This is a genomic window from Pseudoalteromonas sp. 78C3 (assembly GCF_002836695.1).
Lineage (GTDB): Bacteria > Pseudomonadota > Gammaproteobacteria > Enterobacterales > Alteromonadaceae > Pseudoalteromonas > Pseudoalteromonas arctica.
In genome coordinates, this window is record NZ_PJAV01000132.1 from 1 (window position 1) to 41,263 (window position 41,263).

Annotated in this window: 35 protein-coding genes; 22 read left to right on the forward strand and 13 right to left on the reverse strand. The window is 37.7% G+C overall.

Going from position 1 to position 41,263, the window contains the following annotated elements:
• Nucleotides 1-262 precede the first annotated feature (262 nt).
• The gene (locus CXF76_RS07450) at nucleotides 263-1,222 is read right to left on the reverse strand and encodes a hypothetical protein (protein WP_024591099.1); all 960 of its coding nucleotides are present in this window, start codon (nucleotides 1,220-1,222) and stop codon (nucleotides 263-265) included.
• A gap of 108 nt (nucleotides 1,223-1,330) precedes the next feature.
• Nucleotides 1,331-1,960: a PAQR family membrane homeostasis protein TrhA gene (gene trhA / locus CXF76_RS07455; protein ID WP_101163362.1), complete on the reverse strand. Its 630-nt coding sequence runs from the start codon at nucleotides 1,958-1,960 to the stop codon at nucleotides 1,331-1,333.
• A 219-nt stretch (nucleotides 1,961-2,179) separates the two neighbouring features.
• Here trhA and CXF76_RS07460 point away from each other — a divergent pair, with 219 nt between their 5' ends.
• From CXF76_RS07460 to CXF76_RS07470, 3 genes are all read left to right on the forward strand, one after another.
• Nucleotides 2,180-4,531 carry a TonB-dependent receptor gene (locus CXF76_RS07460; RefSeq protein WP_101163363.1) on the forward strand — a complete coding sequence of 784 codons (2,352 nt, stop codon included), beginning with the start codon at nucleotides 2,180-2,182 and terminating at the stop codon, nucleotides 4,529-4,531.
• Between the two features lie 88 nt (nucleotides 4,532-4,619).
• Nucleotides 4,620-4,970 carry a hypothetical protein gene (locus CXF76_RS07465; protein WP_024591096.1) on the forward strand — a complete coding sequence of 117 codons (351 nt, stop codon included), beginning with the start codon at nucleotides 4,620-4,622 and terminating at the stop codon, nucleotides 4,968-4,970.
• Between the two features lie 387 nt (nucleotides 4,971-5,357).
• Complete coding sequence (locus tag CXF76_RS07470) at nucleotides 5,358-6,842, forward strand: cellulase family glycosylhydrolase (RefSeq protein WP_024591095.1); 1,485 nt, start codon at nucleotides 5,358-5,360, stop codon at nucleotides 6,840-6,842.
• A 64-nt stretch (nucleotides 6,843-6,906) separates the two neighbouring features.
• Here CXF76_RS07470 and CXF76_RS07475 read toward each other — a convergent pair whose 3' ends face one another.
• Entirely contained in the window at nucleotides 6,907-8,598 is a 1,692-nt protein-coding gene (locus tag CXF76_RS07475) for an alkaline phosphatase D family protein (RefSeq protein WP_024591094.1), read from the reverse strand.
• A gap of 298 nt (nucleotides 8,599-8,896) precedes the next feature.
• On the opposite strand from CXF76_RS07475, the gene CXF76_RS07480 reads away from it, so the two are divergent.
• The 15 genes from CXF76_RS07480 (at nucleotide 8,897) to CXF76_RS07550 (ending at nucleotide 20,178) form a co-directional block, all read left to right on the forward strand.
• Entirely contained in the window at nucleotides 8,897-9,169 is a 273-nt protein-coding gene (locus tag CXF76_RS07480) for a hypothetical protein (protein ID WP_101163364.1), read from the forward strand.
• Nucleotides 9,170-9,404: 235 nt separating this feature from the next.
• Nucleotides 9,405-9,983, forward strand: coding sequence for an LON peptidase substrate-binding domain-containing protein (locus CXF76_RS07485; RefSeq protein ID WP_024591092.1), 579 nt, complete (start codon nucleotides 9,405-9,407; stop codon nucleotides 9,981-9,983).
• A gap of 68 nt (nucleotides 9,984-10,051) precedes the next feature.
• Complete coding sequence (locus CXF76_RS07490) at nucleotides 10,052-10,675, forward strand: sigma-70 family RNA polymerase sigma factor (RefSeq protein ID WP_010552978.1); 624 nt, start codon at nucleotides 10,052-10,054, stop codon at nucleotides 10,673-10,675.
• Nucleotides 10,668-11,348: a ChrR family anti-sigma-E factor gene (locus tag CXF76_RS07495; RefSeq protein ID WP_024591091.1), complete on the forward strand. Its 681-nt coding sequence runs from the start codon at nucleotides 10,668-10,670 to the stop codon at nucleotides 11,346-11,348. The genes CXF76_RS07490 and CXF76_RS07495 overlap by 8 nt, the downstream gene beginning before the upstream one ends.
• A gap of 8 nt (nucleotides 11,349-11,356) precedes the next feature.
• Nucleotides 11,357-12,310, forward strand: a complete 954-nt coding sequence (locus tag CXF76_RS07500) for a YbgA family protein (protein WP_024591090.1) — start codon at nucleotides 11,357-11,359, stop codon at nucleotides 12,308-12,310.
• Nucleotides 12,310-13,704 carry a deoxyribodipyrimidine photo-lyase gene (gene phrB, locus CXF76_RS07505; RefSeq protein ID WP_101163365.1) on the forward strand — a complete coding sequence of 465 codons (1,395 nt, stop codon included), beginning with the start codon at nucleotides 12,310-12,312 and terminating at the stop codon, nucleotides 13,702-13,704. Before CXF76_RS07500 ends, phrB begins: the two co-directional genes overlap by 1 nt.
• A gap of 1 nt (nucleotide 13,705) precedes the next feature.
• Nucleotides 13,706-14,134, forward strand: coding sequence for a nuclear transport factor 2 family protein (locus tag CXF76_RS07510; protein ID WP_007580706.1), 429 nt, complete (start codon nucleotides 13,706-13,708; stop codon nucleotides 14,132-14,134).
• Between the two features lie 2 nt (nucleotides 14,135-14,136).
• On the forward strand, nucleotides 14,137-14,847 hold the full coding sequence (locus CXF76_RS07515) for an SDR family NAD(P)-dependent oxidoreductase (protein ID WP_007580704.1): 711 nt from the start codon (nucleotides 14,137-14,139) through the stop codon (nucleotides 14,845-14,847).
• Entirely contained in the window at nucleotides 14,844-16,100 is a 1,257-nt protein-coding gene (locus CXF76_RS07520) for an NAD(P)/FAD-dependent oxidoreductase (protein WP_101163366.1), read from the forward strand. Before CXF76_RS07515 ends, CXF76_RS07520 begins: the two co-directional genes overlap by 4 nt.
• Nucleotides 16,093-16,830 (forward strand): DUF1365 domain-containing protein, encoded by a 738-nt coding sequence (locus CXF76_RS07525; RefSeq protein ID WP_024591085.1) that lies wholly within the window; start codon nucleotides 16,093-16,095, stop codon nucleotides 16,828-16,830. The genes CXF76_RS07520 and CXF76_RS07525 overlap by 8 nt, the downstream gene beginning before the upstream one ends.
• Nucleotides 16,831-16,867: 37 nt before the next feature.
• The gene (locus tag CXF76_RS07530) at nucleotides 16,868-18,130 is read left to right on the forward strand and encodes an SAM-dependent methyltransferase (protein ID WP_101163367.1); all 1,263 of its coding nucleotides are present in this window, start codon (nucleotides 16,868-16,870) and stop codon (nucleotides 18,128-18,130) included.
• The gene (locus CXF76_RS07535; RefSeq protein ID WP_101163368.1) at nucleotides 18,108-18,608 is read left to right on the forward strand and encodes a DUF2878 domain-containing protein; all 501 of its coding nucleotides are present in this window, start codon (nucleotides 18,108-18,110) and stop codon (nucleotides 18,606-18,608) included. Before CXF76_RS07530 ends, CXF76_RS07535 begins: the two co-directional genes overlap by 23 nt.
• Nucleotides 18,609-18,662: 54 nt before the next feature.
• The gene (locus tag CXF76_RS07540) at nucleotides 18,663-19,151 is read left to right on the forward strand and encodes a chalcone isomerase family protein (RefSeq protein ID WP_024609161.1); all 489 of its coding nucleotides are present in this window, start codon (nucleotides 18,663-18,665) and stop codon (nucleotides 19,149-19,151) included.
• Nucleotide 19,152: 1 nt separating this feature from the next.
• Nucleotides 19,153-19,692 carry a DUF3833 domain-containing protein gene (locus CXF76_RS07545; RefSeq protein ID WP_010552971.1) on the forward strand — a complete coding sequence of 180 codons (540 nt, stop codon included), beginning with the start codon at nucleotides 19,153-19,155 and terminating at the stop codon, nucleotides 19,690-19,692.
• 210 nt (nucleotides 19,693-19,902) lie between these two features.
• On the forward strand, nucleotides 19,903-20,178 hold the full coding sequence (locus CXF76_RS07550; RefSeq protein ID WP_002962474.1) for an HU family DNA-binding protein: 276 nt from the start codon (nucleotides 19,903-19,905) through the stop codon (nucleotides 20,176-20,178).
• A 92-nt stretch (nucleotides 20,179-20,270) separates the two neighbouring features.
• On the opposite strand, the gene ilvN is transcribed toward CXF76_RS07550, so the two are convergent.
• Both ilvN and CXF76_RS07560 read right to left on the reverse strand, forming a co-directional pair.
• Nucleotides 20,271-20,768, reverse strand: coding sequence for an acetolactate synthase small subunit (gene ilvN, locus CXF76_RS07555; RefSeq protein ID WP_007580691.1), 498 nt, complete (start codon nucleotides 20,766-20,768; stop codon nucleotides 20,271-20,273).
• Nucleotides 20,768-22,492: an acetolactate synthase 3 large subunit gene (locus CXF76_RS07560; RefSeq protein ID WP_024609159.1), complete on the reverse strand. Its 1,725-nt coding sequence runs from the start codon at nucleotides 22,490-22,492 to the stop codon at nucleotides 20,768-20,770. The genes ilvN and CXF76_RS07560 overlap by 1 nt, the downstream gene beginning before the upstream one ends.
• A 490-nt stretch (nucleotides 22,493-22,982) precedes the next feature.
• Here CXF76_RS07560 and CXF76_RS07565 point away from each other — a divergent pair, with 490 nt between their 5' ends.
• The gene (locus CXF76_RS07565; protein WP_101163369.1) at nucleotides 22,983-25,997 is read left to right on the forward strand and encodes an immune inhibitor A domain-containing protein; all 3,015 of its coding nucleotides are present in this window, start codon (nucleotides 22,983-22,985) and stop codon (nucleotides 25,995-25,997) included.
• A 66-nt stretch (nucleotides 25,998-26,063) separates the two neighbouring features.
• Here the strand turns inward: CXF76_RS07565 and CXF76_RS07570 are convergent, their stop codons facing one another.
• From CXF76_RS07570 to CXF76_RS07595, 6 genes are all read right to left on the reverse strand, one after another.
• Nucleotides 26,064-27,071: an isocitrate dehydrogenase gene (locus CXF76_RS07570; protein ID WP_007580684.1), complete on the reverse strand. Its 1,008-nt coding sequence runs from the start codon at nucleotides 27,069-27,071 to the stop codon at nucleotides 26,064-26,066.
• A gap of 206 nt (nucleotides 27,072-27,277) precedes the next feature.
• The gene (locus CXF76_RS07575; RefSeq protein ID WP_101163370.1) at nucleotides 27,278-28,966 is read right to left on the reverse strand and encodes a hypothetical protein; all 1,689 of its coding nucleotides are present in this window, start codon (nucleotides 28,964-28,966) and stop codon (nucleotides 27,278-27,280) included.
• A gap of 11 nt (nucleotides 28,967-28,977) precedes the next feature.
• Nucleotides 28,978-29,361 (reverse strand): DUF3192 domain-containing protein, encoded by a 384-nt coding sequence (locus tag CXF76_RS07580; protein WP_024591078.1) that lies wholly within the window; start codon nucleotides 29,359-29,361, stop codon nucleotides 28,978-28,980.
• Between the two features lie 70 nt (nucleotides 29,362-29,431).
• Nucleotides 29,432-30,205: a flap endonuclease Xni gene (gene xni / locus CXF76_RS07585; protein ID WP_024609155.1), complete on the reverse strand. Its 774-nt coding sequence runs from the start codon at nucleotides 30,203-30,205 to the stop codon at nucleotides 29,432-29,434.
• Between the two features lie 10 nt (nucleotides 30,206-30,215).
• Nucleotides 30,216-31,559: a nucleotide 5'-monophosphate nucleosidase PpnN gene (gene ppnN, locus CXF76_RS07590; RefSeq protein ID WP_007580678.1), complete on the reverse strand. Its 1,344-nt coding sequence runs from the start codon at nucleotides 31,557-31,559 to the stop codon at nucleotides 30,216-30,218.
• A 65-nt stretch (nucleotides 31,560-31,624) separates the two neighbouring features.
• Nucleotides 31,625-33,160, reverse strand: a complete 1,536-nt coding sequence (locus CXF76_RS07595; RefSeq protein WP_007580677.1) for a GGDEF domain-containing protein — start codon at nucleotides 33,158-33,160, stop codon at nucleotides 31,625-31,627.
• Nucleotides 33,161-33,364: 204 nt separating this feature from the next.
• Between CXF76_RS07595 and CXF76_RS07600 the strand changes: the two genes are divergently transcribed.
• From CXF76_RS07600 to CXF76_RS07610, 3 genes are all read left to right on the forward strand, one after another.
• Nucleotides 33,365-35,152 (forward strand): M61 family metallopeptidase, encoded by a 1,788-nt coding sequence (locus tag CXF76_RS07600; RefSeq protein WP_101163371.1) that lies wholly within the window; start codon nucleotides 33,365-33,367, stop codon nucleotides 35,150-35,152.
• Between the two features lie 224 nt (nucleotides 35,153-35,376).
• Nucleotides 35,377-37,479 (forward strand): bifunctional diguanylate cyclase/phosphodiesterase, encoded by a 2,103-nt coding sequence (locus tag CXF76_RS07605; protein WP_232785108.1) that lies wholly within the window; start codon nucleotides 35,377-35,379, stop codon nucleotides 37,477-37,479.
• 40 nt (nucleotides 37,480-37,519) lie between these two features.
• Nucleotides 37,520-39,691, forward strand: coding sequence for a S46 family peptidase (locus tag CXF76_RS07610; protein WP_101163372.1), 2,172 nt, complete (start codon nucleotides 37,520-37,522; stop codon nucleotides 39,689-39,691).
• A 308-nt stretch (nucleotides 39,692-39,999) separates the two neighbouring features.
• On the opposite strand, the gene CXF76_RS07615 is transcribed toward CXF76_RS07610, so the two are convergent.
• Entirely contained in the window at nucleotides 40,000-40,320 is a 321-nt protein-coding gene (locus tag CXF76_RS07615) for a hypothetical protein (RefSeq protein WP_101163373.1), read from the reverse strand.
• A 100-nt stretch (nucleotides 40,321-40,420) separates the two neighbouring features.
• On the reverse strand, nucleotides 40,421-41,263 hold an 843-nt coding region (locus CXF76_RS07620), incomplete at its 5' end, for a hypothetical protein (protein ID WP_232785107.1).

A 41,263-nucleotide genomic window follows, 5' to 3' on the forward strand; every position in this document is an offset into this window, starting at 1 on the left:
CGTACTTGAGCAACTTAATAATCGTCCGCGGAAGACACTTGGATTTGAAACGCCTGCAAAATTGATGCAGGATCACTTGGCGGCTAAAGCCGCCTAAACGTTATGCACTTCAGGTTTGAATCCGCGCTATGTAAAAAAGGGGAAAACTTCCTCTTAGTATCGCTTAGCTAATCCCAATTGATTCTGAATATCCGTTGTTCGGTGTGAGTTCAAGCATTCGAAGCCGGCATAATGGGTACGTGCCAGCTGAGAAGTTAATTGTTCAGAATTCACTCTTTAAATATGCAGACTCGTCTATATAATCAATTACCAATTCAAAATATTGAAGAGCCGAACCACCTAAAGCTCCATCTATTTTTTTATCCATCATTGATGACATGAATTTGTGGAAGTTATTATCTGCCCTCCGTGTAAACCAAACCGGCCCTGTAACTTGCTCGGCAATCATAACTTTAGGGACCTTTATCATTGATTCTCCAGTATTAGACTCCGCCTTTTCAATAACAGCCCAACTTGGATTTTGAGTTTTCCAATTTTCAAAAATACTGGCTGAAATAAAAGAAGTACCTACTACCTTTGATGTACCTTGTATATGCTTTGCCGCTGCATCGGTTAATATTGATGTTGCACCAGTATCTAAAAGCATTTGGTATTCTATCCCTTGAACTTTTATTTCGATTCTAGGAAATGCGGTGGTGTATTTTTGTTGCGAGTCTTTTTGAAAACCTAGTTTTATCTTTTTGAATTTGTATAAGTTTATTTCATCTAAAGATTGCAGGATGGACATAGATTTATTTAAATAGTCAATCTTAATAATTTTTTCTGCGTGCCATCGGCCACCTAAAAAACCATCAAAGTCTTCCTCAATTGATAGTTCATCCTTAGGGACTATAAATAAATAGCCTTCCATAAAGTTTTGCAAACCACCAATAGGAATTTCTGAGCCAGCTTGAAAGTCCGGCATACTTGACAGTGTATGCACATTACCTTCATCTACTTTTTCAATCGTAGGCCATTTATATTGTTGATGAAGTTCTTTCGATATAGCATTCCAACCGCCACCTGTATCTGTAAAGAACTTTAGCTTTTGACCATCTTTCAGTTCTGGAGTAAGAAAGATGCGGTTATTATCAAATTCAGTGGGCAGCTGTTGTTCAGCTAAAAGTTGAAATGGAACTAAAGCTAAAACAAAGAAAAGAGGTACTAGATTTAAATTATACATTGATCATCCATGATTTTTGAAAATTACAATATGTAAATCCTAACACTTAGTTACTATGAGTGGTGAATTCACGGATCAAACTAGACCATATTAATTGGCTATACCAGCTCAATAAACGTAATTGCTAATTGAAATATAATGGCAAACACACCCAGCAATAACGAATAAGTGCCAAATTGCGTGGCTAAATTGGGTGCTTTTAGCGCTGTAAAAAAAAGTGCCTAAACTATAAAAAATACCGCCGGCAAGTAGCCAGTAAAGTGCTTTTACATCAACACTAGAATAAAGTGGATACACTATAGCCAGTGCAAACCAGCCCATGAGCAAGTAGGTGGCGAGTGATATTTTTTTATTACCGTTTTTTACAAATACTTTGTACGCAACGCCTGCTAGTGCCACCGCCCAAATAAATGTAAGTGTGGCCCATGACCAAGCACCGGTTAATGAGATTAATAAAAAGGGAGTGTAGGTGCCGGCAATTAATAAGTATATGGCGCAGTGATCGCACTTTTTATAAAAGGCTCTTAAGCGCGGTTGAATACTGGCATGGTACAAAGTGGACGACAAAAACAGTACAAATAGACTGCTGCCATAAATTACAGTACTTACATACGCTTTAGTGCTGGTGGCTTGGCTAAATAAATCCCACATAACAAATGCGGCAAATACAATACCAAGTGCATGGCTAATTACGTTTAGTTGTTCTTCTTTTTTAGAATAGGGCGCTTCTAACGACATGACAGATCCTACCACTATTTGAATGAATTTTAGTGTACAAGTGTACGCTGAGTTTTTCAATATTATAATTTTTATATGAATACAATAATTTATTGTTTTTCATAAAGTTGAAACATCAATTTAACCAATGCGTAATTAATAAGACGTAAAAAAGTCGTAATAGTTCGTTAGATTACTGGTAATTCCTAAAAACAATTAACCGGACGAACAGTGAAAAACATGAAAAATAAATTAACAACACGGCCTTTTCTTAAACTTACTAAATTGTCTGTGGCGATGATTTGCGTTACATCAACAAATAGTTTTGCAGATCAAACCATAAATAAAGAACTTGATGAAATAGTGGTTGTTGCTCAAAAGCGTGCGCAATCAATACAAGATGTGCCCGTAACAATAAGCGCCTACGATGGCGACTTTTTAGAAAGCTTGGGTATAGGTGAACTAGACACTTTATCTGAAATAACACCAGGGCTTGTTATTCAAGAGCAAAGCCCTAACAACCCGGGCTTTGTAATTCGTGGTATTACGTCTGATAGTGGGTCGTCTCAATCATCCCCTCGTGTGTCTATTTATTATAACGGAGCAGATGTATCACGCTCTCGTGGCTCATACTTTGAGCTTTTTGATGTAGAAGGGATTGAAGTGGTTAAGGGACCACAAGCGACACTGTTTGGAACAGCAGCTTCTGTAGGTGCTATTAGTGTAGCAACACGTAAACCAGAAAAAGATTTTTCGGCTCAATTAAAAGCATCCGTTGGTAATTACTCGGCCAAAGGTGCTAGTGGCTTTGTAACGGGTGGCAATGATTTATTGCAAGGCCGTGTTGCTTTTACTTATCGTGAACGTGATGGGTTTATAAAAAATATTGCAGGAGATAGTAACTCCCAAAATCCGGCTGGGTTTAAGCAAGATGATATGCATGCTATTGAGCGTTTTTCTTATCGTCCGTCTTTACGTATTACACCTAGTGACGATGTAACGATTGATTTGGTGTATACGTATGAAAAAAATGATGACTCGGGTACATCTTTTAAAAATGGGCTTTATGCACCAACCGGTGGTGATACAAGTCCATATAGCTTTGTTGAAATGCCAGGTAGTCCGTATGCAGAGTCTGTGTTTGGAAAAAAAGACTTAGGTGTGGAGCGCACAGTTAACGATTTAAATTTGACTGTAAATTGGGATGTAAGTAACGATTTAACAATCACCTCAATTACTGCAGGGCGTAACTTTGACTCTTTAGAAGTGTTTGATGCTGATGGTACGCAGGCATGGTTTTTAGAATTTGCAGAAGCTGCTGAGGGCGATCAATTTAGCCAAGAATTACGCGCTGTTTATACGCAGAATAAGTTTACTAGTATTTTTGGTGTGAGTTACTTTGAAGAAGATGGTAGCCAGCGTATTCCATTTAGTACAGAGGAGTCTATATTCTTAAATTGCTTAGGTGTATTGGGCTCAGGTGTTCCTTGTATTAATAATGATGGTAGCGTTAATATTTTAACGCCAGCATTAACAGGTGGTGTAGTAAACGAGTTGCCATATTCACTAGAGTTTACAAACTATGGTGAAAACAAAGCGTACTCAGCGTTTGCTGATGTAACTTATGCTACTACTGAAGCATTAGAGTTAACAGCGGGACTTCGTTATATAAAAGAAGAAAAGCGCAGTGGCTATAGCTCTGCTGCACCCAATAGTGTTTTAACACAAGCGCCATTGTTTACGGTTGATACAAATGGTGAAACATTTTATGGCGATGCTGATTATGATGATTGGCTGCCACGTTTTAATGCGCTTTATATAATAAACCCTACTACAAATATGTATGCGACTATTTCAAAAGGGCGTCGTTCGGAAGTACTTGAAGTAAGTTCGGCTAACAACGAACAAGGAAATGTCGAAGCTTCTATATCAGAAGTCCCTGCGGAAATTATTTGGAACTACGAAACCGGTATTAAAGGCAAAGCGCTTGACGGGCGTTTAGATTACTCTGTCGCTGTATTTTATCAAGATTACTCTAACTTTCAGGTTACGTTACAGGATGATGAAGGCGTTGCGTTTTCTGCTGATGCGGGATCTGCCACTAATGTTGGCGCAGAGGCTGAAGTAAGGGCGTTAATTAATAATGAGTTTGAGGTATTTGCCAATGCGGCTTTCCTCGATGCTGAAATAGATGATGATAGTAATAACGGTAACCTCGCAGGCAATAAATTTAGACTACAACCAGAGTGGACGTTTAGTACGGGGCTGTTTTATTCAACAGAATTGTCGAACTCACTTAATTTAACGAGCTCTTTAATATATAGCTACCGCTCTGAAGTGTTTTTTGAGCCAGCAAATGCGCCAATATCAGGCTTAGATATTAGCCAACCAGGGCTTGGATTAGTCAGTGCGCGCTTAGGTATCGCAAATGGTGATGACTGGGCTGTTAGTGTATTTGCTAGTAACTTATTAGATAAAGAGTATTTAGTTGATGCAGGTAATACTGGAGGGGGATTTGGCAACCCAACATTTGTTGCAGGAGCACCTCGCTTTGTTGGTATTGAGTTAACTCTCGGGTTTGGTGGACAATAATACATTTAACTACTTGATATTTTAATTGAGCCACTGCAAAGTGGCTTTTTTATGTGATCACGTTAAAGTGAATTTATATTAGGTAAAAATGAAACAAGATCTAAAAGCTGCTTTACTTACCGCCATTGTTTATCCTGGAGCGGGGCATTTTTCTTTAAAAAAACACCTTATAGGCGCTATTTTTGCAGGTGTATTTTCTGTTCTTTTAATTTTAACCCTAAAAGATATATTTGCGATTGCACAGTGTACTGCAAATGAAATTGTACACGGAAAAATCCCGATGTCGGTTACGGCCATTTTAAAAGCCGCGCAACAACCTTCTGACGCCTGCGCTAAACTCGCTGAATATAAGTATATGCCTTTAATGATTATAATTTGGGTGCTGAGCATGATGGATGCATACCGTTTGGGCAGAAAAGCGCTACCCACTAAAAAATAAGCCACTTAATCAGAACTCGGTTTGGTTGGCTTATTAATATTTCACCCTGATATTTAGCTATTATTGATGGCGGTAATAATTATTATTACCGCCTTTTCATTTTTATACATATTTTTTGTAACCGAGATTTTTTGCCTGCACCATGTAAACATCGTGTAAATACCTGTATATACCCAGTAAAATCCTCAAACCTCGTTAAATCACTCACTTGTTGATATTTAGTTAATTAAAATCCTTATCTTTGTACCTTTTTATTCATTTAATGTTAATAAATAAATGGTGCTTTCTGCTCGCCAAATTAACTTTATTTAACTATTAAGTATTGGTTTGCTATCAATTTATTACGTCAAGCAATGACGACTGATAATTTCAATTTAAGGAAATACGATGAATAACAGTTCAAATAATCACAAAAGAAAGGATTTTAAAGTGGCGAGCTTATCGTTAGCTTTATTATTAGAATGCTCAACAATGGCCAATGCCGCTGTTGAAAAGTTAACGGTGAGTGGAAATCAAATTCTTGCGGGTGGAGAAAACACAAGCTTTGCAGGACCTAGCCTATTTTGGAGTAATACGGGGTGGGGCGCTGAAAAATTTTATACAGCAGAAACAGTAGCAAAGGCAAAAACTGAATTTAATGCAACATTAATTCGTGCAGCTATTGGTCATGGTACGAGTACTGGTGGTAGTTTGAACTTTGATTGGGAGGGCAATATGAGCCGTCTTGATACTGTTGTAAACGCAGCTATTAGCGAAGATATGTACGTTATTATTGATTTTCATAGCCATGAAGCACATACCGATCAAGCAACTGCAGTTCGCTTTTTTGAAGACGTAGCTACCAAATATGGGCAGTACGACAATGTTATTTATGAAATTTATAACGAGCCTTTACAAATCTCGTGGGTTAACGATATTAAGCCTTACGCAGAAACAGTTATTGATAAAATTAGAGCAATCGACCCTGATAACTTAATTGTGGTTGGTACGCCTACGTGGTCACAAGATGTTGATGTGGCATCACAAAACCCAATTGATCGTGCCAATATTGCTTACACTCTGCATTTTTATGCTGGCACGCATGGTCAATCGTATCGAAATAAAGCACAAACAGCACTCGATAACGGCATTGCACTATTCGCCACAGAGTGGGGAACAGTTAATGCTGATGGCAATGGGGGTGTTAATATCAATGAAACCGATGCATGGATGGCATTTTTTAAAACAAACAATATTAGCCACGCTAACTGGGCTTTAAACGATAAAAACGAAGGTGCATCGTTATTTACTCCAGGCGGTAGTTGGAATTCACTAACATCGTCAGGCTCTAAAGTTAAAGAGATCATTCAAGGTTGGGGTGGTGGTAGTAGCAATGTTGATTTAGATAGCGACGGGGATGGCGTAAGTGACAGCCTTGATCAGTGCAATAATACTCCCGCAGGTACAACGGTTGATAGTATTGGTTGTGCAGTAACTGACAGCGATGCCGATGGTATTAGCGATAATGTTGATCAATGCCCTAATACACCTGCAGGTGAAACTGTTAATAATATAGGTTGTGTTGTTGAAGTAGTTGAACCACAAAGCGATGCGGATAACGATGGAGTGAATGATGATATTGATCAGTGCCCAGATACACCTGCAGGTACTAGTGTTGATACAAATGGATGCAGTGTTGTAAGTTCAACAGATTGTAACGGTATTAATGCATACCCTAATTGGGTGAACAAAGATTACTCAGGTGGTCCGTTTACTCACAATAACACCGACGATAAAATGCAATATCAAGGTAATGCATACAGCGCAAATTGGTATACAAACAGCATTCCAGGAAGTGATGCTTCGTGGACGCTTCTTTATAGTTGTAATTAAGCGCGTTTAATAAAATAAACGAGAAGGTAAATAATGTGTTTACCTTCTCTTTTTATACAAAATGTTAGCCCTTATAGACACTTTGGTGTTGAGCAGCAATGTTGTAGCTTGGAGAGTCTATATTATCTATATAGCGCCAATCGGTTGTGATTTGCTCTTTAGTAATAGTCAGTAACATATATCCACGGTGTGATAAGTCACAATAGTTTAAATCGTTTATTAGCAATGTAAGCGAGTCAGCCATCTGCTTTGCTTGTGCTGTATTAAGCGCTAAATAATGCTCCATACCCGGGGATGTAACACCAGGTGTTGCAAACTCTACTCCTACGCTTTCGCCTTTTGCATTTTTTAATGTGCCATGCCACGCATTGTGCGTATCACCTGCAACCACTACTAACTTTTTATTTAATGCAGTAACGCTTTTGTATAATGCTTCGCGCTCGCTTGGGTAACCATCCCACGCATCTAAATTATAAGGCATTAAAGTATTTACGCGTGCAAGTTGCTCGGGCGTTACCGCTTTATTAGCTAGCACTGCTTTTTTAATGGCAACAAGCTCTTTTAACACATGCGGTATTTTAGTGCGATCGGATTGCGAGAATATTTCAGTAGGTAGCCACATTTTAGTCATCAATACTTGCTGGCCCAATACTTGCCATTTTGCATTTGATTTAGTTATTGCACTGGTGAGCCAGTTTAGTTGTGTATTACCCAGTAACTGCCTATTTGGATTATTTAAATCACTGACAAAGCACGCAACATCCATTTGCTTGGTCTCGGGGTTTTTGTAGTCGCTGTAAGCAAGTTGTTTATCGCGTGCTATTACACGCGTATCTAGCATGTGCAAGCTTATTAAATTACCAAAATCGAAGGTGCGGTATATTTGCGGGCTTTGTTCGCCCATAGGCGGTCTAATTGGCAGCCATTCGAAATAGGCTTGAATAGCAGCTGCGCGGCGCTTAAAAAAGTCACCTTCATCAGGGGTATGATTTTCAGCACCACTTTTATAGGTATCGTTGGTAACTTCGTGATCATCCCATATTGCGATAAAAGGCGCTGCAGCGTGAAGTGCTTGAAGGCCTTGGTCTGTTCTGTAAATAGCATAGCGTTTGCGATAGTCGCTAAGGGTAATAATTTCACCGCTGTTATCGGCTGCTAATTGGCGGCCAATTTTTTCAGCATTTTCGGTAGCGTATCCGCCCATTGGGTATTCGTAAATGTAATCTCCCAAATGCAGTACTACATCTAAATCTTTTTGCTTAGCGGCATCTGTGTAGGCATTAAAGTACCCAGCAGGGTAGTTTGAGCACGACACAACAGCCATTTTTATTTGTTCAATATTATTTATTGGTAGTGTTTTAGCACGGCCTATAGGGCTTTGTGTTTGCAAACCTATAAAACGATAAAAGTACTCTGTGTTTGGAGCAAGTTCTTGTACATCTATTTTTATTGTAAAGTCTCGGCTTTTATCTGTTTGTTCGCGCCCGCCACGAATAATGTTTTTAAATTGAGAGTCACTTGCCAACTCCCAAGCAACAGTAACTTCAAAATTTGATTGAGAAGGAGTTGCACGTGTCCAAATTATCAAAGCATGACTAAGCGGATCGCCACTCGCTAGACCGTGTTTAAATTCAATAGCCGATAGAGGTTTGTTTATTAATGTTTGAGCACAACCTGTAATGGCACTCGATACTGCGACGGTAAATATACTTGCTGCTGAGGTTTTTAAAAAATTTCGACGTGATGAAAGGGTCATACTGCACTTTTTAAATTATTTATAGTGGTGTGCACTTTAGCGGGTAGATATGACGTTTTTATAAACGCTAAATGTATTTAGTGTGACGGTATTAATACATTTAACCCCTTTTATTTATTAACTAAAAAGTAGTCAAAAAATTAAATTAAATGGTTAAATTAACGAGGTATGAATTTTTTAAATTAAAGTGGCGCATGTAAAGTTGTTTAATTACAGTTGCTTATAATTTATTTTTATGTTGGCACAACCCTTGAGTATATAACTACGTCTAAACAATACACAAACAAGGAATACCATTATGAAACATTCAATTAAAATCGCTATGGCAAGTTTATTAGTATTAGGTTCTGCGCAAGTACACGCAACAGAGGTGGACCTAGATGTAACTGATATATTAACTCAAAGTGTAGCAAGCTATGTTAAGCAAACCACAATCGAGCTTGAAAAATCACTAAAGGAAACGCTTTATTTTGATGCTAAAACTGTTTTAGAGGGTTTATTAGATGAGCCCGTTTTAACAGATAGCACAACGCTTAAAAATACTGATACTAGTATAAAAAACGCAAAATAAATTATTTAAAGGATTAAAACGATGAGCAGTGAACTTGGATTATTTGCATTAATGTTAGCACCCGTAGTCAGTATGATTAGCGCTTATTACTCGGTTCAAGTGTTTAAAGCTATGGGAGGTTGGTTTAATCTTTAGCCAATTATATAGCTGGTAATTAATTCGATTCATACAAAGCTGATCGACTTAGCAAAAGCGCACGTAAATAAAGGCAGAGTGTTTGAAATAAGTAGACTTTATGAAACGTGCGATTTTTCCATTACCCATTTTTATGTTACCTGAAGGTTATACGCGATTACGCATATTTGAGCCTCGCTATTTAAATATGGTTAAAACCGCATTAAAAAATAATACAGGGTTTGTGCTTTGTACGTTCGAGCATGACACGCCTTTTAATATAAGCGCGCAAGGTTGCCTTGTTGATATTATTGATTTTGACCAAGACGATAACGATGTATTATTAATTGATGTATTTGCATCGCAAAATGTGCAAATTAATGATGTTTATCAAGACGAAGACGAATTACGTCATGGCTTGGTATCGCCTTGTAATACGCCGTATTGGTACAAAGATTCTAACAACCAAATTGGTGAACATTACCTATTACACGATGCGCTTAAAAACGTGTTTCAAGGTAATCCGGAACTTAATTTGTTGTACAAGAAAACTCATTTTGACAAGCTTCCATGGATTGCAGCACGTTGGCTCGAACTCCTACCTGTTTCTATTGAGAAAAAACAGCAACTTGCGTTTGAAACGAATTTTGATAACTTACTGAATTTCCTCCATACTGTGATTAATAACGAATTTGCCTAAATTTTATGATCCTAAATTAATTATTGCCCGTATTACTTAATACAAAAGCAATAACGGGATAAATTATTATGGTAAGTCAACAACAGTCACCACGTTGTGAACCTAATACAGGTAAGTACACTGCCATGCCAGAAACGCCGAGTAAAGAGCTCATGCAAGCGCTTATAGATGTTGCGCAATCACGCGATAAAAAAGCGTTTTCATATTTATTTGAATACTTTGCGCCAAAAATTAAACGCTTTGGAATTAAGCAGTTTGGTGTTGAAGCCCAAGCCATGGAGCTTGTGCAAGAAACATTAACGTCTGTTTGGCGTAAAGCACATTTGTATCATAGTGAAAAAGGCGCTGCGACTACGTGGGTTTATACCGTTATGCGTAACGCTTCGTTCGATATGCTTCGTAAAATGAAAAGTAATAAAGAAGAAAATATAAGCGAAGATATTTGGCCGTTACTAAACGACTCACAAGATACGCATCACGAATACAGTGATCATTTAGAAGATAAGCAAATTAAGCGCTATTTAGACAAATTACCAATTGCTCAACGCGAAGTGGTAAGAGGCGTTTATTTTCAAGATATGTCGCAAGAGCAACTTGCACATCAACTTAATATTCCAGTAGGCACGGTAAAATCACGGTTACGTTTGGCCTTGCAAAAATTACGTAATGAAATGGGAGATCAGCATGATTAAACATCACCCGAGTGAAACTTTACTGACACAGTATTGCGATGCATCACTTGCTACATCATTGAGTTTAGCCGTTTCTATTCACGTAGACATGTGCCCTGTGTGCCAAGCTAAAGTAGCTAAAATTGAAGCAAGTAATGCAAATGCATTATTTAGTGAAGAGCCTGCTCAATTTGAGAAACCTCAAACTGAGAAATCTGATTTACTTGAAGAATTTGAACTAAATGTACTTGATATGATCATGTCTGATGATTCTATTGATGAAGTTTACGAAGTAGAGCCTGTCTCTATTAAAGTGAATGAGCATAACTATCAGCTTCCACGTGCTTTAACACGTATTTCTCATAGCAAATTTACACAAGTTGGTAAGCTGGCACGATCTCGCGTTTCGCTTGATGATGGTGCGCTGCGTTCTAGCTTGCTACATATTGATGCCGGTGGCGAAATTCCTGAGCATACACATACTGGATTTGAAGTTACTTTACTACTAGACGGTGAGTTTAGTGATGAAGATGGTAATTACGTACCAGGCGACTTTATTTGGCAAGATGGTAGTCATCAACACACACCTTTAACGAAAGATGGATGTTTATGCTTTACAGTTGTCAGTAGTGCGCTACATTTTAATAAGGGCTTCAGCAAGTTACTAAATCCAATAGGTAATTTGATTTACTAAGAGAATATATGCATACAGATATAATAAAAATAGGTATAAGCGCCTGCTTAGCAGGCGAAAAAGTTAGATTTGACACAGGACATAAAAAGTCAAATTTTTGTATGGACGAGCTAGGTAAACACGTTGAATACACACGGTTTTGTCCGGAAGTAGCTGTTGGTTTACCAATACCTCGTCCAACTATTCGCCAAGTTAAAGTGGGCGATACTATTAAAGTATGCCGCCCAGATGGCACCGGCGAAGTAGGCCAACAACTTACTGAATATGGTAAAAAAGTTGCAACTGAACAAGCTAAAGAATTAAGCGGATTTGTATTTTGTGCAAAAAGCCCAAGCTGCGGCATGGAGCGCATTAAAATATACAACGAAGCAGGAACAGGTAATACCTCAGAAGGCGTTGGTTTTTTTGCTGAGCAAATAATGAAGCACAACCCATTATTGCCATGTGAAGAAAACGGACGTTTAAATGACATGCATTTACGTGAAAACTTTGTAATGAGAATTTACGTATTTAAAAACTGGCAAAAATTAGCACAAGAGCCGCTTACGGTTCATAAGCTTACTCAATTTCACTCTCAGTATAAGTACTTGTTGATGGCTCATAACTATCAAGCTTATCGTGATTTGGGTAACCTGCTGGGGACTTATGTAGGTGACGATATAAATGCAGTTGCAGATGAATATATTCTAGGTTTGATGACGGGTCTTAAAAAGCCAGCTTCTCGCAGAAATAATTGCAACACGCTAATGCATTTACAAGGTTACTTTAAAACAGATTTATCGAAGGTTGAAAAACAAGAACTTCGTGATGCGATAGATGAATACCGCGAAGGTTTGGTGCCATTGTATGTACCACTTACCTTGTTAAAACATCATTTGAAGGTTCACCCAAATGAGTACCTTGAAAAACAAGTGTTTTTTAACCCTTACCCTCACGATTTAAAACTACGATTTGGTATTTGATGGATACATTATTTTGGTTTAGGCGCGATTTGCGCCTTTTTTCTAACGAAGCGTTAATTCAAGCGCTAAATAATGGCGCTAAACACGCCATTTTTTTTGTGTCTGAAAAACAGTGGCAACAGCACCAAACTGCGCCTATTCAGATTGACTTACTCAAGCGCCGAGTTACTTATCTTCAATCTCAGCTTGCTGATTACGGCATTACTTTACATGTTATTGAAGCGCCAAGCTTTTGTGATTGTACGCGTGAGCTTATTGATTTTTGTAAATCAAACGATGTAAAACACGTAATTGCTAATACAGAATATGAGCTTAATGAAGTAAACCGCGATAAAGCAATTTTGCATAAATGCGATGAGCTTTCAATTACTTTTACTTTGTACGAAGGTGATTTAATTGCACCTGTTGGAACGGTTAAAAATCAAAGTAATGAAATGTATAAAGTGTTTACTCCATTTAAGCGAGCATGGTTAAAGCAGTATCAAGATACACACTTTAGTTTGCCTCAATGGCCTTTAACTTCTGATCCAATAAAATTTGATGAAAGCGACTTACTAAAAAGTGATGGATGCTCAGATAAGTGGCCGGTTGACGACGAAACACTAGCAACCGTGGTCGATAACTTTATATGTGACAAACTTACAAGCTACGACGATCAGCGTGATATACCCAGCGTAAAAGGCACATCAGGTTTAAGCCCGTATTTAGCACTTGGTATTGTAAGCACAAAACAGCTGCTTATTAATATTCAGCAGCGTTATCCTGATATTTTAACTACGTCAAAAAGTAAAACGTTTACGTGGATTAACGAGCTTGTTTGGCGCGAATTTTACAGGCATTTGATTGCTGAATTTCCGAAGCTTTCGCGCGGTGACAACTTTAACGAAAAGTATAACGACGTAGTGTGGCGTAAAAGCGAAAATGAATTTACAGCATGGTGTGAAGGGCGAACAGGTTATCCGTTAGTGGATGCTGCAATGCTACAATTAAAGCAAACCGGTTGGATGCACAATCGTTTACGTATGGTTGTTGCGAGCTTTTTAACTAAGCATTTATTAATAGACTGGCGCGAAGGTGAGCGCTTTTTTATGCAGCACCTAATTGATGGCGATTTAGCCTCAAATAATGGTGGCTGGCAGTGGGCTGCAAGTACCGGGTGTGATGCTCAGCCTTACTTTAGAGTTTTTAACCCTATCAGACAAAGCGAGCGCTTTGATCCAACTGGCAAGTTTATCCGTAAGTATTTGCCAGAGCTTGAAAACGTGCCAGATAAACACATTCATTTTCCACACACTTATTTAGCCGCAATAGGTAAAGATAAGGAATGTTACTGGCCAGCAATAGTTGATCATAAAGCGGCACGAGAACGTGCACTTGCTGCATTTAAGGTGTGATATGGATAACCAGTTACCAGTAGATAAATTTGTTGAAATATACCAACAGCTTGATAGCACTAATCTTGATTTATTGAGTGATATTTACTGTGACAACATACAGTTTATAGACCCAATGCACGAAATTAATGGCATTGTAGAATTGCGCAGGTACTTTGCTAACTTATACAGCAATGTTAAGCATTGTCAGTTTGATATTAGCGATTCGTTTAATAGCGGAAACAATGCTTTTATTTATTGGACTATGCACTATGCACATCCAAAGCTTTCATCAGGTAAAACTATATCGGTAGAAGGTCATAGCAAGCTTATTTTTGAAAATGGCAAAATTATCAAGCACAGAGACTACTTTAATGTGGGCGAGTTGCTGTACAAACATATTCCTTTACTTGGTAGTGTTATAAAGCTAATTGATAAAAGGGCAGGTTAATTATGATCACACTTATAACGGGTGCTACTTCTGGTATTGGTGAGCAGTTAGCAATTAAATATGCGCAGTTGGGAGACACTGTTATAGCTTGTGGCCGTAATAGTGAAAAGCTCGCTGAGCTTGCTAAATACGACAATATTCAAGCATGTAAATTTGATGCAACTAATCTACAAGACATTAAAGAGTCGACAGTTGGCTTTCCTCATTTTGACCGTGTTATTTTAAACGCGGGTAACTGTGAATACATAGATGACGCACGAAACTTTGATAGTGCATTGTTTGAACGTGTAATAAACGTAAATTTACTCTCTATGGGGTATTGCCTTGAGGCGCTACTTCCTAAAATAAATTCAGGTGGTCAGCTTGTTTTGGTCAGCTCAAGTGTTACCTATCTTGCGCTACCTCGTTCAGAAGCTTATGGTGCATCAAAAGCGGGTGTAAGTTACTTAGCAAAAAGCTTAGCTGTTGATTTAGATGATGTTGATGTGACTTTAGTTCACCCTGGCTTTGTGAAAACTCCGCTTACTAATAAAAATGATTTCCCGATGCCTATGGCTGTTACCGCTGAAAAAGCCGCAGACTATATGATTAAGGGAATACATAAGCGCCGAAAAGATGTTCACTTTCCGTACCGTTTTACACTTATATTAAAAGCATTACGTATTTTACCACTCCCGATTTGGCTTAAAATCGCAAAAGGATTAGCCCGTTGAAAAAAATAGCAATAATAGGAACTGGTGTATCTGGTTTAACATGTGGGCATTTGCTTCATAAACATTACGATGTAACCGTATTTGAAAAAAATGATTATATAGGTGGTCACACTGCAACGGTTGATGTAAATGTTGGTGGTATTAAGTACGCGATTGATACTGGTTTCATTGTATTTAATGACAGAACATACCCATACTTTGAAAAGTTACTATCGCGTATTGGTGTAGATAAACAAACAACGCAGATGAGCTTTAGTGTTCATAACGAAGCCACTGGCTTTGAATACAATGGCCATACGTTTACAAGCCTATTTGCACAGCGTCGTAATATTTTTAGACCTAAGTTTTGGCGATTATTGTACGACATTGTTAGGTTTAATAAACTGTGTAAAGCACTACATGAAAAAGATAATTACCAAGCTGATCAATCATTAGGGCAACTGCTTAGTGACAATCACTTTAATGACTTTTTTAAATACCATTATATTCTTCCTATGGGCGCGGCTATTTGGTCTACCAGTATTAAAGAAATGGAGAATGTAGGCGTTGAATTTTTTGTTAAGTTTTTCTTTAATCATGGCCTTTTAGATGTAACAAACAGACCACAGTGGTATGTGGTACCAGGTGGCTCTCGTCAGTATATTAAGCCACTGATCAGAGGCTTTGCTGATAAAATTAAACTTAATACAGATATTAAATCTGTTACGCGTCAAAATGATGAAGTAACAATAGAGTTTGCCAATGGTGAATTAAGTAAATTTGATAAAGTAATATTTGCTTGTCATTCAGATCAGGCGCTTGCACTACTTGGTGATGCGACTGAGCAAGAAAAGTCAGTATTGGGTGCAATAGCTTACACTGAGAACTCAGTTGTGCTGCACACCGATACAAACCTTTTACCTGATAGAAAAGCGGCATGGGCAAGTTGGAACTACCTACTTAATAACAACACTGATAAAGCAGCTGTTGTTACTTACCAAATGAATATTTTGCAAGGCATACAGTCGGATACACAGTTTTGTGTAACGCTTAATCACCTTGAAGGAATAAGCCAAAGTAAAATTTTGCGCGAGTTTACTTATCATCACCCTGTATTTAACCAAGAGTCAATTGCTGCTCAAAAGCTTAAACACAGTATTAATGGACAAAACAATAGTTATTTTTGTGGTGCTTATTGGTACAATGGTTTTCATGAAGATGGCGTACACAGTGGTGTAGATGTAGCCAAGCAACTTGGGGTCGAATTTGACTAGTGCAGTGTATTTAGGCGATGTAAAACATCGCCGTTTTGCTGTTAAAGAACATCGTTTTAGTTACCCTTTGTATATGATGTGGGTAGATTTAAATAATCCTCAGCAACTAAATGGTGTGCATAAACACATAGGTACGTCAGGCTTAAAAGCGTTAAAATTTAATGAAGCTGATTATCTTAAAGACCCCTCAAAGCGTGCTAAACGACCTCTTATTGAGCGTGCGCATGATCAACTTACCAATTTAGGTATTACTGAAACCTTTACTCATGTTTATATGCTTGGGCAACTTCGTTGTTTTGGGGTGTATTTTAGCCCTGTTAATTTTTACTTCTTTGGCCACAACGACACTCGTTTTAAGTACATGATTGCTGAAGTGAGTAATACACCCTGGAACGAACGTCATTATTATTTAGTCCCTTTAGAAAAAAAAGTGAACTTTAAGAAGGTTTTTTCCGTATCACCTTTTATGAATCTAGATATGAACTATCATTGGCATGTTAAACAATCGCCTGATAAAACATTGATACACATTGAAAATAAGAAAAATGAAGAGTTATTATTTGATGCAACACTTCGCTTAAAACGTAAAGAACTCACTAACGAAGAGATTAATAAGTTGTTTAAACGTTTTCCGGCCATGACATGGTCTATTTTCAAAGGTATTTATTATCAAGCATTAAAGTTGTTTATAAAGCGAGTGCCTTTTTTAGGCCACTCAGGTAAGCCATAAAGCACATAGGTAGTCAGGACAATTAATAGGTATTTTAATGGATAAAGTGTCGAGCTTAAATTGCGAACAAAGCACAAATTGGTTAACTAATATATATAAAAAATTAGTAACTAAAGCCTTTTCATCAATCGAAACAGGTCAAATAGTGCTTATCGAAGGCAACGAAAGAACTGTTTTTGGTGATACGTTTTCTGATCTAAAAACAACCGTTACAGTTAATGATAAAGCTATGTATAAAGCATTTGCATTATCTGGGAGTGTTGGCGCTGGCGAAGCGTATATTTTGGGGCATTGGTCTTGTGACAACTTAACTTCATTCATTGAGATATTTGCTATAAACGAAAAGCAACTCGATGAGTTTGAAAAAAAATTCGCATTTTTTAGTAATATCGCACACCGATTTAATCACATAAAAAACAAAAATTCAGAATCGGGATCTAAGAAAAATATTGTTGCTCATTACGACTTAGGTAATGATTTGTACGAATCATTTTTAAGTAAAGAAATGCTTTATTCAAGTGCTGTATATCCTACAAAAGAAGCCACACTTGAAGAGGCTCAGCAATACAAGCTTAAACGCATTTGTGAGCAAGTTGAGCTTCAAAAAAATGATTCAGTAATTGAAATTGGTACAGGGTGGGGGGCATTTGCTATATATGCGGCCACACATTACGATTGCCATGTAACAACAACAACCATATCTGATGAGCAACATGATTATGTAGCTAACAAGATTGTTGAACTTGGTCTTGAAAGTAAAATAACATTACTCAAGCTCGATTACAGACTACTAAAAGGTAAATACGACAAGCTTGTTTCTATTGAAATGATAGAAGCAGTGGGTCATGATTATTTGCCGAGCTTTTTCACTCAGTGTGGTGAGCTCCTAAAAGACGATGGCGCCATGCTTATACAAGCAATTACTATTGGCGATCAGCGTTATAAGCACTACTTAAAAAATTCTGACTTTATCCAACAGTATATTTTTCCGGGTGGATGTTTGCCATCGCTTAACGAAATGAGTGAGCAGATTAAAAATAATACCGATATGGTTATTCATACTGTTAATGATATTGGCGCTCACTACGCACGAACATTAGCAGATTGGCGAACTCGTTTTATAAAAAGTTGGCCTGATTTAGACCGCTCTAAATTTGATGAACGCTTTTATCGTTTATGGTTATTTTATTTTGCTTATTGCGAAGGTGCGTTTAGAGCGAGAGCAACAAGTACGGTACATTTAATGGCGCGTAAACCTCGTTTTACTAGTGATAACGATGATATTGCGCTCGGTTACTAATTTTATTTTATTTCAAGCAGTGTGGTTTTTATCATTGCTGCTTGAAGCCAATTCGCTACTTTTTAGTGGTTTGATTATTGTTTTAATGTTTTGTTTGTCAAAGCAGAAAAAACAAGACTCCTTACTACTAATTAAAGCCCTACCTTTAGCACTATTGTTAGAATTTATAGCGGTAAAGTTAGGCTTGTTAGAATTTAAAGTTTATCCCTTCCCTCTATGGCTCGTCTTTTTATGGGCTGCATTATTACTTTCTTTAAATACCTCTATGGTTTTTTTGAGCAAATTAAAGCTTTGGCAGGCCTTTTTAGTATGCATGGCTTTTGCGCCAGCAAGTTATTGGGCTGGAGCACGCTTTGAAGTAATAAGTTTAGGGTTCCCTTTATGGCAATTCTGGCTCGTTTACGGCGCGCTTTGGTCTACAGTATTTACTGTTATTATTTTTATAAACCAAAAAATCAAGTTATTCATCAATCGCTGATCGTCCACAATTTCTATTTCGTAACATTACCCATTGACTCAAAGGGAGCTTATTTTGAAATTTTTACTAAAGGCAGTTACTTTTTATTTGCTTACAACTTCAATTGTTTTAGCTAACACACAATTTAATAAAGTAGGCGAAGCACGAATGGAGTATTTATTTTGGGATGTATATGACGCCGTGCTATTTACCCCTTCAGGTAATTACAGCGCAGAAACACATCCTGTTAAGTTTAAGCTTACCTATTTACGTGACTTTGACGCTAAAGAAATAGTAAAAGCAACAAATGAGCAGTGGGAACATCTTGGAAAAACAGGGCTGGCAGATAAATACGACAGTAAATTGTTGTCTATTTGGCCTGATATAAAAAAGGGTGACTCACTAACATTAGTGACAAATGAGCAAGGTATGAGCACTTTTTATCATAATGATGAAAAAATGGGTGAAATTGATGAACCTCAATTTTCGAGTGACTTTTTAGCTATTTGGCTTGATGAAAAAACTTCTGAGCCAAAATTACGAAAGCAATTATTAGGGAATTAATATGAACATATTAAACACGTTAAAAGCAGCTGTTATGAGCCTCTCGGCTCTACTTTTAATTAGCTGTTCGGCACCAAATGTTGAACATTATAAAAATACATCGCCAAATTTCGACTTTAAAACGTTTTTTAGCGGAAATTTGAAAGCCTATGGTGTTGTACAAGACTTTAAAGGCGAATTGACCCGAAAGCTTGTCGTAGATATGAATGCGACTTGGGACGGTAACCAGGGCGTTATTGAAGAAGACTTTGTTTATGATGATGGCGAAACCCAAAAGCGAATCTGGAAAATAACGTTAAATGAAGACAATAGTTTAACGGGGACAGCAGCTGATGTTATAGGTACAGCAAAAGGCAAAAGTGACGGCAGCGTATTTCATTGGAATTATGATGTAGAGCTTCCATACGATGGCAGTACTTTAGAAGTGAATTTTGACGATTGGATGTACCTGGTTACACAATCGCGCTTGATAAACCGCACATCTATTGTTAAGTTTGGAGTCGAGGTCGGGGAAGTGACCTTAGTTATCGAAAAAATATAGCTTATTTACCCAGTTGCTTAACTTGCGCCAAAATTGTACTCAAATTAAGTCTTTGTTAACCCAACACGCTGTATTCTACCGCGAATTATTTAAATTTTACTCATTTTTTAAGAATTTAAGCAAAAAATGCAATTTGCTGTTGCTAACTCTTTAAAAATGCATAAAGATAGGTTTTGCGAAGGCAAAATAATAACGAATAGGAATCTAACAATGAATAAAGCTCAATTAGTTGAAAAAATTGCTACTGATGCAGAAATCTCTAAAGCCGCTGCTACTCGTGCTCTTGACGCGTTTACAGGTGCTGTAACTTCTTCTTTAAAAGAAGGTGATTCAGTAGCATTAGTTGGTTTTGGTACTTTCTCAGTAAAAGAACGTGCAGCTCGCACTGGCCGTAACCCACAAACGGGTGCTGAGATCCAAATCGCAGCGGCAACTATCCCAAGCTTTAAAGCAGGTAAAGGTCTTAAAGACCAAGTAAACCCTTAATAGGTTTAACGAATTAAAATAAAAAAAGAGCTATTTAGCTCTTTTTTTTTATGTTTAATAAAGACATCAATTGATGCCTTTATATTATAAATTTATGCTTTTAAGGCTTTATCGCCTCGGCCAATGCCAACAGCACCAGAACGTACAACTTCAATAATATCGGTTTCATGGCGAAGTGTGTCTAAAAACGATTCTATTTTGTCTGTACTGCTCACTAGTTGCAGGCTATAGCTTTGTCGGCCCATATCTAAAATAACACCCTGAAACACATCAACTACGCGGGTAACCGCTGCACGAGTCGTCTCGTCTTGAGCAAATACCTTAACAAGCAATAACTCTCGCTCAATGTGACTCATTTCTGTTAAATCGATAATTTTAAGCACGTCGACTAATTTGTTAACTTGTTTTGTGATCTGCTCAACCACTCTGTCATCACCCATGGTGGTAATGGTAATACGTGATAACGACTGATCATCAGTTGTGCCAACAGTTAGGCTGTCAATGTTGTATGCACGTTGTGAAAAAAGCCCAACAATACGCGACAGTGCACCTGGTTCGTTTTCCAGTAAAATAGATAAAATACGACGCATTATGCTTTTACTCCTTTACGTAACCACATCTCATCAATGCCACCTAACTTGATTTGCATTGGGTATACATGTTCTTTCTCGTCTACAAGAATATCTAAAAAGACTAAACGATCGTTTATGCTCATAGCTTTATCGATTGCAGGTTGTAACTCATCAAGTGTGTTTACTTTAATACCCACATGCCCGTAGCTTTCAACCAACTTAACAAAATCAGGCAGCGAGTCCATGTAAGATGATGAATGACGACCGCCGTAAACCATATCTTGCCATTGGCGTACCATACCTAAAGAGCGGTTATTGAGTGATACAACTTTTACCGCTAGGTTGTACTGCAAGCAGGTAGATAGCTCTTGAATATTCATTTGAATAGAGCCATCACCCGTAATACATACAGATTCTTTATCAGGAAAGGCTAATTTTACGCCCATAGCAGCAGGTAAGCCAAAGCCCATAGTGCCTAGGCCGCCTGAATTTATCCACTGACGAGGATGCTTAAATGGGTAATATTGTGCTGCAAACATTTGGTGCTGACCAACGTCAGAACTTACGTAAGCATCGCCATTAGTGGCTTTATAAACAGCTTCAATAACGGCTTGTGGCTTAATTTTGTCGCCATCAGTGTTGTAGCTTAAACATTTTTGTTCACGCCAGCTGATAATCTGGCGCCACCAATCTTCTTGCGCGCTGCGATCTATTTTAATTGGGCTTTTATCAATACCCGTTTGTAGTTGTTCAAGTACGGTTGCTAAACAACCTACAACTGGTATGTGTGCTTTGATTGTTTTTGAAATTGAAGTTGGGTCAACATCAACATGAACAATTGTGGCATTTGGACAAAACTTTTTAACGTTATTAGTTACCCTGTCATCAAATCGTGCACCAAGCGCTAAAATCACATCGGCGTTTGCCATTGCTTTGTTAGCCTCAAGCGTACCGTGCATGCCTAGCATACCTACAAAGTTTGGATGTACACCTGATATGCCGCCAAGCCCCATTAGTGTATTGGTAATGGGTGCATTTAACGATTCAACTAGATGCGTTAATTGCTCTGACGTATTTGAAATAACAATACCACCGCCAGAATAGATAACCAGTTTTTTGGCCTCTAGAATAGTTGTTACCGCTTTACGAATTTGTTTTGAATGCCCTTTAGTATTAGGGCTGTATGTTCTTAGCTCTGTTGTTTTAGGAAATTCGTATTCAAACTTTATAGCAGGGTTAAGCATATCTTTAGGAAGCTCAACTACAACAGGTCCAGGACGACCTGTACTGGCTATGTAAAAGGCTTTAGCTAAGATTGTTGGGATTTCTTTAGCACTTCTACAGTTAAAGCTGTGTTTAACTATAGGGCGAGAACAGCCAACAATATCAGTTTCTTGGAATGCATCGTCACCAATTAAATTTGTAGGTACTTGGCCTGACAATACAACCATAGGAATTGAATCCATGTAGGCCGTTGCAATACCCGTTATACAGTTTGTAGCGCCAGGGCCTGAGGTTGCAAGTACAACACCAACGTCTCCAGTAGCACGAGCATAACCATCAGCCATATGTGTGGCAGCTTGTTCATGACGTACTAATATATGCTCAATATCATCTTGCTGAAAAAGTGCATCATATAAGTCTAAAACCGAACCACCGGGGTAGCCAAATATGTATTTTACCTTTAACTCTTTTAATGCCTGAACTACTAGTTCAGAGCCATTATATTCTTGTTTGCTCATCCTCATTCCTCTGTGCGCTTTTTTTATGCATAAAAAAACCCCCGCGTAGTGCGAGGGTTTTTAAAAAGCAGTATCACCTTTTAATACATCCCCGCTGGGCTTATAACTAAGACCAGTACGAGTACGACTAAAAGGTTAATTTGTGTGTTCATAGTTTTTACTCTACTTAGCAAAACACTGCTTTTAAATTAAAAATTCTGTATAGGTTTATTTTTAAGGGTTTTGAACCCTTATGTCAACCTTGAAAGTGGTTTTTTGCATTTTAAATTCGTTTTGTAGCTTTTTTTAATTTAAATCTTCAGAAATACTGTATTTAACTGAGTTAACTAGCAGAAATTATGCGTTTTAGGTTGTGTGTTTGATTTTAGTTATAAAAGAGTGTGACAGACCATTAACCTTTATTGCACATGTTAACTATATGTTTTTATCGCATGTTTAAATTTCTATTATTAGGTATGATTACTACATAATTATGTTTGAGGAAAAAACAGTGAAAAAAGTGACGTTAATTGCGCTTTTAACTACGCTATTAAGCCCTATGGTAGCGGCTAATAATTTAAGCCCGCATGATGTTGGTATAACTAACGAAGAACGTATTTTATATTGGCTTAAAAAAAGAGACCAAATATCCTCTAGTGAGTTAGATAGTTCATTTAAGTCATATATGAGTAACAAAGAAGTTGCCAATCACTCAATTAAAAATGGCTTTAGGCAATTTAAATCCTCCTCTACGGATTTTTCAAACACAAATAAACAACAAGCCGCTTTTTCAACGTCGCTAGTGCCTGATCAAAGCGTTAATGATGTAAAAGTGTTAGCTATCTTAATTGATTTTCCTGACCTCAAACATGACGATAATCGACTTGTAGAGCAAGACACAGACATGTTTTACGCTGATTATTCAACTGAACACTATCAGCAAATGCTTTTTAATACTCAAGGTTATGCGGGCCCTGATGGACAAAGCTTATCAACGGCTGCAGATTATTATAAAGCAGCATCTGGTAATAGCTTAAACTTTAACGGGCAGGTATATGGCTGGGTAACCGCTGATAGCAATGCAAAAATATATGGTGAACGCCAAGGCAGTACGCGTGATAAAAATGCGCCCGCTTTAGTCAAAGAGGCTGTGGAGAAGGCGGTTGCAAAGTTTAATATTAATTTAGCTGATTATGATTTAACTGATTTAGATGATGTTGATGGCGATGGCATCCTCAACGAGCCTAATGGAATTATTGATCATGTAATGATTTTTCATTCAAGTATTGGTGAGGAGTCAGGTGGCGGTTACCTAAGCACCGACGCTATTTGGTCGCACCGCTACTATGTATTTGATGAAAATAGTGGGCCGAGCGAGATTGCAGGCAGCAGTATTAAACTCTTTGGTTACACAATTAATCCAATTGATGCTGGGATTGGCGTGGTGGTACATGAGTTTGGGCATGACTTGGGATTATTAGATGAATACGACTTACAATCTAACACGGTAGGTGAGCCTGTTGCGTCTTGGTCAGTTATGTCGACAGGAAGTTGGGCAGGTTCGCCACGAGGTTCAGAGCCTGTTATGTTTAGTCCTTATGCGCTTGAATATTTACAAAATCGATACCAGGGTAATTGGGCTAATCAGCTCACGCTTGATATGGATGAGATAGATGCTAACGCACAGCAAACATTAATTAATACTGCGAGTACTTCACAACTACAAAGCCAAATAAAAATAACACTGCCATCTCGACTCGAAAAATTTAAAACGCCAGTAGAAGGCGATTTTCAATACTATTCAAATACGGGCGACAATGTTAGTAACAGCCTAGTTAATACAGTAACGCTACCAAACACAACTGAGGCACTTACTTTAAGCTTTATTGCTTATTACAGTATTGAGCGCGACTATGATTTAGTACAGGTAAAAGTAAATGGGGAGCCTATTGCTAGTAATTATACCCAAGCAATAAACCCATACTATGGTGACATTGGTCCGTATATATCAGGTGATTCATTTTTTAATAGTGATGCTAAGCAGCCTAACGGCTATTTAACTCATAAGTTTGATTTATCAGCTTATGCTGGGCAAATGATTGATCTAAAAATTGAATACATAACAGATGCGAACACACATTATTATGGTTTTGTTGTGGATGATATGCGTATTGAGCAAAGTGATACCTTAATTTGGCAAAATAATGCACAAGATCAAATTAACACCGAGTTTAATGGCTTTGAAAAAATAGGTAGTTACACATATGCATCGCCATCACATTACTATTTACAATTGCGTTCATACACAGGCGTTGATAGTAGTTTGCAAGCAGAGCAGTACTCACCGGGATTATTATTGTGGTATAGCAATGAATCTCAAGCAGATAACAACACGACAGAGCATCCAGGTAGTGGTTTTGCATTAGTGGTAGATGCTGATCAGCGCTCGATAAATAAAGGCAGTACGCAAACTCCGGCTGCTTCAGCAATTCAAATTCGTGATGCTGCTTTTAGTTTATATCCACAGCGAGCTGGGTTAGGTGATGATGATTTATCAGCTATTACAGAGTTTACTGATAAAACCGACTATAGTTTTTCAGCGCAACAGCCATCGGGCGTTGTGCTTCCACAGGTTGGCTTTGGGTTTAATATTATAAGCCAGTCAGCTGATAGTGAAGATATAGAAGTAGAGCTTAATTACGATGTTACTAAAGGTATTAATTTTACCAAAACAGGTTTAATCGTTAATTTTAATGTAGAAGGTTTTGCACTCACGCCTGCGGATAAATTCACGTGGAGTTTTGACGATGGTAGCTCAAGCACAGAGTTAACGCCTACTCATGAATATCAAGACTATGGCACCTATAGCGTTGAGTTTATGGCAAGTAATGATACTTCACAGCAAGTAGCTGTAGCTCAAGTTATATTAGTTGAGCCATTATCTGTAAATGAAATTGAATATGAAATAAACCAAGGAATATTAACAGCTCAAGCTTCGTTTACAGGTGGAGTAGCACCGTATACTTATAATTGGCAGCTAGGGGATGGAAGTACTTTAACGACGCAATCGCTCACTTATAATTATTTATACTCTGGTGATTACCAAGTAACGCTTACAGTGACAGATAACGAAGGCACGGAGCAAACTAAAGCAGTTGATGTAACTGCAACTGTTCCGCTTAGCATAGACGCAAACGTTACAGTAAATGATTTAAGCGCTCAATTTAATGCGCAAGTAACCGGCGGCTTTAATAGTTATACTTACAGTTGGGATTTTGGTGATGGCAGTGCGGTATCAAACTTACAAAACCCAAGGCATACTTATCAAACTGACGGGGCATTTAGTGTAACGTTGAATGTTACTGATACTCAAACAAATGATAATTTTACTAAAGAGTTATCTCTTACAGTGCAAAAGCAACAAAGTAGTTCGGGTTCAAGTGGCGGATCATTGGCAGGTTTATTAGGATTACTACTGTTAAGTTTATTTAGGTTTAATACTAACTATATAAGCAGGTTGGTATAAGCTTAATTAACAAATAAAAATAGCCCGCTAAATTAGCGGGCTATTTAAATTAATAACAAATATTAATTATAAACGGTCAATTACTGATTGAGTGAAATCAGTTGTACCGTGGCTGCCGCCTAAATCGCGGGTTGTACGGTCGCCTGATTTAATTACATCAGCAACAGCACTACGAATACGCTCTGCTGTATCGCCCATATCTAAATGCTCAAGCATTTGGATAGACGCTAAAATTACAGATGTTGGGTTAGCTAGGTTTTTGCCAGCAATATCTGGTGCACTACCGTGTACAGCTTCAAAAATTGCAGCGTCTTCACCAATGTTAGCACCTGGAGCCATACCTAAACCGCCAACTAAACCAGCACAAAGGTCAGATAAAATATCACCAAATAAGTTAGTCGTAACAATTACGTCAAACTCTTCAGGTGTCATTACCAGTTTCATACACGTTGCATCAACAATCATTTCATTTGATTCAATTTGTGGGTAACGCTCAGCTACTTCACGTGCTACTTTTAAAAACAAACCAGATGTTGATTTTAAAATGTTAGCTTTATGAACAGCAGTTACTTTTTTACGACCTTCACGTACCGCTAGCTCATATGCAAAAGTTACGATTTTTTCTGCGCCTTCACGCGTAATTATCGATTTTGCTTCTGCTTCATTACCGTCTTCACTTACTATTTGGCCTGCACCTGAGTACATACCTTGCGTATTTTCACGAATAGTAATGATATCAATATCGTCGTAACGCGCTTTAGTGCCAACAAATGATTTAACAGGGCGTACGTTAGCGTATAAACCAAATTGCTTACGAAGTGTTACGTTAATAGACGTAAAACCTTCACCTACAGGCGTTGTTAATGGGCCTTTAAGAGTGATTTTGTTTCTAGCTATTGTATCAACCGTGTCTTGTGGAAGTAACTCACCTGTTTTTTCAAGTGCAGCTAGGCCAGCATCAACAAATTCATAATCAAAGTCGCAACCTGCGGCTTTTAATATTTCAAGTGCTGAGTCGATAATGCTCGGACCGATGCCGTCGCCTTTGATCACTGTGATGGTTTGTTTGGCCATTGACTTTTCCTTTAAAGAGTTTGATTTGCACATAAATTATTACCCTGAGAGAGTAATCGCTTGTTAGATCATTTATGTGAACGTGCTTGAAAATTTAAGGGCGCATTTATATCAACTTATCACCCATTTTGCTAGTTTATACAAGAAATACTGGGTATACATCAAAGTTATAATGGGTATAAAGACGTTAAATAGGTTTCCATAAATTAAATACTATTAAATAACGCGAGAGATTCTAATTTTTGATTAAAATCAGTTGGGTTTTGCCAATTTAGTATTTTCAGTTGTTCGTTTAATGTTTGCAGTTGCCACGCTGTTAGCGCAAGTTCTGGTTTAAAAACACTCTGGGCAACAATTTTAAGTGTGATCCAGAGTTTATGAGAATCAGTTAAGTGTTTTTTAGGTGTTTGCTCTGCTTCTAAAAGTGCCGTTGTCCATGGGTTGTCACTTAATAAATGAGTAAGCTGTTGCGTTAGTTGCTCGTTATTAATTGAATCTACTCCAAAAAATGAGCAAATAGGGGCACTCAATGTTTTATTTGGTGTGTCGTCAATCAGCGTTTTACGAGAAAGCTGTGTACTGCATTGCGTTAATAAAAAGTGAGCATAAGCATATAAAGGTAATGTAATGTGTTCAAACTGGTCATGTTTATTTTTACTGACTAATAAGGCCATTATTTTTACTAAACCATTTAATCTGTTAGTAACGTAGGCTTGCAGAGGGTGTGGGGTAACATTAACTAATTGCTCAAAAACAACTCTTTGAATTATCGCAGGTGCATTATAATAACCGACCATCGATAAACTATGCTTTAAGTCTTTAGCGGCCTGATGCTCCTTATTATAAGGTTTTACTGCCTCACATAAATTAGCAACTACCTGAGGGTGAGCCACCATTAGCTGGCTTAGCCCTTTATAGCTATATTCGTGCTGTGACTTAATATTACTTATTAGTTCAAGTAAAGACTGTGCTTTATCAACGCCAACCACACTTTTTGACTTAACATGTTCACTGTTAAACACTTTGAAGCTAATGGTTTTATCAGCGCAATGCCATTGTTTTGGGTTGTCGTTAAGCGTTGCTTTAACGCTAAACCAAGCTAATTTATTTGGATTAGTGTTACTAATTAAAATATGTTTTTGCTGCGCATCAGTCGCTAAATAAATCATGGTTTGCTCGGCATAAAAAACGCGGCTTCCCGGTAATAGTGGCCCCAAATGGGCTATAAGTGATTTGATTAGCTGCAGTGCAAACAAATTTGGTGTGCGAATGTACAAGTCAGTAAGTGCTTTAAATAAACTTATGTGTTTATTAGCCGTATTACTAGTAATGTTCATACTAATAATATTTGCTAAAGCAATTAGTGTTATGCCCCCATCGTAAAGCATTATTTTAGGAGCACTTACCAATGCTTGTTTATATTTACTTAACTTAGCTAATAATTGCGTGACGGGTTTGGCAGAATCGCCACTGGATAACATTACTTTTGCGGCTAACTGATGACGTATTTTCCATATGTTTTTATCAGAGTCTTGAAAAGGTGTTTGTTCGCAAAGCTTGTTTAATTGCGCTCCAACACATAAATGCTCAATAAGTGAAGCCGCTATGTATAGCTCGCTTAGGGCATTGTTATAGTGTTGAGATTTACAAAGTGCAGCGGTTATTACACTCTGGCTAACAACTAAATTGGTGGCATAAGAATAATTAGGATTATAAAGTGTTAAACGAGCTTGTAATGCGAATGGCTGTTCGCTATAGAGCACTCTATATTGCTCAGCTAGCTTACTTGCCATGGGGTATAAGGCTGTCCATTTTTGTTTATTGTTATAATAGCTTAAAAACAGCTGCGTATTATTAAGCAGCTGCTCTAAAGTAGTTGAAACAGCTTCATCCATTAAACCTTCACCTAGTTTTGTTCTTGATATTTATTATATGCACTAGGACCCCATAAAAATAGCTGCCCATTTTTAAATAATAACCCAGTACATTCATCCATAGTGGTTATACCGTCAGATGTTTTATGCTGTGTACGGTAAAAAACAATCTGAAATACCTGTTCACCATCTCGTTTGGCATAAGTAAGGTCGGGGCTGCCTAAATAATCAAGCACAGTATTTAGTGTTGTTGGCTGCTCAAGTGATAGTTTTTCGATATAACGTTTATTGAAAGCCTCTCGGTCTTGCCAAATCATAGCCTGAGGATCATCTTTATAAAAGGTGATCACCAACGCTGCTATCAGTGCATATAGCCCTAAACCTAAGATTAAATATCGGATAAATTTTTTCAATATGGTTTACTCTAACTCCGGTAACTAATAAATAGTATACGTTTTGTAATGTTTAGAGGCTATTAACTTGCGATTAATTAAGCCTTAACTGCTTTAAACTAAAGCCTAAATTTATATCGGTGCGTAAACTAACCAAGTGCTTTGAGATTACGTACATATCCATATTAGCGGCTAACTTTGCTTTAATACTCGGGCTTAGAGACTCATCTTCGGCCGCATGCTCAATTGAATTATAGTTATTAACTATTTGCTGCGCAGACTTAGTGCCTATTCCTTTTACTCCCGGAATATCATTTGTTTTATCACCAGCCAAAGCCCAAAAATCAACGAGCTTATTTTGCTCAACACCAAAACGCTCTTTTATACTTGTCTCATCTAAATAGAGTTTTTTAAAATAATCATAAACTGTAATGTAGGGGCCTATATAGGGTAAAAAGCCTTTATCAGTAGAGACAACAGTATTAGCTATTTGATTATTTGATGCCTTAAACGCAAGCGTTGCAATAATGTCATCGGCTTCATCGTTAATAGGCTCAAATACAACAATACCGGTTTCTTCTATTGCGGTTTTAAAGTGCTCTAAGGCATCTTTTAGCACTTGAGGCATTGGGGCACGGGAGTGTTTGTAGTCTTTATAAAAATGATAACGCCAGCTTTTGTCACCATCAAATACCGCAATCGCATGGGTTGCATTACTTGTATCTAAAAGCTTTTTACACGCATGAGCTACACGTGCACAGCACGTTTGTATCATTTGCTCATCACTGTGATGTTTTTGATTAGCGTCAACGGCGTAAATGCGCCTAATTAAATTAAGCGCATCAATAAGAAGTAAATGGGGTTTCAAACTATAAAACTCATGCTTTTATTTTGTAACACGGAATGTATTTGCTGCCAGGGAGTTTCATACGGCCTTGATCAACAAATGCTTGTAATAACGTATCCATATTTTCCATAAGGGCAGGCTCGCCACTTAAAATGTATGGACCGTTTTGCTTAATGGCTTTAACGCCTTCGTCTTTTACATTTCCAGCTACAATACCTGAAAAAGCTCTGCGTAAATTAGCCGCTAATAACTGCTTTGGTTGATCAAGATGTAAATCAAGACTTGCCATATTTTCGTGTGTTGGTGCAAAAGGTTGTTGAAAATCGTTATCGATTTTTAACGTCCAGTTAAAGTAGTAGGCATCGCCTTCACTTTTACGGTAATCACGAACATTGGCCATAGCCGATCTTAGCTTTTGCCCAACTAACTCAGGATTATCAATAATAACTTCAAACTTATCTAATGCTTCTTTACCAAGCGTCATTTCAACAAATTCACACAGCTCTTTAAAGTACGCTTCACTTTCTTTAGGGCCAGTTAAAATCACAGGCAAACATTGTTTGGTGTTATCTGGATGAAGTAATATGCCTAATAAATATAGCAATTCTTCAGCAGTACCTGCGCCACCAGGAAAAATGATAATAGCGTGAGCTGTTCTTATAAAAGCTTCAAGGCGCTTTTCAATGTCAGGTAAAATAACTAATTCGTTAACAATAGGGTTTGGTGGCTCTGCAGCAATAATGCTTGGCTCTGTTAGGCCTAAGTAACGGTTATTGGTATTGCGCTGTTTTGCATGGCCAATAGTGGCACCTTTCATTGGGCCTTTCATGGCACCAGGGCCACAACCAGTACAAATATTTAATCCACGTAAGCCCAGTTCGTAACCTACTTGTTTTGTGTATTTATATTCAACTTCGTTTATTGAGTGTCCGCCCCAGCAAACAACCATACTTGGTTCGCTATTAACACGCAAAGCACCTGCATTTCTGAGCATATCGAATACCATATGAGTAATGGCTTTTTGCTCTTTTAAATCTTTTTCGTATTTTTGACAAATAAACAAAATATCGCGAATAACAGAAAATATATGCTCGTGAATTCCGGTAATTATTTCGCCATCAACAAATGCGGTTTCGGGTGGGTTTTCAAGCTCAATTTTAATGCCTCGTTCGCGGCTTACTAAACGAATATCAAAATCTTTGTATTTGTCGTATATATCGCTACTTTCGTCGGTATGGCTACCTACATTAAGCACTGCTAGTACGCAGTTTCTAAATAACTTATAACGCTCACTAGCAGAAGATTGCTCTAATAAATCAACTTCTAATTGCGACAGTAAATCTAAAACCCCAGTTGGGTTTAACTGTATTAACATAGACGTTCTCCTTACTGCTAAATCGTAAAAAACTACTTGTCATAAAATTTATAATGGCTATGACATTATTTACTGGTACAAAGTCTATCTCGTCCTGAATTTTTGGCCTCGTAAAGAGCATCATCTGCTCTATCAAATGCCTTTAACAGAGTATCGCCTTTTTTGAACTGAGTTGCACCTACCGAGATTGTGATCTCAATTTGTTTTTCTCTAAATTTAAAAGGTATATTTTTAATTACCTTTCTTACTTTATCCAGAGGTAATGTTGCGTTTTCAAGCGACACACCTGGCATTAACAATACAAATTCTTCACCGCCGTAACGCGCTATAAAATCGGACTTTCTTACCGATTTTTGCAACGCTTTTGATATAACCTGTAAGGTAATGTCACCTGCGGTATGGCCAAATCTATCATTGATAGATTTAAAGTGGTCAACATCAATAACCGCAAGCGTAACATCTGATGGCTGCACATTAAACAAATGCATTTCGTGATTGTAACGTTCATCAAATGCAGCTCGGTTAGGCAGTTTTGTAAGCCCATCAAGTAAACTTTTAAAGCGCTGTTCGTTTAAGCGTTTTTTATACGTTGTTAACTTATCTTCTAAAGTAACAATTCGTTTGTTTATTTCACTAAAGCTAGTGCTAAGCATTTCTCTATCTTTTCGTTCTAACTTTTCTTTTGCTAGAAAATCTTCGCTTAGTGATTTTAATTCGTTATCTACAAGTTCTTTTAAAGATGAGATTGACGTTGCTTTTTGTGTTTGTTCGTTGAGGTTTTTTATTTTTAGTTCAATGCTTTTATTTAACGAATCAAACTCAATACTCATCGATTCTGAGTGTCTACTAGTAGAGACAATAGAATTATGTAGATCTTCGAGGGTTTGATTTAATGAAACTAAAAAGCTTTGTGCAGATTTACGCTCTTTGCTAATGTTTTTTACTACGACTTCAATTATGTTAATCGCAACATCGAGTAATGCATCGATTGTGTCACTTTCTGTAATATTATTTTTTATACTATTAATTTGTAGTGTAGCTTCTTCTTCAAGTATAAGTTCGTTAGCCAGCTCAAGTAGTTTTTTTGCACGAGCTTGTTTTACAGGGCGCTGATTATCGGCTTGAGGGTCTTGCTTAGTTAGCAATGCTTCATGATAAAAAAGAATAAGTTGGTCAAGTAGCGGAATATAACCATGGGTTGACTGAACGTTATTAATCTCTTGATCGAGTAAATTTCTCAGGGCTCTGCGAGTATCGTCTGGTAAACCTTTAGTTTTTTGTAACTGTTTACCTGCATTTTGTACACTGTTGAATAAATCACGTTGCTGAGCTTGCTGAATCGATTCTTGATTTTTAAGTAATATCAAAGTTTCACTAACAAGAGGAGAGAGGTCTTCAAAGCTCATACCTTTATTGAGTGCACTTCTAAATTTAGCAAGGCGATTATCTAACTCAATATCAAGCCCTTTACAGCTTAGCGAAAGTTTAGCTGCAAAGTCGCACAAAATATCCACTTGATGTTTGCGTGCACTCTCAATAGCCATACGAGCATCAATTGCTTGTTTGAGTTTTTTATCTGTTGGATTAGATCTTTCAGACACCTAAGCGTACCGCCATCAAATTAATTTTATTATCTTCAGTTTACAACAAATTTTTATTATGTGTAGTTATCTAGTAAAAAACTTAGAAATTTTAATAAGCTACTACGTATAAACTCGTATACGGGGCAATTTGTCGTATTTAATTCACTTTTAAATAGGGGCTTGCTAGTCTTGCAGGCAATTAAGTTTCCACTAAGAGTCTCTATGAAAAAGTTATTAGCCCTATCTATTTTAGCTGCATGTTCAGCACCTGTATTTGCCGATGTAAATTATTCTTTAGAAATCTCACAACCACAACATCATTTAGGCGATGTAAGTGTTGAGTTTCCAAAAACAGCGCAAGCACATCTTGATATAAAACTTCCTGCATGGCGAACGGGTCGCTATGAAATGCTAAACCTTGCCAATGGCATTCGTTACTTCAAAGCTAAAGATGAAGATGGCAAAGAGTTAAAATGGGAAAAAATTGACCATAGTACATGGCGTGTACACCTTAATGAGCCAACAGAAGTTAATGTTGACTACCAGGTGTATGCAAATGAGCTTGGTAAGCGCGCTCGCCACATTGACGACAGCCATGCATTTATAGATGCATCAGGCTTTTTTATGTTTAGTGAATCATTTCGCCAAGAGCCAGTAACCGTTAATTTAGAGGTACCTAAAAAGTGGCGCTCTGTATCGGGTATGGATAATTTAAAAGGCAAAAATTCATTTAAAGCAGCAGATTACGACGTACTTGTTGATTCACCAATCGAAACGGGTATTAACCAACTACACACATTTGAAGTAGATGGCCGTGAATACGATTTAGTTATATGGGGCGATGGTAACTACGATGTAGAGCAAATGCTTACCGATCTTAAAAAATTAGTTGCTACTGGTAATGTAATTTGGGATGGCTATCCGTATGAACGTTATGTATTTATGGTACACGCTACGTCGGGTGCTGGTGGTGCAACAGAGCATTTAAACTCAACAATTATTCAACGTCCACGCGATAGATTTGGTAGCCGCGAAGATTACCTAGCCTTTATTAGCACCGCTGCGCATGAGTTTGTTCATACGTGGAATGTTAAAGCATACCGCCCTCAAGGTTTAGTGCCGTACGATTACACTAATATGAATTACTCTAAACTGCTTTGGATTGCAGAGGGTTCAACAAGTTATTTTGAAGATCATTTAATGGTTCGCTCTGGTATTGAAACCACAGATGAATTTTTTAAAGTGATGAGCAAAACCATTAATCGCCATTTACAAACCCCAGGCCGTGAAGTGCAAAGCGCAAGCGAAACAAGTTTTGATAAATGGATTAACCAAGGTGGCGATCATGCACGTAACTACAGCACTAATATTTATTCAGAAGGTTCATTACTTTCATTAGTTTTAGATATCGACTTGCTAGAAAAAAGCCAAGGTAAAATAAGCTATCGCGACGTACACAAAGCACTTTATAACAATCATAAAATGCCAGCTGGTTTTACAGATATAGATGTACTTAATATCTTAAAAGATTTAACAGGGCGTGATTACTCAAGCTGGTGGCAAGAAAATGTTGAGTCGCCTGCAAGTATTAACTTTGACGACTTACTTACTAAAGTAGGCTTGAAATTTGAACGTCCTGAAAAAGCAAAAGCCCTTGCAAGCATTGATGCTACCGCTAAAAACACAGGCGAGTTACTTACGTTAAGTTACGTTCGCCGTGGTGGCAGTGCGTGGAAAGCAGGTTTAACTACCGATGATAAAATTGTCGCTATAAACAAACATCACGTAGGTAAAGATTTAAAAACCAGCTTAGAAACGTTTAAGGCAGGCGACAAAGTAACCGTTGACTATCTTCGTCGCGATGCACTTGAAAGCTTAACATTAGTATTATCAGAAGATTTCGATAAGCCTAAAAAAGTAGTTGCTGATAAAGAGGCAACGCCACAGCAAAAAGCACTATTCAAAGCATGGATTGGCGTGGAACATCCAAATGATGTGACAAAAAAATAAATTCAGTTTTTATAGAGTTTAAATACAGTTAACAATTATTAAAAAAGAGCTTCGGCTCTTTTTTTGTTTTGTATAATGGCGTATATAATGTACATGGAAATTTAATATTAAAATTAAATTTAATTATTATTTGGTGTTTTTTATTACTAAATAAAATTACTTATGGATATAGCCTCAAAATGAAATTAGACGACGTTGCTTCAGACTTAACCAACTAATTTGTAATTAACGACTATTTGCACCAGTTATTTGATGCGGTAAATGTAATTTCTGTTCAAGGTTATGACAATGAGCGTCGTGTTATTTATTGGAATGAAGGCAGTGTGCGACTTTACGGATACACCAAAGAAGAGGCCATAGGGCAAAAAATAGAAGACCTTATAATTCCAGAATCAATGTGTGAATTTGTAATTGACGCACACAGTGATTGGGTAGAAAAAGACATAGAAATTCCAGCATCCGAAATTACCCTAAAAGGTAAAAATGGCGAAAGTGTATCTGTTTTTTCTAGCCATGTTATGTTTACAAATCAATATAATACAAAACAAATGTATTGCATTGATATTGACTTATCTGAGGTTAAAAAGGCACAAGCAGATGCATCATTTAATGAGGATATGCTAAAAACTATTTTTGAGGCAATTCCTGACTTATTTTTCTTGATGGAAAATGATGGAACTATTATTGAGTATCATGCCAGTAATGAGACCGATCTCTACACCAAGCCAAAGCAATTTATTGGTAAAAAAATGGGTGATGTACTCCCGCGCGCTGTAGCCAAAAAATTTGAAACCTATATCAGCCTCGTATTAGAAAAAGAGCAGATGATGAGCTTTAAATATGAGCTAGCTTTACCCCATGGGCTCGTTTTTTTTGAAGCAAGAATAAATAAAATAACAGAACATAACCAGTTAATGGTTATTATTCGAGATATTACAGAACAGCATAAATCAGATGAACTAATTAGACATCAAGCGTATTACGATAGTCTAACTTTACTCCCAAATCGTTTTTTAGCACTTGATCGTTTGTCGCAATTGCTTATTGAAGCACAAAGAAATAACGAAAAAGCAGCGGTACTGTTTTTAGATTTAGATGATTTTAAAAAAATAAATGATTCCTTAGGCCATGAAACAGGAGACAAACTTTTAATTGAATCAGCGCAAAGGCTACAAGAGGCACTGCGAAAAGACGATACGGTAGGGCGCCTAGGTGGGGATGAGTTTATCGTATTGTTACGCGGTATAACTGATCATCATTCTGCTTTAAAAATCACTGAAAAACTGGTCAATAACTTTAGAGCCCCTTTTAAAATTGAGGGCCGGGAACACATACTTACAGCGAGTATTGGTGTAGCCATATACCCAGAAAATGGTACAACCGTTGCTGATTTATTACGAAATGCTGACACTGCAATGTATCAAGCAAAATCATATGGTCGTAATACTTATTCATTTTTTACTAAAAAGATGAATGTAATTATTCAGCGCCGACTAGTAATAGAAGAGCAGATGCGTGGCGCCCTTGAACGTAATGAATTCGAGTTATTCTACCAGCCCCAATTTGACGCCAAAAATAAACACATAATTGGCGCAGAAGCGTTATTACGCTGGCATAACCCTGTGCTAAGTAATGTAACACCCGATGAGTTTATACCTATTGCCGAAAATACAGGATTAATTGTACCCATTGGCAAGTTTGTAATTAGCCAAGCATTAGATTTTTTAAACACATGGCAAAGTACTTGTAAACGCACACAGCAATACACCATGGCTGTTAACTTATCGCCTCGCCAATTTAGAGACGTAGGGTTGCTCAGTTTTATTCAAAACTCATTGAGTGAAGCAAACGTAAATCCCGAAAGTTTAGAGCTTGAAATAACTGAGGGAGTATTGATGAGTTGCCACACTAATGTTGTTGATATATTGACTGAAATAACAGCATTAGGCATTAACTTATCAATGGATGACTTTGGTACAGGTTATTCATCATTAAGTTATTTGAGGGAGTATCCGTTTAATGTACTTAAAATAGATAGAAGTTTTATTGACGGTATTGTACTAAACAATGAAGATTGTAATCTCGTAAAGGCAATTATTGCCATGTCGCACAGTTTAGGGCTGACAGTGGTAGCCGAAGGCGTAGAAACAAAAGAGCAGCATACTTTGTTGAACAAATTAGACTGTGATTTTATGCAAGGCTTCTATTTTAGTAGACCCATACCAGCAAAACAGTTTCTTGATTTTTCGATGAATTTTGATAAAAGTAAGATTAAACACTTGATTGTAACAATTCATTGCACGGCTATTGACCTCATTAGCTACTGACGAGTAACCTGTTATAGAAACAAATAAAAAGGATTCTATAATGCGTTTAAAACCTCTTGTAGCTACATTAGCAGCCACATTTTCTTTATCACTTTCAAGTAGTGCCATAGCCGACGAAGGCATGTGGCAACCACACCAACTTCCAGAGTTAGAATCAATTTTAAAAGCCAAAGGGCTTGAAATTGATGTTGAATCTATTTCTAAATTAACCGAATTCCCAATGAATGCGGTAATTAGCCTAGGTGGTTGTACAGCATCGTTTGTATCGCCTAAAGGTTTAGTTGTGTCAAACCATCACTGTGTTTATGGCTCGGTACAATACAACTCAACGCCTGAAAACAATATCTTAGAAAATGGCTTTTTAGCTAAAAGTCCTACAGAAGATTTACCTGCAGCGCCGGGCTCACGCGTATATGTAACAAAAACGGTTACCAACGTAACAGATGAAGTAATTAAAGGTACTAACGAGCTAACAGCAAAAGCACGCTACGACGCACTCGAAAAAAATGAAAAAGCGCTAGTAGCCCAGTGTGAAGCCGACGAAAGCTATCGTTGTAATGTGTATTCGTTTCATGGTGGTTTAGAGTTTTACCTAATTAAGTCACTTGAAATAAAAGACGTACGCTTAACTTATGCACCGGCAATGGGCGTAGGTAAATACGGCGGCGATATAGATAATTGGATGTGGCCGCGCCACACAGGCGACTTTGGTTTTTACCGCGCTTATGTAGGCAAAGATGGAAAACCTGCAGAGTACAGCGAAGACAACGTACCTTACGTACCTGACTCTTACCTAAAAGTAAGTGCCAAAGGCGTGCAAGAAGGCGACTTTGTAATGGTTACAGGCTACCCAGGGCGTACTAACCGCTACCGCATTGCAACAGAGGTAGATAACGTATTTAACGACAGTTACCCTAAAGCACGCGTTCATAACTCAAAATACGTGTCGCTTATTGAAGAAAATTCAGAAGACGGCAGTAAAGCGCGTATTGCTTACGAAAGCACCATTGCAGGTTATAACAACTATATTAAAAACTATGGTTCGATGATCGAAAGCTTCAAAAAAGGCACTATGCTTGAGCGCAAAAAACAGTTTGAGCAAGAGTTAACACAATGGATCAATAGTGACGGTGAGCGTAAAGAACAATACGGAAGCGTATTAGGTGAGCTATCTGAGCTAATTGCGCAATCACAAGAGCACAGTGAACGCGACCGCATGTTAGGTTATGTACATCGCTCACAAATGATCAGTACAGCACGACGTTTATACCGCTTAGCTTATGAAAAACAAAAGCCAAATAGCGAACGTGAATCTGGTTATCAAGAACGTGACTTACCTCGCATTAAAGCAGGGCTTGAGCGCATGACGCGCCGTTATGATAGCAAAGTAGACAAAGCTATTTTACTGCACTTTTTAGAGCTGTATGCAGCACTTCCAAAAGAAGAGCGTTTTAGCGACGTTGATAACGTATTTAAAGTACAAAATGGGTTTGATAAAGCAACCCAAAGCGCGTTACATGATAGCATGTATGAGCAGTCAAGACTCGATAATGCCACTGTTCGCAATTCATTATTTGAGCAATCGTTTAGCCAGCTAAATCAAAGCCAAGACCCATTTGTGCAATACGCTAAAGCAATATTTAAAGTAATGAAAGCACAGGAAGATAAATCAAAAGCACTTGCAGGTAAATTACAAGCAGCTCGCCCTGAGCTAATGAGCGCAATAATTGCGTTTAACAAAGCTAAAAACAAACCTGTATACGCCGATGCCAACAGCACATTAAGAGTAACCTATGGCACCGTAGGTGGCTACTCACCTCAAGATGGCTTGGTAGCAACACCTTTTACATCGCTTGAAGGATTACTCGCTAAAAACACCGATGTTGACCCATTTAATGCACCCAAAAAGTTACAAGAGCAAATTAAAGCCAAGCTTTACGGTGATTACACGGGCGGCATGAATACAGTACCCGTTAACTTTTTATCAAATGTAGACACTACCGGTGGTAACTCAGGTTCGCCAACACTTAACGGTAAAGCAGAGCTTGTAGGCTTACTGTTCGACGGTGTTTACGAAAGTATTATTGGTGATTGGGATTACAACCCTGAGCTTAATCGCTCAATCCATGTTGATTCACGCTACATGTTGTGGGTAATGGATAAAGTAGATAATGCACAAAACTTGTTAGACGAAATGACAATCGTAAAATAAGTAATTAGTGGGATAAGAGAAGGGCGCTTACCGTAAAGGAAGCGCCTTTTTTGTTGATGTTTGATTCGCTTATTTATGGCTACTAATTGCCAGCTGCTGACCTTCAAGGCGTGAATCTGAAGCTTTGTTGGGTGGCGCCTTCGGCTTAACCAACTTATATTTTGACGTAGGTCGGATAAGTGGCGAAGCCACGCCATCCGACACAGTAAAATACCTTGCCAATTATTATCAATATTTTATGTTGTTGAGTGGCTGAAGAGTGCCATTTCCGGCCGTTCGTAACGCCGGTTACAACCTTGTTAAGTGAATTAAAGGTGATTGTCTTGCCAGTACGAGCTGTAATGCAAAGGTAATTCAACAGGATGCTTTTCACCACTTTCACGATAAAGCTTAAGCCTTTCTTTAAATGAGACTAATTCTCCACCATTAAATGATGAAGTGTCGTAAAATTGTCGTCCTTTGTTGATGAAATCTAAAGTAATTTCGTATTGGAAACGCCACCATAAAAGCAGCGCTCCTACTTCGGTAATTGTACTTCTTTTTAGGTAAACCCACGCGGACGCTCTAACATCTCTTTCTGCCATCAGGCTGTATGGGTTGTTAAATCCTGCGAGCTTGTCGATTATCATATACACCTAACGCCGTTTTAAGCGGCGAGTAGTAGCTTGCTAAAATGTGAAACGAAGTGGAACCGAGCAGGCTGTTACGAGTCCGACTTGAAAACCTTTGTTAGGCTTCTTTGCGTTCGAATAGACTATTAAATGCTAAATTCATCCTTTCAATATTTTCATTTAAAGCATCAACAAATATTTGAGAATTTTGATCATTTTCAAGCTCACTACGTAAAGCGATTGCCATAGGTGGTAATAATGATAAAAGGCGACTATGTTCACTCAAACATTTTTTTGCAAAAGTCTGAAATAAAGGGTCTAAGATTGACTGCTGTTCTTCTAAACTCACTTTACTCCGTTTAACAATATCCTCTTGAATCTCATAATTTTTATTTAAATAATCAAATGTAGCCTGATTATTGTGCCCTTGAAGGTGTAATTCTTTCATAATTGAAATGATACGATCTTTCTCATCGTTAGCAGAGTCTATTGTCGACTGGAATATTTCAATAGCTTCCTTGTGATCTAAAACTACAGCTCTATCTTTCATTAATTTAATCATAGATTCAGCCGTTTCGGCTGAATAATTTAAAATAGCAGCTACGGAGTCTTCTTTGGCTGCAAGGTAGGATTTGGCAACAATCCCACTATGGCCAGCCATTTGAGTTTCAATACCTTTTTGCGTGAAATCTAAGTTCATTAATTTGGGAACTAATTCTAATACATCGGCGAAAGAGCTAGCTACGTTTAAAAAGACCTCCTTCTTTAATGCTAGTTTTTGTTCGGATTGGTATTTTTGTTTTTCATGTTCAAGCAGCGCTGTCTGTCTTTTTTCATTGCCTTTATTTGTCCACAAAACACCCAAGAAAGTTAGGCAAGAAGCAACGACGCCACTCCAAACAACGTTTGGAACTTTAGAAATTAACTCGATAATAGATTCCATGCACTGCATCCTTGAGAA

What these genes read in the sequence shown, in the direction of transcription:
- ilvN (WP_007580691.1), bottom strand. Translation starts at nt 20,768, where the DNA reads ATGCGTCGTATTTTATCTATTTTACTGGAAAACGAACCAGGTGCACTG.
- CXF76_RS07510 (WP_007580706.1), top strand. Translation starts at nt 13,706, where the DNA reads ATGGATAACCAGTTACCAGTAGATAAATTTGTTGAAATATACCAACAG.
- CXF76_RS07470 (WP_024591095.1), top strand. Translation starts at nt 5,358, where the DNA reads ATGAATAACAGTTCAAATAATCACAAAAGAAAGGATTTTAAAGTGGCG.
- CXF76_RS07610 (WP_101163372.1), top strand. Translation starts at nt 37,520, where the DNA reads ATGCGTTTAAAACCTCTTGTAGCTACATTAGCAGCCACATTTTCTTTA.
- phrB (WP_101163365.1), top strand. Translation starts at nt 12,310, where the DNA reads ATGGATACATTATTTTGGTTTAGGCGCGATTTGCGCCTTTTTTCTAAC.
- CXF76_RS07530 (WP_101163367.1), top strand. Translation starts at nt 16,868, where the DNA reads ATGGATAAAGTGTCGAGCTTAAATTGCGAACAAAGCACAAATTGGTTA.
- CXF76_RS07490 (WP_010552978.1), top strand. Translation starts at nt 10,052, where the DNA reads ATGGTAAGTCAACAACAGTCACCACGTTGTGAACCTAATACAGGTAAG.
- CXF76_RS07480 (WP_101163364.1), top strand. Translation starts at nt 8,897, where the DNA reads ATGAAACATTCAATTAAAATCGCTATGGCAAGTTTATTAGTATTAGGT.
- CXF76_RS07485 (WP_024591092.1), top strand. Translation starts at nt 9,405, where the DNA reads ATGAAACGTGCGATTTTTCCATTACCCATTTTTATGTTACCTGAAGGT.
- CXF76_RS07615 (WP_101163373.1), bottom strand. Translation starts at nt 40,320, where the DNA reads ATGATAATCGACAAGCTCGCAGGATTTAACAACCCATACAGCCTGATG.
- CXF76_RS07560 (WP_024609159.1), bottom strand. Translation starts at nt 22,492, where the DNA reads ATGAGCAAACAAGAATATAATGGCTCTGAACTAGTAGTTCAGGCATTA.
- CXF76_RS07535 (WP_101163368.1), top strand. Translation starts at nt 18,108, where the DNA reads ATGATATTGCGCTCGGTTACTAATTTTATTTTATTTCAAGCAGTGTGG.
- CXF76_RS07575 (WP_101163370.1), bottom strand. Translation starts at nt 28,966, where the DNA reads ATGGATGAAGCTGTTTCAACTACTTTAGAGCAGCTGCTTAATAATACG.
- CXF76_RS07515 (WP_007580704.1), top strand. Translation starts at nt 14,137, where the DNA reads ATGATCACACTTATAACGGGTGCTACTTCTGGTATTGGTGAGCAGTTA.
- CXF76_RS07465 (WP_024591096.1), top strand. Translation starts at nt 4,620, where the DNA reads ATGAAACAAGATCTAAAAGCTGCTTTACTTACCGCCATTGTTTATCCT.
- CXF76_RS07500 (WP_024591090.1), top strand. Translation starts at nt 11,357, where the DNA reads ATGCATACAGATATAATAAAAATAGGTATAAGCGCCTGCTTAGCAGGC.
- CXF76_RS07450 (WP_024591099.1), bottom strand. Translation starts at nt 1,222, where the DNA reads ATGTATAATTTAAATCTAGTACCTCTTTTCTTTGTTTTAGCTTTAGTT.
- CXF76_RS07600 (WP_101163371.1), top strand. Translation starts at nt 33,365, where the DNA reads ATGAAAAAGTTATTAGCCCTATCTATTTTAGCTGCATGTTCAGCACCT.
- trhA (WP_101163362.1), bottom strand. Translation starts at nt 1,960, where the DNA reads ATGTCGTTAGAAGCGCCCTATTCTAAAAAAGAAGAACAACTAAACGTA.
- CXF76_RS07475 (WP_024591094.1), bottom strand. Translation starts at nt 8,598, where the DNA reads ATGACCCTTTCATCACGTCGAAATTTTTTAAAAACCTCAGCAGCAAGT.
- CXF76_RS07570 (WP_007580684.1), bottom strand. Translation starts at nt 27,071, where the DNA reads ATGGCCAAACAAACCATCACAGTGATCAAAGGCGACGGCATCGGTCCG.
- CXF76_RS07550 (WP_002962474.1), top strand. Translation starts at nt 19,903, where the DNA reads ATGAATAAAGCTCAATTAGTTGAAAAAATTGCTACTGATGCAGAAATC.
- ppnN (WP_007580678.1), bottom strand. Translation starts at nt 31,559, where the DNA reads ATGTTAATACAGTTAAACCCAACTGGGGTTTTAGATTTACTGTCGCAA.
- CXF76_RS07495 (WP_024591091.1), top strand. Translation starts at nt 10,668, where the DNA reads ATGATTAAACATCACCCGAGTGAAACTTTACTGACACAGTATTGCGAT.
- CXF76_RS07545 (WP_010552971.1), top strand. Translation starts at nt 19,153, where the DNA reads ATGAACATATTAAACACGTTAAAAGCAGCTGTTATGAGCCTCTCGGCT.
- CXF76_RS07460 (WP_101163363.1), top strand. Translation starts at nt 2,180, where the DNA reads ATGAAAAATAAATTAACAACACGGCCTTTTCTTAAACTTACTAAATTG.